This window comes from Methylobacterium sp. Ger2507, assembly GCF_055231875.1.
Genome location: NZ_JBUYVC010000001.1, coordinates 1,637,719 through 1,693,517, shown reverse-complemented (window position 1 = coordinate 1,693,517; position 55,799 = coordinate 1,637,719). Strand labels below are relative to the sequence as shown.

Annotated in this window: 50 protein-coding genes and 1 pseudogene (1 of these 51 running past the window's edge); 25 read left to right on the top strand and 26 right to left on the bottom strand. The window is 68.2% G+C overall.

All coding sequences use genetic code 11. The annotated features are described in order from the left end of the window. Window positions 1–11: 11 nt before the first annotated feature. Both ACV7NL_RS07865 and ahcY read right to left on the bottom strand, forming a co-directional pair. A complete protein-coding gene (locus tag ACV7NL_RS07865; protein WP_056180042.1) occupies window positions 12–2,510 on the bottom strand; it encodes a sensor histidine kinase in 2,499 nt (832 codons plus the stop codon). A 350-nt stretch (window positions 2,511–2,860) separates the two neighbouring features. Continuing rightward, a complete protein-coding gene (gene ahcY, locus ACV7NL_RS07860; RefSeq protein WP_056484008.1) occupies window positions 2,861–4,261 on the bottom strand; it encodes an adenosylhomocysteinase in 1,401 nt (466 codons plus the stop codon). Between the two features lie 333 nt (window positions 4,262–4,594). Here ahcY and ACV7NL_RS07855 point away from each other — a divergent pair, with 333 nt between their 5' ends. After that, window positions 4,595–4,927, top strand: a complete 333-nt coding sequence (locus ACV7NL_RS07855; protein WP_156633754.1) for a hypothetical protein — start codon at window positions 4,595–4,597, stop codon at window positions 4,925–4,927. Between the two features lie 3 nt (window positions 4,928–4,930). Here the strand turns inward: ACV7NL_RS07855 and ACV7NL_RS07850 are convergent, their stop codons facing one another. Next, entirely contained in the window at window positions 4,931–6,547 is a 1,617-nt protein-coding gene (locus ACV7NL_RS07850) for an AMP-binding protein (protein WP_463355345.1), read from the bottom strand. Window positions 6,548–6,557: 10 nt separating this feature from the next. Next, window positions 6,558–7,157, bottom strand: a complete 600-nt coding sequence (locus tag ACV7NL_RS07845; RefSeq protein WP_463355344.1) for a nitroreductase family protein — start codon at window positions 7,155–7,157, stop codon at window positions 6,558–6,560. A gap of 306 nt (window positions 7,158–7,463) precedes the next feature. On the opposite strand from ACV7NL_RS07845, the gene ACV7NL_RS07840 reads away from it, so the two are divergent. Next, a complete protein-coding gene (locus tag ACV7NL_RS07840) occupies window positions 7,464–8,837 on the top strand; it encodes a GGDEF domain-containing protein (protein WP_463355343.1) in 1,374 nt (457 codons plus the stop codon). A 39-nt stretch (window positions 8,838–8,876) separates the two neighbouring features. Here ACV7NL_RS07840 and ACV7NL_RS07835 read toward each other — a convergent pair whose 3' ends face one another. Both ACV7NL_RS07835 and ACV7NL_RS07830 read right to left on the bottom strand, forming a co-directional pair. Beyond that, entirely contained in the window at window positions 8,877–9,116 is a 240-nt protein-coding gene (locus ACV7NL_RS07835; protein ID WP_056483993.1) for a hypothetical protein, read from the bottom strand. 86 nt (window positions 9,117–9,202) lie between these two features. Further along, window positions 9,203–9,430, bottom strand: a complete 228-nt coding sequence (locus ACV7NL_RS07830) for a hypothetical protein (protein WP_056179265.1) — start codon at window positions 9,428–9,430, stop codon at window positions 9,203–9,205. Between the two features lie 142 nt (window positions 9,431–9,572). On the opposite strand from ACV7NL_RS07830, the gene ACV7NL_RS07825 reads away from it, so the two are divergent. Next, window positions 9,573–9,830 carry a hypothetical protein gene (locus ACV7NL_RS07825; RefSeq protein ID WP_247635000.1) on the top strand — a complete coding sequence of 86 codons (258 nt, stop codon included), beginning with the start codon at window positions 9,573–9,575 and terminating at the stop codon, window positions 9,828–9,830. Window positions 9,831–9,870: 40 nt separating this feature from the next. On the opposite strand, the gene ACV7NL_RS07820 is transcribed toward ACV7NL_RS07825, so the two are convergent. Continuing rightward, a complete protein-coding gene (locus tag ACV7NL_RS07820; protein WP_463355342.1) occupies window positions 9,871–10,476 on the bottom strand; it encodes a glutathione peroxidase in 606 nt (201 codons plus the stop codon). Window positions 10,477–10,652: 176 nt separating this feature from the next. On the opposite strand from ACV7NL_RS07820, the gene ACV7NL_RS07815 reads away from it, so the two are divergent. Next, window positions 10,653–11,177, top strand: a complete 525-nt coding sequence (locus ACV7NL_RS07815) for a PRC-barrel domain-containing protein (RefSeq protein WP_056179255.1) — start codon at window positions 10,653–10,655, stop codon at window positions 11,175–11,177. Window positions 11,178–11,391: 214 nt separating this feature from the next. Here the strand turns inward: ACV7NL_RS07815 and ACV7NL_RS07810 are convergent, their stop codons facing one another. Then, window positions 11,392–11,826: a response regulator gene (locus ACV7NL_RS07810; protein WP_056179252.1), complete on the bottom strand. Its 435-nt coding sequence runs from the start codon at window positions 11,824–11,826 to the stop codon at window positions 11,392–11,394. Window positions 11,827–12,147: 321 nt separating this feature from the next. On the opposite strand from ACV7NL_RS07810, the gene argJ reads away from it, so the two are divergent. The 4 genes from argJ (at window position 12,148) to ACV7NL_RS07790 (ending at window position 16,177) form a co-directional block, all read left to right on the top strand. Beyond that, the gene (gene argJ / locus ACV7NL_RS07805; protein ID WP_463355341.1) at window positions 12,148–13,398 is read left to right on the top strand and encodes a bifunctional glutamate N-acetyltransferase/amino-acid acetyltransferase ArgJ; all 1,251 of its coding nucleotides are present in this window, start codon (window positions 12,148–12,150) and stop codon (window positions 13,396–13,398) included. Then, entirely contained in the window at window positions 13,395–14,129 is a 735-nt protein-coding gene (locus ACV7NL_RS07800; protein WP_463355340.1) for an SIMPL domain-containing protein, read from the top strand. Before argJ ends, ACV7NL_RS07800 begins: the two co-directional genes overlap by 4 nt. Next, window positions 14,126–14,557 (top strand): 8-oxo-dGTP diphosphatase MutT, encoded by a 432-nt coding sequence (gene mutT, locus ACV7NL_RS07795; RefSeq protein WP_463355339.1) that lies wholly within the window; start codon window positions 14,126–14,128, stop codon window positions 14,555–14,557. The genes ACV7NL_RS07800 and mutT overlap by 4 nt, the downstream gene beginning before the upstream one ends. A 63-nt stretch (window positions 14,558–14,620) precedes the next feature. After that, window positions 14,621–16,177, top strand: coding sequence for a DUF6880 family protein (locus ACV7NL_RS07790; RefSeq protein ID WP_463355338.1), 1,557 nt, complete (start codon window positions 14,621–14,623; stop codon window positions 16,175–16,177). A 9-nt stretch (window positions 16,178–16,186) separates the two neighbouring features. Here ACV7NL_RS07790 and ACV7NL_RS07785 read toward each other — a convergent pair whose 3' ends face one another. Further along, complete coding sequence (locus ACV7NL_RS07785) at window positions 16,187–16,546, bottom strand: DUF427 domain-containing protein (RefSeq protein ID WP_056179228.1); 360 nt, start codon at window positions 16,544–16,546, stop codon at window positions 16,187–16,189. Beyond that, window positions 16,543–17,421 carry a methyltransferase domain-containing protein gene (locus tag ACV7NL_RS07780; RefSeq protein WP_056179225.1) on the bottom strand — a complete coding sequence of 293 codons (879 nt, stop codon included), beginning with the start codon at window positions 17,419–17,421 and terminating at the stop codon, window positions 16,543–16,545. The genes ACV7NL_RS07785 and ACV7NL_RS07780 overlap by 4 nt, the downstream gene beginning before the upstream one ends. Before the next feature lie 119 nt (window positions 17,422–17,540). On the opposite strand from ACV7NL_RS07780, the gene ACV7NL_RS07775 reads away from it, so the two are divergent. Both ACV7NL_RS07775 and ACV7NL_RS07770 read left to right on the top strand, forming a co-directional pair. After that, window positions 17,541–17,768, top strand: coding sequence for a hypothetical protein (locus ACV7NL_RS07775; protein WP_056179223.1), 228 nt, complete (start codon window positions 17,541–17,543; stop codon window positions 17,766–17,768). Window positions 17,769–17,817: 49 nt separating this feature from the next. Then, complete coding sequence (locus ACV7NL_RS07770) at window positions 17,818–18,582, top strand: ComF family protein (RefSeq protein WP_463355337.1); 765 nt, start codon at window positions 17,818–17,820, stop codon at window positions 18,580–18,582. Between the two features lie 61 nt (window positions 18,583–18,643). Here ACV7NL_RS07770 and ACV7NL_RS07765 read toward each other — a convergent pair whose 3' ends face one another. The 3 genes from ACV7NL_RS07765 to ACV7NL_RS07755 form a co-directional block, all read right to left on the bottom strand. Continuing rightward, window positions 18,644–19,900 (bottom strand): MFS transporter, encoded by a 1,257-nt coding sequence (locus ACV7NL_RS07765; protein WP_463357079.1) that lies wholly within the window; start codon window positions 19,898–19,900, stop codon window positions 18,644–18,646. 259 nt (window positions 19,901–20,159) lie between these two features. Then, a complete protein-coding gene (locus ACV7NL_RS07760) occupies window positions 20,160–22,910 on the bottom strand; it encodes a PAS domain S-box protein (protein WP_463355336.1) in 2,751 nt (916 codons plus the stop codon). A gap of 165 nt (window positions 22,911–23,075) precedes the next feature. Further along, on the bottom strand, window positions 23,076–23,237 hold the full coding sequence (locus ACV7NL_RS07755) for a hypothetical protein (RefSeq protein ID WP_463355335.1): 162 nt from the start codon (window positions 23,235–23,237) through the stop codon (window positions 23,076–23,078). Between the two features lie 752 nt (window positions 23,238–23,989). On the opposite strand from ACV7NL_RS07755, the gene ACV7NL_RS07750 reads away from it, so the two are divergent. Continuing rightward, window positions 23,990–24,913 carry a L,D-transpeptidase gene (locus tag ACV7NL_RS07750; protein ID WP_056179215.1) on the top strand — a complete coding sequence of 308 codons (924 nt, stop codon included), beginning with the start codon at window positions 23,990–23,992 and terminating at the stop codon, window positions 24,911–24,913. Between the two features lie 126 nt (window positions 24,914–25,039). Here ACV7NL_RS07750 and ACV7NL_RS07745 read toward each other — a convergent pair whose 3' ends face one another. The 3 genes from ACV7NL_RS07745 to ACV7NL_RS07735 all read right to left on the bottom strand — a co-directional run bounded on the left by ACV7NL_RS07745 (window position 25,040) and on the right by ACV7NL_RS07735 (window position 26,241). Further along, window positions 25,040–25,234: a hypothetical protein gene (locus ACV7NL_RS07745; RefSeq protein ID WP_056179212.1), complete on the bottom strand. Its 195-nt coding sequence runs from the start codon at window positions 25,232–25,234 to the stop codon at window positions 25,040–25,042. Window positions 25,235–25,535: 301 nt separating this feature from the next. After that, window positions 25,536–25,898, bottom strand: coding sequence for a DUF6481 family protein (locus ACV7NL_RS07740; protein ID WP_280138764.1), 363 nt, complete (start codon window positions 25,896–25,898; stop codon window positions 25,536–25,538). A gap of 133 nt (window positions 25,899–26,031) precedes the next feature. Next, window positions 26,032–26,241, bottom strand: coding sequence for a cold-shock protein (locus tag ACV7NL_RS07735; RefSeq protein ID WP_056180031.1), 210 nt, complete (start codon window positions 26,239–26,241; stop codon window positions 26,032–26,034). 479 nt (window positions 26,242–26,720) lie between these two features. Between ACV7NL_RS07735 and ACV7NL_RS07730 the strand changes: the two genes are divergently transcribed. Beyond that, window positions 26,721–27,731 carry an AraC family transcriptional regulator gene (locus ACV7NL_RS07730; protein ID WP_463355334.1) on the top strand — a complete coding sequence of 337 codons (1,011 nt, stop codon included), beginning with the start codon at window positions 26,721–26,723 and terminating at the stop codon, window positions 27,729–27,731. A 32-nt stretch (window positions 27,732–27,763) separates the two neighbouring features. Here ACV7NL_RS07730 and ACV7NL_RS07725 read toward each other — a convergent pair whose 3' ends face one another. Then, the gene (locus ACV7NL_RS07725; protein WP_463355333.1) at window positions 27,764–30,394 is read right to left on the bottom strand and encodes a bifunctional acetate--CoA ligase family protein/GNAT family N-acetyltransferase; all 2,631 of its coding nucleotides are present in this window, start codon (window positions 30,392–30,394) and stop codon (window positions 27,764–27,766) included. A gap of 168 nt (window positions 30,395–30,562) precedes the next feature. Between ACV7NL_RS07725 and ACV7NL_RS07720 the strand changes: the two genes are divergently transcribed. The 3 genes from ACV7NL_RS07720 to ACV7NL_RS07710 all read left to right on the top strand — a co-directional run bounded on the left by ACV7NL_RS07720 (window position 30,563) and on the right by ACV7NL_RS07710 (window position 33,518). After that, complete coding sequence (locus tag ACV7NL_RS07720; protein ID WP_247635009.1) at window positions 30,563–31,231, top strand: class II aldolase/adducin family protein; 669 nt, start codon at window positions 30,563–30,565, stop codon at window positions 31,229–31,231. A gap of 600 nt (window positions 31,232–31,831) precedes the next feature. After that, window positions 31,832–32,314 (top strand): Ros/MucR family transcriptional regulator, encoded by a 483-nt coding sequence (locus tag ACV7NL_RS07715; protein WP_463355332.1) that lies wholly within the window; start codon window positions 31,832–31,834, stop codon window positions 32,312–32,314. 346 nt (window positions 32,315–32,660) lie between these two features. Next, window positions 32,661–33,518: a restriction endonuclease gene (locus ACV7NL_RS07710; RefSeq protein WP_463355331.1), complete on the top strand. Its 858-nt coding sequence runs from the start codon at window positions 32,661–32,663 to the stop codon at window positions 33,516–33,518. Here ACV7NL_RS07710 and zwf read toward each other — a convergent pair. The 5 genes from zwf to ACV7NL_RS07685 all read right to left on the bottom strand — a co-directional run bounded on the left by zwf (window position 33,498) and on the right by ACV7NL_RS07685 (window position 44,500). After that, window positions 33,498–35,012, bottom strand: a complete 1,515-nt coding sequence (zwf, locus tag ACV7NL_RS07705) for a glucose-6-phosphate dehydrogenase (RefSeq protein WP_056179195.1) — start codon at window positions 35,010–35,012, stop codon at window positions 33,498–33,500. The two genes, ACV7NL_RS07710 and zwf, sit on opposite strands and share 21 nt — an antisense overlap. Before the next feature lie 135 nt (window positions 35,013–35,147). Continuing rightward, a complete protein-coding gene (locus ACV7NL_RS07700) occupies window positions 35,148–36,644 on the bottom strand; it encodes an efflux transporter outer membrane subunit (RefSeq protein WP_056179192.1) in 1,497 nt (498 codons plus the stop codon). Beyond that, window positions 36,641–39,928 (bottom strand): efflux RND transporter permease subunit, encoded by a 3,288-nt coding sequence (locus ACV7NL_RS07695; protein ID WP_463355330.1) that lies wholly within the window; start codon window positions 39,926–39,928, stop codon window positions 36,641–36,643. Before ACV7NL_RS07695 ends, ACV7NL_RS07700 begins: the two co-directional genes overlap by 4 nt. Next, window positions 39,925–43,050 carry an MdtB/MuxB family multidrug efflux RND transporter permease subunit gene (locus ACV7NL_RS07690; RefSeq protein WP_463355329.1) on the bottom strand — a complete coding sequence of 1,042 codons (3,126 nt, stop codon included), beginning with the start codon at window positions 43,048–43,050 and terminating at the stop codon, window positions 39,925–39,927. The genes ACV7NL_RS07695 and ACV7NL_RS07690 overlap by 4 nt, the downstream gene beginning before the upstream one ends. A 4-nt stretch (window positions 43,051–43,054) precedes the next feature. Further along, window positions 43,055–44,500, bottom strand: coding sequence for an MdtA/MuxA family multidrug efflux RND transporter periplasmic adaptor subunit (locus tag ACV7NL_RS07685; protein ID WP_056483934.1), 1,446 nt, complete (start codon window positions 44,498–44,500; stop codon window positions 43,055–43,057). A 748-nt stretch (window positions 44,501–45,248) separates the two neighbouring features. On the opposite strand from ACV7NL_RS07685, the gene ACV7NL_RS07680 reads away from it, so the two are divergent. The 3 genes from ACV7NL_RS07680 (at window position 45,249) to ACV7NL_RS07670 (ending at window position 48,108) form a co-directional block, all read left to right on the top strand. Then, entirely contained in the window at window positions 45,249–46,406 is a 1,158-nt protein-coding gene (locus ACV7NL_RS07680; protein WP_463355328.1) for an aminotransferase, read from the top strand. Between the two features lie 90 nt (window positions 46,407–46,496). Continuing rightward, window positions 46,497–46,937: a DUF4112 domain-containing protein gene (locus ACV7NL_RS07675; RefSeq protein WP_463355327.1), complete on the top strand. Its 441-nt coding sequence runs from the start codon at window positions 46,497–46,499 to the stop codon at window positions 46,935–46,937. Between the two features lie 37 nt (window positions 46,938–46,974). Beyond that, window positions 46,975–48,108, top strand: a complete 1,134-nt coding sequence (locus ACV7NL_RS07670) for an ABC transporter permease (RefSeq protein ID WP_056483926.1) — start codon at window positions 46,975–46,977, stop codon at window positions 48,106–48,108. Between the two features lie 17 nt (window positions 48,109–48,125). On the opposite strand, the gene ACV7NL_RS07665 is transcribed toward ACV7NL_RS07670, so the two are convergent. Both ACV7NL_RS07665 and ACV7NL_RS07660 read right to left on the bottom strand, forming a co-directional pair. Beyond that, window positions 48,126–48,446, bottom strand: a complete 321-nt coding sequence (locus tag ACV7NL_RS07665; protein WP_056179174.1) for a hypothetical protein — start codon at window positions 48,444–48,446, stop codon at window positions 48,126–48,128. A 94-nt stretch (window positions 48,447–48,540) separates the two neighbouring features. Then, window positions 48,541–49,200, bottom strand: a complete 660-nt coding sequence (locus tag ACV7NL_RS07660) for a transglutaminase-like cysteine peptidase (protein WP_463355326.1) — start codon at window positions 49,198–49,200, stop codon at window positions 48,541–48,543. Between the two features lie 340 nt (window positions 49,201–49,540). Between ACV7NL_RS07660 and ACV7NL_RS07655 the strand changes: the two genes are divergently transcribed. Continuing rightward, the gene (locus tag ACV7NL_RS07655; RefSeq protein ID WP_463355325.1) at window positions 49,541–49,927 is read left to right on the top strand and encodes a hypothetical protein; all 387 of its coding nucleotides are present in this window, start codon (window positions 49,541–49,543) and stop codon (window positions 49,925–49,927) included. A 76-nt stretch (window positions 49,928–50,003) separates the two neighbouring features. On the opposite strand, the gene ACV7NL_RS07650 is transcribed toward ACV7NL_RS07655, so the two are convergent. After that, on the bottom strand, window positions 50,004–50,402 hold the full coding sequence (locus tag ACV7NL_RS07650; protein WP_056180025.1) for a DUF3775 domain-containing protein: 399 nt from the start codon (window positions 50,400–50,402) through the stop codon (window positions 50,004–50,006). 102 nt (window positions 50,403–50,504) lie between these two features. Here ACV7NL_RS07650 and ACV7NL_RS07645 point away from each other — a divergent pair, with 102 nt between their 5' ends. From ACV7NL_RS07645 to ACV7NL_RS07635, 3 genes and pseudogenes are all read left to right on the top strand, one after another. After that, window positions 50,505–51,296, top strand: coding sequence for a DUF429 domain-containing protein (locus ACV7NL_RS07645; RefSeq protein WP_247635017.1), 792 nt, complete (start codon window positions 50,505–50,507; stop codon window positions 51,294–51,296). Window positions 51,297–51,310: 14 nt separating this feature from the next. Further along, a pseudogene (locus tag ACV7NL_RS07640) lies at window positions 51,311–51,832 on the top strand (NUDIX hydrolase); the annotation flags it as partial. A gap of 66 nt (window positions 51,833–51,898) precedes the next feature. Beyond that, entirely contained in the window at window positions 51,899–52,570 is a 672-nt protein-coding gene (locus tag ACV7NL_RS07635; protein WP_056484543.1) for a carbonic anhydrase, read from the top strand. A gap of 117 nt (window positions 52,571–52,687) precedes the next feature. Here the strand turns inward: ACV7NL_RS07635 and ACV7NL_RS07630 are convergent, their stop codons facing one another. Continuing rightward, window positions 52,688–53,398, bottom strand: a complete 711-nt coding sequence (locus ACV7NL_RS07630) for a DUF4142 domain-containing protein (protein ID WP_463355324.1) — start codon at window positions 53,396–53,398, stop codon at window positions 52,688–52,690. A 331-nt stretch (window positions 53,399–53,729) separates the two neighbouring features. On the opposite strand from ACV7NL_RS07630, the gene ACV7NL_RS07625 reads away from it, so the two are divergent. From ACV7NL_RS07625 to ACV7NL_RS07615, 3 genes are all read left to right on the top strand, one after another. Continuing rightward, the gene (locus tag ACV7NL_RS07625; RefSeq protein WP_056483910.1) at window positions 53,730–54,587 is read left to right on the top strand and encodes a universal stress protein; all 858 of its coding nucleotides are present in this window, start codon (window positions 53,730–53,732) and stop codon (window positions 54,585–54,587) included. 93 nt (window positions 54,588–54,680) lie between these two features. Continuing rightward, window positions 54,681–55,280: a hypothetical protein gene (locus ACV7NL_RS07620; RefSeq protein ID WP_056179155.1), complete on the top strand. Its 600-nt coding sequence runs from the start codon at window positions 54,681–54,683 to the stop codon at window positions 55,278–55,280. Between the two features lie 98 nt (window positions 55,281–55,378). Continuing rightward, a protein-coding gene (locus ACV7NL_RS07615; RefSeq protein WP_247635018.1) for a hypothetical protein crosses the window boundary here: on the top strand, window positions 55,379–55,799 show its 5' portion. 179 nt of this gene lie beyond the right edge of the window; only the first 421 of its 600 coding nucleotides appear in the window; its start codon is at window positions 55,379–55,381; its stop codon lies off the right edge, out of view.

The window sequence follows — 55,799 nt, the reverse complement described above, 5'->3', positions numbered from 1 at the left end:
GACGAAGGCCGCTACTCGGCGGCATCCCGCCGCGCGCTCGGCTCGCTGATGGGAAAGGTGCAGGTGACGCGGGTGCCCGCGCCCGGGGCCGATTCCAGGCTGACGCGGCCGCCATGCAGTTCCACGAACGACCGGACGATCGACAGACCGAGCCCGACCCCGCGATGGCGCGTGCCCAGGGTGTTGCTCTCGAACCGGTCGAACACCCGCGCGGCGACCTCGTCCGGCATGCCCTGGCCCTGGTCCACCACCGCCAGGGTGAGTTCGGCGGCGTTGCGCCGGACCTCGACGCGGACCTGCTGGCCCGGCGACGAGAAGCCGACCGCGTTCGACAGGAGATTGAACAGGATCTGGCGCACGCGCTTGCCGTCGGCGACGAAGCTGCCGACGTCGTCGGGCACGTCGAGGTCGAGGGTGATGGCGGAATCGGCGAGCCGGTCCTCCAGGCCGCGCACGGCGGCGTCGACGGTGGAACGGACGTCGACCACCTCCCGGGACAGTTCGAGCGAGCCGGCATCGATGGAGGCGAGGTCGAGGATGTCGTTGATCATCACCAGCAGCGCGCCCGACGAGCGCATGATGTGACCGGAATATTCGCGCTGGCGCTCGTTGAGGGCGCCCACCGTCTCGTCGCCGAGGAGCTGGGTGAAGCCGATGATGTTGGTGAGCGGCGAGCGCAGCTCGTAGGAGACGTGATTCACGAAGGTGTCGCGCAGCTGCGAGGTGCGCTCCAGGGCGTCGTTCTTGTCGGTCAGCGCGCGCTCGACGTTCACGCTGGCGGTGACGTCGATCAGGGTGAGCAGGGTCGCGCCCTCCGGCAGCGGCTGGGCGGCGCAATCCAGCACCGTGCCGTCGACGATCTCCAGGCGACAGGTCAGACCGGCGCGGCTCTCGAGCCCCGTGATGGCACCGCGGATGTCGATCCACGGGTCCTCGTCGGGCGAGAGCGTCTGGCAGGCGGCGATGACCGCATCGACCCGGGGACGCTCGCCCAGGGTCTCGGGGTCGAGGCGCCACAGAGTGGCGAAGGCACGGTTGGCGAAGGTGAGGCGGCCATCGGCGCCGAACACCGCCACGGGCTCCTTGAGGGTGTCGAGGGTCTCGGCCTGCACCCGCATCAGCGCGTTGTAGCGCGACTCGAGCTTCATGTTCTCGGAAACGTCGTCGAACAGGTAGGTCAGGCCGCCCTGCGGGTTGGGGTCGGCGACGACCCGGAGGGAGCGCCCGTCGGGCAGGTACCACCAGGCTTCGTTGGCCTCGACCGCGCGATAGGCGGCCAGCACGTCGGCCTTCCAGGACTTGAAGTCGGCCTGTTCGGGCAACTTGCGCAGGGCCCGCAGCCGGTCGAGGATCTCGCCGTCGAGGGGGCGGCTGTCGAGGAAAGCCTGATCGAGGTCCCAGAGCTGGCGATAGGCGGTGTTGTGGAAGATCAGGCGCTGGCGGGCGTCGAACATCGCCACGGCGGTCGGCAACTGATCGAGGGTGCGGACATTGGCGTCCATCTGGCGCTGGAGGTCGGCGCGCACGCTTTCCAGCTCCGAGACGTCGACCGCGATGCCGACGCGGCCGGTCTCGATCGCGGTCTCGGTCACGTCCAGGGTCCGGCGCCCGCCGGCCACGACGGCGGAAAGGCGATGGGCGGCGCGACCGCCGGCGGCGAGCCGGGCGGCATCGTCGCGGGCGATGAACTCGCGCGCCTGCCGGTCGAGCAGCTCGACGCCGCCCTCGAGGGCGTTCTCGCGGGTCCCTGCCTCCACCGCCGCCACGTAGGCGAGGTTGACCCAGGCCAGGGCGCCGTCGCGGTTGCGGCGCCAGACCGGCTGCGGGATCGCATCGAGGAGGCTGCCCAGGGCGGACAGGCCGCGCTTGGCCTCATACAGGGTGAGACGCAGGTCGATCAGTTCGCGCTTCTCGTCCGTCGTCTCGCGCAGGCGCAGGATCGCGCGGCCGGACAGGGCCTGCCCATGCGCGTCGATGAAGCGGCCGGACTGGGTGCGCAGGCTCAGGCGGAACCCTGTTCCGCGCGCTCGCAGGGCCTCGACCGCCGTGTTGAGCGCATCGGCGTCGACCGCGTGCAGCCAGGTCTCGAAGCTGAGGAAGCCCGCAAGCGGGCCGGCGGCGGCGCGCTTGCCGTCGATGAGGCCGATATCGCCCTCGACCGTCGGCGTTCCGCGGCCGGACCACGTCACCAGCACCTGGCGCTCGGCGTTGAGCAGCATCTCGGCCCGGTCGTGCGATTCGCGCAACGCGGAGAGTTCGTTGACGAGGTCGCGCTCGCGCCGGGTCCAGCGGCTGCGCTCGCGCATGTGCAGCAGGGCGACGATGGTGGCGAACACCGTCAGGCCGATGAGGATCGCGAGCCCGGCCGCGTTGTGCGTGTACTGCCCGACCCCCGATGCGACAGCGCTGACGTCTATCCCCGGTCCGGCCGCGCGCGCCGGAGTGCCGGCGACGGCGACGACAAGGGAGCCGACGCACAGCAGAATGCGCGCCGCTCGATCGACCCTCATGATCCGTCCCGCCTCCACGAATCTTCGATGAGACGCCAAAGCGCGCCCTTCCCGCAGCCGCCCGAAGGCCGGCTGCGAGCCACTCCATCTGAGGAATCCGCCCACACTAGCGCGAGGCGGAATCCTCCCGGAAGAGGGTTAAGCTTAACTTTAGAGCCTTCAAGGGCGATGGGCGGCGGAGGGCGCAGAAAAGCCACACTGCGGCGCCCGGAAACGCGCCGCGGGTCCGAACACCCTCAGGCCCGGCGCAACGCAATACGTGTCGCAAAACGCAAGAAGCCCGGCACATGGCCGGGCTTCGCGCGCCGCGTCAAGCGTCGGACGGTGCCCCGGAGGGCACCGCACCGGGCTCAGTAGCGGTAGTGGTCGGGCTTGAACGGGCCGTTCTCGGAGACGCCGATATAGGCGGCCTGGTCGGGACGGAGCTTCGAGAGCTTCACGCCGATCTTCTCGAGGTGGAGGAGCGCCACCTTCTCATCGAGGGCCTTCGGCAGGGTGTAGACCTGCTTCTCGTACTTGCCCGGGTTGGTCCAGAGTTCGATCTGGGCCAGGGTCTGGTTGGTGAACGAGGCCGACATCACGAAGGACGGGTGGCCGGTGGCGTTGCCGAGGTTCACCAGACGTCCCTCCGACAGGAGGATGATGCGGTGGCCGTCGGGGAAGGTGATCTCGTCCACCTGCGGCTTGATGTTCGACCACTGCATGTTCTTCAGGCCGGCGACCTGAATCTCGTTGTCGAAGTGACCGATGTTGCAGACGATCGCACGGTCCTTCATGGCCCGCATGTGCTCGATCGTGATGATGTCCTTGTTGCCGGTGGCGGTCACGAAGATGTCGGCGCGCGGGGCGGCGTCCTCCATCGTGACGACTTCGTAGCCTTCCATCGCGGCCTGGAGCGCGCAGATCGGATCGACCTCGGAGACCAGCACGCGGCAGCCGGCATGGCGCAGCGACGAGGCCGAACCCTTGCCGACGTCGCCGAAGCCGGCAACCATGGCGACCTTGCCGGCCATCATCACGTCGGTGCCGCGGCGGATACCGTCGACCAGCGACTCACGGCAGCCGTAGAGGTTGTCGAACTTCGACTTGGTGACGGCGTCGTTCACGTTGATCGCCGGGAAGAGCAGCTTGCCCTCCTTGGCGAGATTGTAGAGGCGGTGAACGCCGGTGGTGGTCTCCTCGGAGACGCCCTTGATCGAGTCGGCGAGACCGGCGAACCAGCCCTTCGGCTTCTCGGCGAGCTTCTTCTTGAGAAGCGCGAAGAAGATTTCCTCCTCCTCGGATTCCGGCTTGTCGAGGAAGGCGGTGTCGCCGTTCTCGGCGCGCAGGCCCAGGTGCACGAACATGGTGGCATCGCCGCCATCGTCGAGGATCATGTTCGGCAGGCCGCCGTCATGCCAGTCGAACAGCTTCGAGGTGTAGTCCCAGTATTCCTCGAGGGTCTCGCCCTTGATGGCGAAGACCGGGATGCCAGCGGCCGCGATGGCGGCGGCAGCGTGGTCCTGGGTCGAGTAGATGTTGCAGGAGACCCAGCGGATGTCGGCGCCGAGCGCCTTCAGGGTCTCGATCAGCACGGCCGTCTGGATCGTCATGTGCAGCGAGCCGGCGATCTTCGCGCCCTTGAGCGGCTGCGACGGACCGAACTCCTCGCGCGTGGCCATCAGGCCCGGCATCTCGGTCTCGGCGATCGAGATCTCCTTGCGGCCGTAATCGGCCAGACCGATGTCCTTGACGATGTAATCCTGGGCCATTTCGTAATCGCTCCGTCTCTCGTTGCGTGTCGGCGAGGGCTATAGCAGGGCGGGCGACGGGAGGCAATCAAGATATAAAGATGTCTTTATGCGAACGGTTCCAGCCAGCGTCGTCCGGCCGGAACGGGCGTCCCGCATGACAAATCCCGTATAACGTGTATTTTTCAAGATCAGTTGCGGCTGTGATCGGTGCGCGACTCGGGCAGGCTCCGGTGCAGGCGCACCACGCGGGGGCAGCAATCCATGATCCGGCACTCCGTCCCTTCGGCCGTGATCGGTCTTCTGGGGATCAGTCTTATCGGGATCGGGTCCGCTCAGGCGGGACCTAGGGGCGTGGCCACGTACGAGAAAGTGGTCTTGGGAGGCAGCCGCCTCACGGCGGCCTCGTTCGCGTCGCTGGATCCGACCTGCAAGTCCCTCGGCCCCATGACGATCAGCCTGATCGAAGCGCCGCATGACGGCCGCGTCCAGACGGGACAGGGACGGGAATACCCGAGCTTCTCGCTGTTCAACGCGCGCGCGCATTGCAATGCCCGCAAGCAGCCCGCCACCTTCGTGTTCTACACGCCGGCCCCCGGCTATACGGGCCAGGACGAATTCATGCTCGAACTCGTCGATCCGGCCGGAAATGTCGGCCGCGCCCGCTTCCGCGTAACCGTACGGTGAGACTCAACCTTCGTCGCGCAACTGGCGCCGGATGATCTTGCCCGTGGTGGTCATGGGCAGGTTCTCGCGAAACGCGATCTCGCGTGGATATTCGTGGGCCGAGAGGCGGGTGCGCACGAAGGCCTGGATCTCGCCCGCGAGAGCGTCGGAGGCGGCAAATCCGTCGCGCAGGACGACATAGGCCTTCACGATCTCGGTGCGCAGCGGGTCCGGCTTGCCGATGGCGGCGGCCAGCGCCACGGCCGGGTGCGCGCAGAGGCAATCCTCGATCTCGGCCGGGCCGATACGGTAGGCCGCCGAGGTGATGAGGTCGTCCTCGCGCCCGACGAAATGGACGTAGCCGTCGGCGTCGCGCCGGGCGGTGTCGCCGGTGAGCATCCAGTCGCCCGAAAACTTCTTCTCGGTCGCCTCCGGCTGGTTCCAGTAGCCCAGGAACATCACCGGGTCGGGCCGGGCGACGGCGATTTCCCCGGGTTCGTCGACGGCGGCCTCGGTCCCGTCGGCCCGCAGGATCGCCACCCGATGACCCGGCACCGGACGGCCGGTCGATCCGGCCCGTGCCACGCCGGCCGACGGGCAGGCGGCGAGGACGAGGTTGCACTCGGTCTGGCCATAGGCCTCGCCGATGGTGAGGCCGAGTTCCCGTTGGGCCCAGGCGAAGGTGTCCGGACCCAGGGCCTCGCCGGCGGAGGCGATGTTGCGCAGGCGGGAGAGATCGAAGCGCCCGCGCGGATCGGCGACGCCGCGCAGCATGCGCAGGGCGGTGGGAGGCAGGAACGCGGTGGTGATCGCCCGTTCGGCGATCAACCGGAGCGCGGCCTCCGGCTCGAAGCGGAAGCTCGGACAGGCCACCACCGGCACGCCGAGATGCAGGCTCGGCAGCGTCGCGTTGAGGAGGCCGCCGGCCCAGGCCCAGTCGGACGGCGTCCACATCCGGTCGCCGGCCTTCGGCGGGAAATCGTGCATCAGGCAGAAGCCCGGCAGATGCCCGAGCAGCACCCGGTGGGCATGAAGAGCCCCCTTGGCGAGGCCGGTGGTGCCGGAGGTGTAGATCATCAGCGCGGGATCGTCGGCCCGGGTGTCGCGGGCGGTGAACGCGCCGGATCCCTCCGCCATGAGGGCATCAAAGGCGACGGCCTCCCCGAGGGCGCCGTCGGTGCAGACCACGAGGTCGAGGTCCGGCAGGTCGGCCCGGATGGCCGCGAGCTTGGCGAGGCCGCCCGCGTCGGTGACGAGGGCGCGGGCTCCCGCGTCGGCGAGGCGGTAGCGCAGGGCGTCGGGTCCGAACAGGCCGGCGAGCGGCAGCGCGATGGCCCCGAGCTTGTAGGCGGCCGAATGGGCGACCACCACGGCGGCCGATTGCGGCAGCAGCACGCCGATGCGGTCGCCGGGGACGACGCCCCGGCCCCGCAATCCGGCGGCGAGCCGGTCGGATTGCGCCTTCAGGCCTGCGAACGTCGTCTCCGAGACCCGCGTCCCGACCACTTCCTGGATCGCCACGCGGCCCGGATCGCGGGCAGCCCAGCGGTCGCAGACATCGACGCCGATGTTGTAGCGCTCCGGGATGTCCCAGGCGAAACCGGCGACGAGACCGTCATAGTCGGGTGCGGGTCTCAGCACGGCATGCGGCTCAGGCGTCGATCGCCTTGAAGGTGCCGGCGAAGGCGAAGTCGGTGATCGGCCGACGTCCGTTCGGCACCTCCTTGGCGCGCTGCTCCTCGCTGAGGTCAGCCGGGTTCGCCACGCGCCCGACGGCGTAGGCCGCCTCGACCTGGTGGTCCGCCGGCACCTTGAGCACGGTGACGGAGCGCTCCTTGTCGAAGCCGCCCATGCCGTGCACGTGCCAGCCCTGGCGGGTCGCCTGAAGCTGGAAGTTCGCCGAGGCGGCGCCGGTGTCGAGGGAATGGCTGGCCGAAGGCTTCAGGCCGTCGCCGGTCTTCATCAGCTTGCTCGACACCAGGATGACGAGAGCGCCGGCGCCTTCCGCCCACTTGCGGTTGGCCGGCACCAGCAGGTCGAGGAAGGTCTCCCACTCGGGGGTGCCGCGCAGGGCGTAGACGAAGCGCCAGGGCTGCGAGTTGTAGGAGGACGGCGCCCAGCGCGCGGCCTCGATCATCCGGAGCAATTCGGATTCGGGAACCGCCTCGCCCGTGAAGGCGCGCGGCGACCACCGCTCGGTGAAGATCGGGTCGATGGCGTGGTCGGGCTGGCGCGGGTTCGAGTCGGTCACGGGCAGGCTCCCAAGGGTAGTGATCCCGGGCCGGTCGTCGCGCTCGGGATATCGGACCGGTGCGCCGTGCGCGCGGGTCGGGACCGGTTCAGGCCCCCTCCCGTGCAACGCCGAATCCAGTCCAACCCAGCCATGCACGAGATGGGCCGGGGGAGGCAATCGGCCATTTCGCGCCCCTCGGTCCAGCAGGACGAACGGCTTTCGCCGATCGCCGGCATTTTAGCGATCAGGGAAACCATGCCGACAGGACTTGTGAGCCAGATTCAGCCCTGGGCAGCCCTCGCCCGACCTTGGATTCCCCCATTCGTGACACGTTCGTCCGCTGCCCGATCGTCTGACGATCCGGGCCCGCAAGCCTGTCGCCGGGCTCCCTATCGCCACGTCTCCGCTCGCAAACCCGTCCTGCCTGCGAGCGATCGCCGGCTCGCCCTCATCGAGCGGACCCTTCGGGCCACACGCTGGCGCCTCGCCTTTCCGGCCGAACTCGAAACCCGGTTCGAGACGGAGACGGGACCGCGCCGCGTGCGTCACCTGCGCCGGTCCATCCTCATCGGGCTGGCCGTCTTCCACCTCTATGGCTGGGCGGCTTTCGTCACCACGCCCGACATGGCGGGCCTGAACCTCGCCCTGCGGCTCTGCCTGATGACGCCCGTGGCGGTGGCGCTGTTCTGGTCCCTGAGCCGGGTCGGGTCCGAGACCCGCGAAGCCCTGTGCAGCCTCAGCGTCCTGGTCGCCGCGCTGATCCCGGCCCTGATCCTGTGGCTCGGCACCGGGCCGAACGTCGCGCACGCGGCCACCGCGATCTGGCTGACGGTGATCTTCGCCAACATCTCGCTGGCACTGCGGTTCTTCTGGGCGTGCCTAATCTCCGGCGTCGTGTCGATCGCCGGAGGCCTCGCCATCGCGGCCCATCCCGAGATCGCGCCCGATCTCGCCCGGCTGGTGCGCCTCGACATGCTGATCGGCATCGCTTTCAGCCTGGGGGCCTGCCACCAGATCGAGCGGGCGCACCGGCGCAATTACCTGCACAGCCTGAGGGAATCCCTGCGTGCGCAGCAGCTCGTCGTGGCCAATGCCCGGCTCACGCGTCTCTCGACGACCGACCCGCTGACCGGCCTCGCCAACCGGCGCGCGTTTTCTCAGCGCCTCGAAGCCCTGTGGCACAGCTCCCGGCGCGGCGAACCCTTCGCGCTGATGCTGGTGGATGTGGACCATTTCAAGCGCTTCAATGACCATTACGGTCACGGGGCGGGCGACGACTGCCTGTGCGCGATCGCAGATCTGCTGACCTCGCGGCCCGGCAACGCCGCCGACCTCGTGGCGCGCTACGGCGGCGAGGAATTCGCCCTGCTGCTGCCGAGGCTGGACGCCACCGCGGCCATTGCCCTGGCCGAGCGCATCCGCGTGTCGCTGAACGCCCTGGCCCTGCCGCATGCGGGACGCGACGACGGCCTCGTGCACGTGACCGTCAGCGTGGGCGTCTCGGCGAGCCCGGACGGTGCCGAGACTCCGGCGGACCTGATCGAATCGGCCGATGCGGCCCTGTACGAGGCGAAATCGGCGGGACGCAATTGCACGCGGCGGGCGCCTCCGCAGCGGGCTGCGGCCGGAGCCGGTGCGCGCCCGCCGCTGGCGACCTGGACGATTCCCGACCGGGAGGACCTGCGACGCTCGGCCTGAGCGCCGCAGGTCCTCCCGGTTTTTATCGGGCGCTTCGACTTAATCGACCACCTTGGCGGTCGGTCGATCGTTGCCCTGGGCGGTCTCGTCGTGCCAGTTGCCTTGACCGTCCTGATAGCGGATGCCTTCCGTCGAGCCGGGCACCTGCTGCTCGGCCGCGGCCGCCTGGGCGGCCTGAAGAGCCTCGTCATGGCTCGGAAAGGTCTCGGAGAACACGTCACCGACCTTGTAGGCGTAGCCGCCATCGTGTTCGACGATGCGATAGGTGATCTCGGACATCGACTGTTCCTTCCCCGTTACGTGCGCCCGCTGGGCGCGCTTACGCATACGGGAGGTCGAACACGGAGCGGTTCGGGAGGTTCCCCTCAGTGCCGCGTCGGGGTGATCCAGGTCAGGGTGGGAATGGCCGCCTCGCAGCCCGCGATCAGGGAGCCCCGCACGTCGGACGGATCGTAGCCCGGCCCGTCCGGAAATCCGATCACATGCGTGGTGGCGCTGTCGGCACGGCGGATATGGGCGACCCACCCTTCCGGCGCCCGTTCGAAGACGATCTCGAAGACGGCCCCGGCGTGTTCGAACCGATGTGCTTTCATCTCGCCCTCTCTCACACGGCTCGAACCGGACAGGCCGGTCTGACATCGCGCGCCGGATGTGGGGGCTTGCACTCTCGGAGCAAAGGATGTCCGAAGCGAGCGATCGTCCCGCCCCTCCCATCCGGCCAAGGCCAGGAGCCGCATGCGCCCGTCCCGTCCCGCCCTGGTAGTCGCCCTCGCCGTCCCGCTGCTGATCGCGGGGGGCGGTGCCCGAGCCGAGTTCAGCCTGTTCGGCAGCGCCGACCGCACCCCGGCCAACCCCTTCGCGTCGAATTACGCCTCACCCCCGGTCCGCGCTACGGCCGAGGGGCCGCGGCGGAGCCGCCGCGCCAAACCGGCGGCCAATTCGGCGGCCAAGCCGGCTCCGGTCCTTCGCCCACCGCGCGACATTCCCCAGTAGTGAGCCCCGGTAGCGAGGAGGTTTGTCTCCGCGAGCCGGATCAGGCGGCCGGCAGCGCATTGGCGATCGCCGTGACAATGCGCGGATCGGCGGGCTCGACCGAGGACGGGAAGGCGCCGATCAGGCTTCCGTCGCGGTCGATCAGGTACTTGTGGAAGTTCCAGCCCGGCGTCGCGCCGGGCTTCTCGGCGGCGGCCCAGCGATAGAACGGATGGGCGCCGGGACCACGCACATGGGTCTTGGCGGTAACCGGAAAGGTGACGCCGTGATTCTTGCGCGCGGCCTCCGTTATGGCGAGGCCGTCCAGCGGCTCCTGATTGCCGAAATCGGCGGACGGCACCGCGATCACGGTGAGGCCGCGATCGCCGAATCGGGTCCACAGGCCCTGCAGGCCGGAGAACTGGCCGGCATAGCCGCAGGCGGTGGCGGTGTTCACGATCAGGATCGGCCGACCGGCATAGGCCGACAGCGGCAGGGTGCCGCCCTCGGGCGTCTCGAACGCGAAGGCCCCGGCGCGGAGGTCACCGGCGAGCACCGGCCGAACGCCCCAGGCGAGCGCTCCGCCGAGGATCGCCAGGGCGTGGCGCCGCGACAGGGTTCGCCCGGTCCCGGGGCGGCTGAGATTGGAAGGCAGGAAGCTCGACATCGCGCCACACCCGTCTGGGCGGAGGACCCGTTCCACCGCACCCGTCGCTGACAACCTAACGCCGGCGCGGGGTTCGTTCATCGGCAGTGCCGCCGGACGGGAACCTTTCACGGAGGCTCGAACTTGAGCGTGTGCCATTACGGACCCCACACTCGACCCTCGGAGAGACTTCGCCCATGCGCAGCCTGTTGCTCGGCACGACCCTTCTCGCTGCCAGCGCCACCTTTGCCCTCGCCCAATCGCCGGACGCCACGACGCCGGCGACCTCGTCCTCGGCGCCGATGCAGGCTGCGCCCGCCACCCTCGCCAACGATCTGCGCCCCACCTTCGTGGTGCAGAACAAGAGCGACATGGTCACCTCGAAGCTGATCGGCCTCACCATCCAGAACGGGGCCAGCGAGACCATCGGCGAGATCGCCGACGTGGTCCTCGACGACAAGAACACGGTGAAGTCCTGGGTGGTCGGCGTCGGCGGCTTCCTCGGCATCGGCACGAAGTACGTCGCCATCGATCCGAGTGCCCTCAAGCTCTCCCGCGTCGACGACACCACCCTGAAGGCGACCATCGACACCAACAAGGACCAACTGCGCGCCGCGCCGGAATACATCTATCTCGGCAAGGCCAAGGCCAACGCGGAGACCAAGCCTGCAGATTCGAGGCCTGTGGACTCCAAGCCTGTGGACACGAACAAGGCTCCGTAACCGCCGCTCCGGCGATCCCCACCCGTTAGGAAAGCCCTCGGCCTCGGCGCCGGGGGTTTTTTTCTTATGAAGAGGGCATTTCCGCACTGCGACCGGAATCCGCCGACGCGGCTTGTCAGGGATCCGTCACGAAACCGGAGTAAGGCGCCCGGGAAACGCGGTCGGGGCGCGGGTCCGACGGTCGGGATGGTGAATCGACGTGGCGACGATTCGATCAGGCGGAGTTGCGCAGAGCGTCACGAACCGTGCTCGCGACGTTGTCGATGCGCCGGACCGCGAGGATGCCGGCGCGGGCTTCGGGGCGGTCGCCGTCGAACAATTCCTCGAGCAGCCGGGTCGGTTCGACGTCGCTCTCCAGCGATTCCAGATCGCTCGCGAACACGATGCGCAGATGAGGCCGCAGGGCACGGGCCTCCTGGACCAGCTTCTGGCAACACAGCTCGCCCTGAAGGCTGACATCCGTCACAAGGACATCCACCGGAAGACCGAGGGCCAGCACCGTCATCGCGTCGACACCGCAATCGACCGTGGTGGCAGCATAGCCAGCGCGCCGGATCTGCGACGTGACTTCGTCACGCCAATGCTTTTGCCGACCCGCGATCAGAACCTGGACGCCGTAGGCGCCACCTGGCGAGGCTGGTAGTTCCATAGTCGAGACTCCCCACTCGCGCCTGGACATCCGTGCCGATCACCCCGGAAACTGTGCGTCGCAGCATGCTATGTCACGTTCGCTCGAACAGACAAGCCCTGCCGACAGGCGAGGTCTAGCGACGGACGCGTCCGGGAGGCTCGGCGCCCTCCCTCAAGTCTTCGACCGCCGAGGCGTTCCCATCCGAACCGCTCCGCTTCGCCGTCCGCCCAAACCGTGGCACGAGAGCCACCGTCGCGGTTGACGGGACCTGCGCCCACGGGGCAACACCGCGCGCGACGCCTGCGCGGGACCGTAGAGACGAGAGCCGGAGCTTCCATCATGTCATCCGCCAAATCCCCGCCCGTCTCGCCGCTCGCGCCGACGTCGAACCCGGACCTGCCGCCGATCCGCGGCGTCGGCATCGCCACCGCGCAGGCCGGCATCCGCTATTCCGGCCGCACCGACGTGCTCTACGTGGCGCTGGCCGAGGGCACGCAGGCCGCCGGCGTGTTCACCCGTTCCAAGTGTCCGTCCGCGCCAGTAGATTGGTGCCGCGAAGCCCTGGGCAGTGGGGGCGCCCGGGCGCTGGTGGTGAATTCCGGCAACGCCAACGCCTTCACGGGCCTTCGGGGACGCGACGCCGTGGCGCTCACGGCACGCATTGCCGCCGAGGCCGCGCGGTGCCGGCCGGAGGAGATCTTCATCGCTTCGACCGGCGTCATCGGCGAGCCCCTCGACGCCACCAAGTTCGAGGGCGTGCTGGCCGATTGCGCCCAGCGGACCGAGGATGGGCCGAGCGCCTGGGCCGCGGCCGCCCAGGCGATCATGACCACCGACACCTTCCCGAAGCTCGCCACGCGCCGGGCGAACATCGACGGCGTCCCCATCACGATCAACGGCATCGCCAAGGGCGCGGGCATGATCGCCCCCGATATGGCGACGATGCTGAGCTTCGTCTTCACCGACGCCGCCCTGCCGCAGGACGTACTGCAGACGCTCCTCTCCGCCGGCACCGCCACCAGCTTCAACTGCGTGACGGTGGACGGCGACACCTCGACCTCCGACACGCTGATGCTGTTCGCCACCGGCGCGGCCGGCAATGCCGCCGTCTCGGGCGCCGACGATCCGCGACTCGCCGACTTCCGCACCGCCCTCGACGACCTCCTGGTGGAGTTGGCCCAGCTCGTCGCCAGGGACGGCGAGGGTGCGCGCAAGTTCGTCACCGTGCAGGTGTCTGGCGCCAGCAGCGACGCCTCGGCCCACCGCATTGCGATGTCGATCGCCAACTCGCCCCTGGTGAAGACCGCCATCGCGGGCGAGGACGCCAATTGGGGCCGTGTGGTCATGGCGGTGGGCAAGGCCGGCGAGCCGGCCGACCGCGACCGTCTGGCGATCTGGTTCGGCGACGTGCGCGTCGCCCGGGAGGGGGCGCGCGATCCCGACTACAGCGAGGACGCCGCGAGCGCCGTCATGCGCGAACCGAACGTCACCGTGCGGGTCGACCTCGGCCTCGGCGACGGCGGCGCCCGTGTCTGGACCTGCGACCTGACCAAGCTCTACATCGAGATCAACGGGGATTACCGCTCGTGAGGCGCAGCCGCACCGCGCTCCTTCTCGCCCTGGCGCTTTTCGGACCTGGCACTGAGGCCCGGGCCGAGGACCGGCCCGTCGCGACGGAAGGGCAGATCAGCGTCGTCGGCCGCGCCCGCTCGGAGGTGGCGCCGGACTTCGCCTCGGTCGAGATCGGCGTCGAGAGCCGGGGTGCGACCCCGGCCGCCGCCCTCGACGGCGCCAGCACCGCCGCCAGGGCGATCCTGGCGCTCGCCGCCGAGTTCAAGGTCGCGGAAGCGGATCTCGGCACCTCGGCGGTGACGCTGCAGCCGGCCACCCGCTCGATGCGCCAGCCGGACGGGAGCTTCGCCGAGAAACCCGACGGCTACCGCGCCAGCAACACCGTGCGTGTGCGTCTCGCCGACATGGGGCGCCTCGGCGATCTGATGCGCCGGGCTCTCGATGGTGGCGCGAACCGAATCGACAGCGTCGGCTTCGGCCTGCGCGATCCGGATGCCGCCGAGAGCGCCGTGCGCAGTGCGGCGATGAAGGATGCGCGCCTCCAGGCCGAGCGGCTGGCCGAAGCGGCGGGCGTCACCCTCGGACGGGTCGTGTCGATTCAGTCCCCGGCCACGGGCGCTCCCCCGCCGATGGCCTTCGCGGCGCCCGCGCCGATGCGGGCCAAGCGCGGCGGCGCTCCGGTCCCCCTCGTCGCCGGCACCATCGAGACCGCGGCCGACGTCTCGGCGACCTTCGCGATCGCCCGATGAGCGGGGCGAATCCTGCCACCCCCCTGCGCATCCTGCTGGTGGTCGCCGTGGCGCTGGTCGATGTCGATGGGCGGGTCCTCCTGGCCCAGCGGCCACCGGGCAAGCAGCTCGCCGGCCTGTGGGAGTTCCCGGGCGGCAAGATCGACCCGGGCGAGCGGCCGGAGGAGACCCTGATCCGCGAACTGGCCGAGGAACTCGGCATCACCGTGCATGAGGCCTGCCTGGCGCCCCTGACCTTCGCGAGCCACGCCTACCCGGATTTCCACCTGCTGATGCCGCTCTACATCTGCCGGCGCTGGGAAGGCCTGCCGCGCGCGATGGAGGGGCAGGCGCTCAAGTGGGTGCGGCCGCGCGATCTGAAGGACCAGCCGATGCCGCCGGCCGATGCACCGCTGATTCCCTTCCTGCTGGACCTGCTCGGACCGTGATCCACTTGCCCTGAGGACATTCCGGCGGCCCGCGCCGCCTCGCCGGGAAGAGGACAGCGCACCATGGCACGCAAGGCCACCCCAGCCCCGGAGGCGTCCCGGCAGCGGAAACCGAGCGCCAAAGGCGCTTCGGCGAAAGGCTCTCCCGCGAAAGCGGCTCCCACCAAGCCGAAGCGGGCCTCGCGAAAAACCACGCCCTGTCCCGAGACCCTGACCGAACTCGGGCTGGAGCGGCTGATCCAGCTCGTTCTGTCCGAGACCGCGCGCAATCCAACCTTCAAGAAGCTGGTGACGGCGGCGGTCGCCAGCCTCCAGGGACCGGACGCCATCGCGGCCCTGATCGACCGGCGCCTGACCGCTCTCGAACGCGGCCAGGGTTATATCGACTGGCAGAAGCAGCGCGCTTTCTCCGCCGATCTCGATGCCATGCTGACCACGGTGGTGAGCGAACTCGCGGCCCTCGACCCGCGGGCGGCCCTCGACCGGCTGATCCGCTTCCTCGGTGGCGCCGACGATGTCCTGGGGCGGGCGGACGATTCGAGCGGGCGCCTCCACGGCGTCTATGAACGCGCGGCCGACGCGGCCGCGAGCCTGATCGTCGACATGCCAGGCGACGAGGCGGCCGCCTTCGCGGCACGGCTGGTGCCACGGCTCGGCGCGGACGGTCATGGCTTCGTCGAGACCCTGATGCACGACCTGATCCCCCGCTTGCCCGAAACGGCGCACGTCGCCCTCGACATGGCTTTGAAAGCGGCGACGCCCGCCGCGCCGCCGGCCCGAACCGGCGGCGAGAAGGCCTGGACGGCCCAATGGGCGCGTAACCGCTTCATCCGGATGCGGCAGGGCCTGGCGGACCGGGCGGGCGACGTCGACGCCTTCATCGCCTTCGAGAAGGAGGCGTCGCCCGAACAGCCGGACCGGGTCCGGATCGCCGAACGGCTCCTGGCGGCGGATCGGGCGCCCGAGGCGCTCGAGTGGATCCGCAGGTCACAGAAGCGCGGGCCGGTCATCGTCACCCGCGAGGCGCTGTTGACGGGGCAGTTCGATCACCATGCCCCGGAGCGGGCGCGGCAGGCCGTCGAGATCCGCATCCTCGACACCCTCGGGGACAAGGCTGGCGCACAGGCCCTGCGCTGGCAGGAATTCGAGCGCAGCCTCGATCCGGCGATGCTGCGGGCCTATCTCGCCAAGCTGCCGGACTTCGAGGACGACGCGGCGCTGGAGCGGGCCTTCGACCATGCCGAGGCCTTCGCGGACCGCTACCGCGCGCTGGCCTTCCTGATCCACTGGCCGAACCCCGACCGCGCCGCCCGCCTGGTGATGCAGCATCGCGGCAGCTGGGACGGCAGCCGCTATGACATCCTGGTGCCGGCCGCCGAGGCGCTGGAGCGAACGCAACCGGCGGTGGCGAGCGAACTCTATCGCCTGCTCATCGACAGCATCCTGGAGCATGGCCGCAGCGCGGCCTACGGCCATGCCGCCCGCTATCTCACCGCTCTCGACAGCCTCGCGGCCCAGGTCGAGGAAGGGCGCCTGACCCCCGATCCGGAGGCGTATCGGGCCTCGCTGCGCCGCCTGCACGGCCGCAAGTCCGCGTTCTGGGCCCAGGTGCGGGACTGACGCGGTTCCTCACGCCAGCTCAATCGGGTCGATCTTGTCGGGATAGAAGGCGAGATGCCCCGCGATGGCGGCGACGGCCGGATAGGGCGCCTCGTAGCTCCACACCGCATCGGCGCGGGAGGCGTCCGGGGTGGTCAGGCTGAAGTAGCTGGCGTCGCCCTTGTAGGGGCAGTGCGTGCGGCGGGCCGTGGGGGTGAAATGCGCCCAGCGGGCATCGGCTCGCGGGACGTAGACCACGGGCGGATAATTCGCTTCCGTGAGCATCAGGGCCGCGTCGGTCTCGGCCAGGAGGGTGCCGGCGAGGCGGATGCGGATGCGCCCGGGATGCGGCACGATGGTGATCGGATGATCGGCGCCGGGCTGTCTCATGCGTCGGGTTCCTCGGCTGTGCGTTCGGTGGTGCCCAGGGCTTCGGCGAGCCGGGCCTGAGCGGTCCCGGGTTTCAGCGGCTTCTGCTGGCTCTCGTGCGGCGCCCACCCGGACAGCCACAGGATCTCGAAACTGGCGCGGACACGGCCATCCGGATCGGCGAAGCGCTCCGCGTAGAGGGCGGCCGCCCGCAGGAGCGTCTCGCGCCGCAGGGGCGTCCGGCGACGCTCGGTCAGGACGTTGGTCAGCCCCATCGCCCGCAGGTCGCGCATGAGCGCGAACAGGTCCCGGTAGCGGACCGTGACGGTCTCGACATCGGTCACCGGCAGGGCGAAGCCGGCGCGCTGGAGCAGGCTTCCCATCTCGCGAACCTCGGCGAAGGGAGCGACGCGCGGGCTGACGCCGCCCTCGACCTCGCTCTCGGCCTGTCCGAACACCTGCCGCAGTTCGGTCAGGGTCCGGCCGCCGAGCAGGCAGCCGATGAACAGCCCGTCCGGCCGCAGGCTCCGGCGCAGCTGCGCCAGGGCGCCCGGAAGGTCGTTCACGTGCTGAAGAGCCAGGAGCGAGACGGCGAGATCGAAGCGACCGGGCGCCAGCGGCAGCAGCTCGGGATCGGCCACGACGCTGCCGGGCTCAGGCCGGGCCGCCAGACGCGTGATCCGCTCGACCCGGCCGCCCGCGCGCAGGTGCTCGGCGGCGAGGGGCGACGGCGTGGCGAGGTCGAGAGCCTCGGGAAAGGTTCGGAGCACCGCTCCGAGACGATCGTCGAGATCCTCGACCACCCGCCGCAGCAGGAAATCGGCGTAGCCCTCGCGGTGGGCGCGGGCGAGGCGGTGGCGGGCAAGGCCCGTATCGAAGAGGGGTGGTGCGGTCATCGCGATCTTAGATGGCGCGGCGAGGCTCCGACCGCCACCCGCGCCGACACCGGAACGCCCGTCGGGCCTTCCTCGTTGAAGCGATACGATTCGATGACGAATCGAGGAGACGTGACGCCATGAAGTCTATCCTGTTCGGCGCGACCCTCGCTCTTGCGGGACTCAGCCTCGCCACCACCGGAGCCGACGCCAAGGGGTGCCTGAAGGGCGCCGCGGTCGGCGGTCTCGCCGGGCACGTCGCAGGCCATGGCGTCCTCGGTGCGGCAGCGGGTTGCGCGGTCGGGCGCCACCAGGCCAACAAACGCGACCGCCAGCAGAACCAAGCGCAGCCGCAACAGAATAACTGATCACAACCCAGAGTCGCATTCCGCCTATGCGGGCGGTAGGGTCGCCGTCATGGCCCCTGCCGCTCGCCCGTTCGTCGCAGGCCTGCGCGCCGCCTGGAGCGGTGCCCTCGCCCTGGTCTACCCGCCGACCTGCCCCGGCTGCGGCGGCGCCATCGCCGATCCGCATGCGCTGTGTGCCTGCTGCTGGGCGGGACTGAGGTTGATCGAACGGCCCTTCTGCGATCGGTTCGGCACACCCTTCGCCGTCGACCACGGCACCGGAATTCTGTTATCGCCCCGCGCCATCGCGGAGCCTCCGGTGTTCGCTCAGGCCCGTGCGGTGGCGCTCTACGAGGGTGTCGCCCGCGACCTCGTCCATCGACTGAAATACGAGGACCGCCTGGACCTCGCCGCCGTGCTGGCGCGGATGATGGCAGGTGCGGGCTCGGACCTGCTCGCCCGGGCGGATTGCCTCGTGCCGGTGCCGCTGCATCGCTGGCGCCTGTGGCGACGCCGCTTCAACCAGGCCGCCCTCCTGGCGCAGAGGATCGGGCGGATCGCGAACCGACCGGTGGAATGCGGATACATCGCCCGGGTGAAGGCGACCCGCCCGCAGGTGGGCCTGAGCCGGGTCGCCCGGGCGACCAACCTTCAGGGCGCCTTTCGCGTCCCCGCGGCCAAGCGGCCGCTGCTGCAAGGGCGACGCGTTCTTCTTATCGACGATGTCATGACCACGGGCGCGACGGCCAATGCCGCCGCGCGGGTGTTGCTGCGCGGCGGCGCGACGTCGGTCGATGTCCTGACCTTCGCGCTGGTCTCGGGCGAGGTCGGCTGAGCCGCCCCACGCGTGCGCTGACGGTCTTCAGGCCGTGACGTCCTTCAAGCGGTGACGGTCCTCAAGCAGTCACTTGGCCGAAGCGTCCGGCCTCGGCCGTTTCGGAAGCCGCCGGCTCCAGGACCTTGCCGCGCGGGCCGACCCAGGTGCCGACCCACTTGCGCTGCCACACGAGGAGGCAGACCAGCACGACCGCGGCGAAGAGGGCGTAGCCGACGAAGCCGAGGGCGAAGGAGCCGGTATACTGCTTCGACAGGCCCATGACGTTGGGCAGGATCGCGCCACCGAGGGCACCCACCTCGCCGATCATCGAACCGGCCACCGCCGTGTTCGCCGGCCAGCGCAGGGGCACGAGTTGGAACAGGGCGCCGTTGCCAGCCCCGAGCGCAGCGAAGCACAGCATGAACAGGGCCGTGGTCAGCGCCAGCGACGGGGTCGTGGTCAGGAGCAGGAACGACCCGACGGCGGCGATCAGCACGACGGACAGGACCAGGATGCCGCCGAGCCGATCGGCGAAGTATCCGCCGGCGACGCGGATGCCGGAGCCCATCAGGGCCGCCAGCATGGTGAGGCGGCCGGCCTCGACCTTGGTGACGGCGAACTGCTCGTAGAAGAAGGTCGGCAAGAAGTTCGACAGTCCGATGAAACCGCCGAAGGTAATGATGTAGATGAGGTTGAAGGCCCAGCCGTCCTTCTGGAACAGGCAGGAGATGTGCTCCTTGAAGGACTGGTGCTCGGCGTCCGGCGGCTCCTTGGCAAAGACGATCATGACGATCAGCGGGATCGCCATCACGCAGCCGGCGAAGCCGTACACGGCCTGCCAGCCATAGGCCTGGGCCAGCGGCGGCGCGAACAGCACGGCCAGCACGGTGCCGGAATTGCCGGCGCCGGCGATGCCCATGGCGAGGCCCTTGTGTTCCTTCGGAAACCAACCCGAGCCGAGGGACAGGGCGACGCCGAACGAGGCCCCTGCGATACCGAGCAGGACGCCCATGGCCAGCACTTCGTCGTAGGTGTCCACGTAGAAGAAGCCGAAGGCCATCGCCAGCATGATGACGCTCATCTCGGTGATGGCGGCGTTCTTGCGCCCGATATACTGGGCGAGGATACCGAGCGGGAAACGCATGATCGCACCGGCCAGGATCGGCAGCGAGATCATGAACCCGGTCTGGGCCGGAGTGAGCTTGTAGGTCTCGGTGATGAACGGGCCCATGGCGCCGTTGAGCACCCAGATGGCGAAGCAGAAATCGAAGTAGAGGAAGGCGGCGAACAGGGTCGGGGGATGACCGGATCTCATCACGGTCTTGAAGCTGGCCATGGAGTGCGTCTCGAGGTTCACGGCCGCCGGGCGACCGCTCATGCCAAGGGATCCGGACTCACGCCGTCCGCATGCGGAGCGCCGTTGCCCCGCGCGTCGCCGATCGGCAACGGGCTCCCCGAAGCACCGAACGTGCCAGGCCAGACGCGAGGGCTTCACGGTCTTCCATCGGTGATCGATCGCCGTCGTGCGATGGCGCGTCAGGCGGCACTGCCCAGGAAATGGGCCTGACGGGGTCGGAAGCCGATGGACGCCGGGATCAGCCGTCGGCCTGGAAGGCCGAGAGTGGCGCCGCGATGGCGCAGGTGACGCCATCGGGTGGGAAGTCCAGCGCGATGGTCCCACCCACCTGCCCGGCGAGCCCGCGCTCGATGAAGCGCGACCCGAAGCCCTTGCGCGCCGGCTTCGTCACGGGCGGACCGCCGACCTCCGCCCAGGACAGGGCGAGGTGCGGCTCGCCGGCTTCGTCGCGGACCTCCCAGCGGATGGAGACATGCCCGGTCTCCTGCGAGAGCGCCCCGTACTTGGCCGCGTTGGTGGCGAGTTCGTGCAGCATCAGCGCCAGCGAGAGGGCGGGCTTGGCGCCGATCTCGAGATCCGGGCCATCGAGGCGGAAGCGGCCGGCCTGGTCCTCGTGCAGTTTCAGGGCGCCGCGCACCACCGGGCCGATCAGCGTGCTGCCGAGAGCGCCGCCCATCAGAAGGTCATGCGCTTGGCCCAGGGCGATCAGGCGGCCGGCCAGAACTTCCTTGGCGGTATCGACGTCGACCGCCGTCCGCATGGTCTGGGTGGCGATGGACTGCACCATCGCCAGCAGGTTCTTCATGCGGTGGCTGAGTTCGCGATTGACGAGTTCCTGCTGCTCCTCGGCGCGGAGGCGGGCCACGGCGGCACGGGTCCGGTCGACGACGTTGCGCACGAAGTCGAGGATGTCCGGGGTCCAGTCGCGCCGCTTCGAATCATGCAGGCAGAACACCGCCACCAGTTGCCCGCGCTCCATCAGGGGCAGGTTGATCACGGTGCGGACGTCGAGGGCGCGGAACCCTTCGGGATAGCCGGCCGTGCGCGGGTCCTGCTCCACATCCGCGATGACCACGTCCCGGCCCTGGCGCAGCTCGGGCAGATAGGAGCCGTAATCGTCGTAGCGATGCCGCCCGACGAGGCTGGCCACCCCCGGCAGCGTCCAGTCCCGGATCACGTCGAGATACACGCCGGACGGATCGAGGGTGCCGTAGGCGGCTCGGGTCAGACCGAGGGTGCGTCCCGCAATCTCGGCGGCCACGAAGGCGATCTCGGCCGGGTCCTGCGATTCGCGCAGGCGCTCGCCCAGTTCGACCAGGGCGGCCTGGCGCTCCTCGGCGCGCTTGCGCTCGGTGATGTCGACGGAGGCACCGGGGAAGCGCAGCGGCGTTCCGTCGGCGGCCCGCACCAGGCTTCCGCGCGCGATGACCCAGCGATGCGAGCCGTCGGGCTGAACGATCCGATATTCGCAGGCGAATTCCCTTGCCCCCGCGAAGAGCCGGTCCAGCTCCGCCTGGAACCGGCCCATGTCGTCGGGATGGAAGTTGCGGATGTAATCCGCCAACGGCGCACCGAGGGCGGCGCGCTCCGGATCGACGGTGTAGATCCGGGCGAAGTTGGCGTCCGCGTAGATAACGTCCTCGCGCAGATCCCAGTCCCAGGTCCCGATCATGCCGGAGGCGTTGAGGGCGAGCGCCAGGCGCTCCTCGCTCCGGCTCAGGCGGGCGCCCGCCGCCTTGCGCTCCGTGATGTCGGTCAGGGTCAGCACCGCGCCTTGCACCAGCCCATCCTCGATGATCGGTGCGTTGTTGGTGACGACGTCGATGGGGGTTCCGTCCTGGCGGAAGAACGTGGTCTCGCGCTCGCGCAGGGCCTCCCCGCTCGTCAGCGAGCGCACGACCTCGCAGGCCTCGCGCGGATACGGTCGGCCGTCGGCGTGGTGGTGATGCGCGGTGTCGTGCAGGTTTCGCCCGATCAGACTGCCGTTCGGCCAGCCGAGCATGGCTTCCGCCGCCGGGTTGGCGAAGGTGACGACGTCGTCACGGGTCAGGCGGATCACGGCCTCGCTGAGATGGTCGGTGACCGTCTGAAGCAGCGTCGTCTGCTTGATCAGGGCGTCTTCGGCCTGCCGTTGGGCGGTGCGGTCGCGCAGGATCTTGAGGTAGCCGATATGGCTGCCATCCTCGTCCTTCAGGGCCATCATCTCGCCCATCGCCCAGAAGCGCGTTCCATCCTTGCGGACGTGCCAGCGCTCATCGTTGGCCCGTCCGAGCTCGCGCGCGACCCGCATCTCGTGCTCCGCCAGGCCGCGCAGGCGGTCCTCCTCGGCGAAGAAGAGTTCGGCCGGACGCCCCACGATCTCGGCTTCGGCCCAGCCGAGGATGCGCTCGGCGCCGACGTTCCAGCTTGTCACGAGGCCGGTGAGATCGAGGGTGATGATGCCGTAATCGATGGCGCTCTCGATGATCGCCGCATTGTGCCGGTCGCTCGCGCGGCGCTCCCGCAGCGCGCGCCGCAGGTTCAGCTCGGTCATCACCTGCCCGGCCAGCGTCCGCAGGATGAAGGCTTGCGCCTCGGTGAGTTCCCGCGGCTTCACGTCGAGGACGCAGAGCGTGCCGAGCGCCGTCCCCTCGGGCGCGTGCAGGGGCATGCCGGCGTAGAACCGAACGTGCGGCGTGCCCGTGACCAGGGGGTTGTTCGCCGTGCGCGGGTCCCGGGTGGTGTCCGGGATCACGAAGAGGCCGTCCTGCTGCACGGCGTAGGCGCAGATCGATTCCGCCAGGGTGGTCTCGGCGCGATCGAAGCCGATCCGGGCCTTGAACCATTGCCGATCGGACTCGACCAGCGAAACCAGGGACACCGGCATCTCGAGAAGCATCGAGGCCAGCCTGACGACGTCCTCGAACGCCGCCTCGGGGGCGGTATCGAGGATGCCGTAGCGCGCAAGGGCCGCGGACCTGGTCTCGGGCGCGTCGCCGGTCCTACTCAATCGCCCCTCCGGTCGCGGTCGCACAGACGCGTTGCCGCCCATGACCGACACGGACGATCCGACGAGCGAACGCGTGGCCGCTGCAGCTTTACCTGCGTGCCGCCGATCTTCCTACGTAGAACGACGCGCAGACCGTAAAATTCGCCGAGGCCAATGCCCGAACACCTATATCCGGCCGGGCCGTTCATACGAAATCCGGTCGATCCCTGCGGGGCGGCGTCGAACGACGTTGATTTCGCTTCGATCACGCCGCGGCGAGCCGCCGTCCTTGTGGTGCGCCACCACCTGCGGGGCGGCGGCCTGACGGGTCGGCGTGCCGATCATCATGGCCCACGAGGCCCCGGAACGCGACCTGTCCTGCCGTGAGCAGATGCGGAGAGGCGAGAGCCATCGTCGACACCTCCCCTTGGCCGAACGTCGTCGCGGCGGCGAGGTCGAGCCTGCGCATGTCCCGATACGGTGCCGCGGCGCTCCAGCCGCCTCAACGGCACACGGTGACGCCGCGGACGATCCAGCCCTCGCCCGCTTGCCACAACTTGCGGCGCGTGCGCTGACAGGTGGCGTTGTCGGGCTCGCTCGACGTCCAGGTGGTCGCCGGGGCTCGCGGGTCGGCCGGCCTCGGCGTCGGCGTGCGGTTCGCCGAAGCCTCCCCCGGTACCAGAGCGACGAGCAGAAACGCCGCGAGCAGCGCTGGACGCGCGCGGAAGGTGTGATGCGGAGGGACCGGCACGGGTCGCGTTCCATGATTTTGAGTGGGGGCCCTTTCGGGTCACTTCCTATGGCGACACGGCCACGCTTTTGACAACCGCTGCCCGCGGCGTCGGACCTGATGACCACGGCTTTTTTGAAGACATGGTGAAAGTCTCCCGCCGGTCGCCGCGTGGAGAGTCTTCACGCGATTGTTCGAAGAACTCCAGATCGATGCCGAGCCGTGGGCATTGTGCTCGGTTTGCATCGCCGACGACCTTTGGTAGCCACGCAAGGCTGCCCATCCTCAAGGTGACGTGACGCGCGCGTGACGACTTGCTAGGCCCGGCGTCGAGCGAACCATTTCAACGACGACCGCCCGAGCGACCTCCATGTCCCACACGACCCGCCGCACGCTTCTCACCGGGGCGACGACGAGCCTCGCGCTCCTCACACCCGTCGGGTCCGCCCTCGCCCAGAGCCGTGGCCTCTTCGGCGACGGCCTCGACGGCAATGGCCCGTATGACGACGAGCGTCTCTATCGCGACGAGGAGGGACGGCTCTATCGCCGACGGGGCGGCCAGTACGTGCCCTATTCGGATCGCGGCCAGGACCGCACTCTCGACCGGATGGGGGGGCAGCGGGGCCGTGCCGCAGTGGTCGACGATCCGGATGCGGATCTCTACGCCCCGCGCCAGGTTCCGCCGGCCTCGCCGCAACAGGCCGCGCCGGCCAAGCCCGTGGACAATGGCCCGATCGACTACAACCGCGCCTATGCGGCGATCACCGACGAGCCGTTCCCAGTCTACGCCTTCAACTGGCGCAAAACGAACCCCTCGTTCCTGCGCCAGGAGATCGCCTATACGGGCCCCGAAACGCCCGGCACCATCGTGGTCGACCCGCGGGCGCACCACCTTATCCTGGTGCAGCCGAACGGCCGGGCGCGTCGCTACGGCGTTGGCGTCGGCAAGCAGGGCTTCTCGTGGTCCGGGGCCTCGACGGTGAACTCAAAGCAGATGTGGCCGGACTGGTATCCCCCGAAGGAGATGATCGCGCGCACGCCGAAGCTCGCCAAGTCGGTGTCACAGCTCCAGAGCGGCCTCGGCGTGCCGGGCGGCGCGCACAACCCGCTCGGGGCTCGGGCGCATTATCTCTGGCAGGGCAACAAGGACACGCTCTATCGCATCCACGGTACGCTGGAGCCGGATTCGATCGGCAAGAGCGTGTCGTCGGGCTGCATCCGCATGATCAATCAGGACGTGATCGACCTGTACGGCCGCGTCGAGATCGGCAGCCGCGTGGTGGTGCTGACCTGACGCGGTGGGAAGTCTGTTCCACGGAAACCGGGACAGCGAAAGCTGTCCCGGTGGTCATCCCGTCGATGCTGCAGAGTCCCGGAGACGCCTCCCCAACCGGGGAACAGTCGCCGGGCGGAACAGGCGTCAGACCTCGGTGATCTCGCCTTCGCGGACGGCGCGCTCGCTCGCCCCGGACTTGATCCGGTAGAATGGCTCGCCGGTCTGGTCCTCGGGCACCAGACGGACGATCTCGAAGATGTCGGACACGTCGGTCTTGGGGGAGGCGTAGCCGATCTGGGCCCGGCGCACGCGCTGGCCGAGTTTGAACTTGTGGGACATGGCGCGGATCTCCTCGATCGCGGCTCGGCGGACAGAGGTCACGCCGAAGGGGGTGCGCCGGCTTCGGCGGACCCGGTGATGCGGACCGGTCCAGGAGGACAGATCATTGCCGGCAGGTTCGGGGCGAACCCGCCGTCGACCGCGAGATCGATCTCACGGTCGGACGATTTTCGGCGACGCGCTGAAATCAGCGACGCGCCGTGGCCTTTCTCAAGAGCCTTGGCCCTAGCAACGACACTTCGCCTTACCGAAAAGCCTTGGCCTTATCGAAAAGCCTTGGCCTTAGCGAAAAGCCTTGTCTTCAGCGACGAGCCTTGGCCTTGCGGGCTGCATAACGGGCATCGCGCTGCGCCTTCTGCTCGAGGCGGGCTGCTGCGGCCTGGGCGACCTTCTCCTCGGCAGCAAGGATCTCTTCCGCAGCGAGACGCTCCCGCTCTGCCTCGGCTTCGGCGGCGCGCTGGGCCTCGGCCTCGATGCGGGCCTGCTCGCGGGCCGCGACGCGGACCTCCCGCTCCCGGGCGATCTGGGCTCGCTCCGCCTTGCGGGCGACCACGGCCGGATCATCCGCCGGCGGACGATCGCGGAAGCGTGCCAGCGCTGCGGCGCGGGCTTCCGTCGCGGCCTTGAGGCGATCGGTCATCGAGTTCGGGTTGAATTGGCTCACACAGGATCCTGTTATGCGGGAGGCCGCGCTGGGCGCGCTCCCCTCGGAGAGGGTCTTAGAACACAAGCGAGCCGCCTCCCATGCGGGAGGCGGCTCTCGAAACAGGTCGGGCTCCGCGTGGGGCCCGCCTTATTCAGACGGTCTGGAGGCTACCGGCGGACTGCTTGCCGCTGCGCTTATCGGTTTCCATCTCGTAGGAGATCTTCTGGCCTTCGGCGAGGCCACGAAGGCCAGCGCGCTCGACAGCCGAGATGTGCACGAACACGTCGCTTCCGCCGTTATCCGGCTGGATGAAACCGAAACCCTTTGTTTCGTTGAACCACTTAACAGTACCGACAGCCATCGTATTCCTTCGCCCTTGCGGGCTTATCTTCCGGAGATCCACGCGATCATGCGCGGCCGTCTCCATCACCAATCCGACGCCCAATAAGGGTAAGCCCGGTTCCGCTTCGAAACCGCGCCGCAGAAGTTCTGCCGTTGGGTTGATGGCGGTTTTGTACGCGCTTAGGCGACATTTAGCAAATCGAAAGTCAAATGATGTGCCGGGCGCGGTCGATCTGGATGCGCTGATTTGCGGATTATCGCGATCTTTTCCCGGACTGATCTGGCCTGTCGCATCGGCTGGGGCCGAATCGTTGCCGCCGTCGCGGCACCGGTGGAAAGGCCGAGCGGTCCCCTTTCGTCCGGTCTCTCCGGGACGCCCCTCGAGGAGGCCGCTCCGGGACGCCGTTTGAGGAATCACCTATCTTGCTGGGAGGGAACTGAACGGCGAATTCGCTATTGTTGTCGTCAGCGCCAAGCCTCGCAGTGGTGAACGCCGCCTTGCACGCATTGTCCCCGGACCATCAGGCCACGGACGGTCTCTTTCCGTTGCGGCGCGTGCATTTCTCCAGCCGCGATTATCCGCCGGACGAAGCCGCTCACGTCTATCAGCTCATGTTCGCCAGTTCGGCCCTGGTCACACCGCTGGTGGCTCCTTTCCAGGTGGAAATTACGAGCTTCTGGACCGAACACCTGCGTTTCCATTTCATGGATGGGGTGCCCTTCGTCTTTCACCGTCCGGCGCAGAAGCTTGGCTATGACGGTCTCGACGTCATCGTGTTCCAGCACATCGAGACCGGCGACATCATCGGCAATTTCGACGGGCGCGAAGTCCGCGCCGGCACGGGGTCGGTCTATGTCATCGATTTCTCGCGACCGACGATCATCCGCGATGCCCAGGGCATTCCCCGGCAGCGACGCAACTTCGTCAGCATGCCGCGCCCCTTCGCAAAACGATGGTTCGGTCGGCTGGATCAGCTGCACGGCTTGGTGATCCCGCCCGAGATCGCCGCGCCCTACACGGCGCAGCTGCTGCGCCTCCGCGAGCGCCTGCCGAATCGCGATGCCCTCGATGCCGAGACCCTCGGGCACACTGCGACCCTGATGGCCCAGGCCATCACCGGCGCCCTCGGGCACGGGACGTCGCATGCCGATCCGGCCCGGTCGTTCCGCAAGGCCTGCCTGTACATCGAGGCATCCCTGGCCGATCCCAATCTCAGCGCCACCGATGTGGCGCGCAGCATCGGCGCGTCGCGCTCACGCCTGTTCGCCATGTTCCAGCCGGTGGGCGGGGTCGAATCCTACATCCGTTCGGCCCGCCTCGCGCAGGTCAAGGCAGCTCTCAGCGCGCCGGCTCAGCCGCACCCCATCGCCCGGCTCGCCGAGGAGGCCGGGTTTCGCAGCGCAGCCCAGATGAGCCGCCTGTTCCGGCAGCATTACGGAATGACGCCGTCGCAATTCAGCGCCAGCGCCGACCCGGGCGGCGTGCGCCGGATCTCGGAACGGGCCTGATCGGAGGCCAGATCGCGCAAGCCTGAGACGCCCTACAGGGCCAGCGAGACCTTGACCACGCCGGCATCCTCCCTGTCGGGCCGCGTGGTGAACCCGAGCTGCCTGCACACCGCGAGCATCGGCCGATTCTCCCGCAGAACCGTCCCCTCGACCCGGGACAATCCCTCGATGCGAGCCCAGTCGATCATCAGGCTCATCAGGGCATGGCCGAGGCCCGTGCCCTTGCGATCCCCGTGGATCAGGATGGCGTATTCGCCACTCTCGTGATTGGCGTCGGCATGGAGCCGCACGGCGCCGAGCATCGCCCCGGTGGCGTCGTCGATGGCCACGAAGGCGATGGCGCGGGCGTAGTCGAGCTGGGTGAGCTTGGCCAGGAAGGCGTGGTTGAAGTCGCGCACCGGGGCGAAAAAACGCAGGCGCAGATCCTCGGCACTGACCGATTGGAAGAAGGCGAGGAACAGCGCCTCGTCTTCGGGTCGAACCGGCCGCACCCGGATGGTCTCGCCCTTCAGGTGCAGCACACGCTCCCACTCGACCGGGTAGGGCCGGATCGCGAAGCGCGGATGATAGGTGCCCCGCGCGCGGCGGCCCGTTGGAGCCTCGGGCGCCACCATCACGCGGGCATCGAGAGCCAGGGCGCCGGTCTCGTCGGCCAGGAGCGGGTTGATATCGAGTTCGCGGACCTCCGGGCAATCGGCGGCCATCTGCGCGAGCTTGACCAGCACCAGGGCCACCGCGTGGCGGTCCACCGCCGGAACGTCGCGATAAGCGGCGAGGCGCCGGGCGACGCGGGTGCGGTCGATCAATTCGGAGGCGAGCCGCAGGTCCAGGGGCGGCAGGCCGAGCGCCCGGTCGTCGATGACCTCCACCGCCGTGCCGCCGCGCCCGAACACCACCACCGGCCCGAAGGTCGGATCTTCGGCGAGGCCTGCGATCAGCTCCCGCTGCTTGCCGCGCCGGATCATCGGCTGAACCGCGAAGCCGGTGATCCGTGCGTCCGGCGCCAGCCGCCGGGCCCGCGCCAGGATATCGGCGGCCGCCGCCCGCACATCGGCCTCGCTGGTGAGATCGAGGCGGACGCCGCCCACGTCGGACTTGTGCACGATGTCGGGCGAGACGACCTTCAGCGCGACGGCGCCGCCCGCCGCGATGATGCTCCAGGCTGCGGTCGCGGCGGCATCGATGTCGGGCGCCAGCGTCAGGGGCACGCTGTCGATGCGGTAGGCCGCCAGCAGGTCGGCGACCGCCACGGGATCGAGCCAGGTCTGGCCCTGGGCCACGGCGCGGGCGACGATGGCGCGGGCCGCCTCGACATCCGGCGAGAAGTCGCGCGGCAGTGAATCCGGCGTGCGCATCAGGTCATCCTGCGCCTCGCGGTAGCGGACGAGGTGCAGGAACCCCTCGACGGCGGCATCGTCGGTGGAAAAGCGCGGGATGCCGGCCGCCGCGAGCCGGCTCGCGGCTTCGGCCTCCTCGCCGATCGTCACGGCGAAGACGGGCTTCCGGCGCGTCCCGCTGCGACGGACCCGACTCACCGTCTCGGCGATGGCCGTCGCCACCGCGGTGCCGTCGGAGCGCGCCGTCGGCACGTGGACCGCCAGCACCGCGTCGTTGTCGGGGTCGGTCAGCAACGGCGCCAGGGCATCCGCATAGGCCTCCGGTCCCGCCGCGACGCCGAGATCCACCGGATTGCCTAGGCGTCCCGCCGCAGCCAGGATGCCGCCCCGGTCGGCGAGCCGGTCGGCGGCCAGGGCACCGATACCCCGGCCATTGCCGACGATCGCCAAGCGGTGGCCGGGGAAGGGCCGCTGCCGCCCAAGAGTTTCCACCGCGGAGAACATCGCGTCGAGGCCATCGACCGAGAGCAGGCCCGCCCGTCGAAACGCCGCCTCGTAGACCGTATCGGGCCGGGCGAGCGCGCCGGTATGCGTCGTCGCGTGGCGCGGCGGCGCCCGGTGGCGGCCCGCGCGCAGAACGACCACGGGTTTGGCCCGCGCTGCGGCCCGCGCCGCGGACATGAATTTGCGCGCGTCCACTACCCCATCGAGGGAAAGCAGGATCGCACGGGTGCGGATGTCGGCGGCGAAGTAATCGAGGCAGTCGGCCACGTCGATATCGCAGGCCAGGCCGAGGGACATCACGGCGGAGAAGCCGACGTCACGCCGCGCCGCCCACTCGACGATGCCGGCCGCGACCGTGCCCGATTGCGAGACCAGGGCGAGGTCCCCCGCCTTCGGTGCGCGCGACAGCAGGCTCGCATCCAACCGGGCGCCGGGAACCGAGAGACCGATGCTGCCCGGACCGAGCAGGCGCAGGCCGTGCCGGCGGGCTTCCGTCCTGGCCGTCTCGCAGAGATCGGCGCCGACATCCGGCGTCACGATGACGGCGGCCGCCGCGCCCCGCCGGCCGGCATCCGCGATGTGCTCGGGAATCGAACCGGCGGGGGTCGCCAGGATGACGAGATCGGGGGCGTCCGGCAGGTCGGCGAACGATGGAAATGCGCCGGACGCCGCATCGGAGCCGATCCGGAGAATCGAGCCGAGGAACTGCGCGCGCAGGAGATTCGCCAGGACCGCCTCGGCCAAGCCGTCGGGCCCATCCTCCAGGCCCGCAAGGGCGATCGCACGGGGCGCGACCAGAGCCTCGAAGCGGTAGGTACTCATCGGCCGAACTGCCTCTGCTCGGGGAATCGGACGGCTATTCTCGCGTCGCTCCGAAACCGGAGGACGCCACGGACCGGGCCGACCCGGCCTGGTGCCGGGCGCACCCGGCAGCCGGTGTTATAGACCGCCGGCGCCCGCACGGTAGGGCGTCCCATCCTGGAGATCCGCATGCCGACCCCCCTCCCCGAGTCCAACGACAACGCGGCGCGCGCCGGTCTCGTGTCCGCGATGCGCGACCTTCTCGCCCTCGGCTTAAGTCAGGGCACTTCCGGCAACATCTCCGTGCGGTCCGCCGATGGCTTCCTGGTCACGCCCTCCGGCATCCCCGCCGAGGTGCTGCAGCCGGAGCATATCGTGGCCATGACCTTCACCGGAGAAGCTTCGCCCGGCCTCGCGCCGTCGTCGGAATGGCGCTTCCATCGCGATATCCTGGTGGCGCGGCCGGAGATCAACGCCGTGGTCCATGCCCACCCGACCCATTGCACCGCTTTCGCGATGTGCGGGCAGGACATCCCGGCGGTTCATTACATGATCGCGGCAGCGGGCGGCCCGACGGTGCGATGCGCGCCCTATGCGCCTTATGGAACGGAAGCCCTGTCGGCCCTGGCTCTTGCCGCCCTGAAGGACCGGACAGCCTGCCTGCTGGCCAATCACGGCATGATCGCCATCGGACCTGACCTGAAGAAGACCCTCTGGCTCGCGGTCGAGATCGAGGCGCTGTGCCAGCAATACGCGATCGCCCTGCAGGTCGGGCGCCCGATCCTCCTCGAGGACGATGAGATCTGGCGGACCGTGGAACGGTTCAAGTCTTACGGACCGCGCAACTTAGAGTTATAAGGCCTAGACCTTACGGCCACCTGCAAGAGTATTCCAAACCTGCCGGTGCGGGCCCGATGACACCTACGTAGATTTTTCTTCGAGCGATGGATTCTCGCTGCCGGCGCATCGCGGCTTTTTCCGGCCGCGAGACCAACCATTTTGGGTCTGGATTTTGTATTCAAGGACTAATTTCGGCCATCCGGCGGTTTTTGCTCGATATCGGCTCTAAAGGTCCGTTTGCGATCAGATCGAACTCCGCTTTTGATCTGCAAAAGACCGCCACCAACGACCCCATCAAAATTCGTTGCGAGCGAAATGCCCGCCCGTCAGAACGGTTCATAGCCCTCAACGGGCATCTGTGTAGTTCTGCAGAATTTTGGACCAATCCAGGCCGGTTTCTCAGAATGCATGCAGTTGGTGGTCTATTCCAGTTCACTAGCAAATGCCGCGGTCTATCCATGCGAGACCTAAACATCCTCTTGCCTTTTTCTTTGCGTCATCATAGCTAGAAGCAAGTCACAACCATGACGCCCCTTGCCAAACCTCCCCGGCGGCAGCTTCCCACCGGGGTCCGTAACCTTCACAAGCGCATTGAGAGATCAGGTAATGAGTGCTGAGATGGAAATCCTGCCCGACTACATCGAACTTGCGGCAGACATCGTGTCTGCGTTCGTAAGCAACAACTCGGTTCCGATCGCGGACCTGCCGGCCCTGATCGCGTCTATTCACGCGACCCTCGGCAAGCTGAATCAGTCCGGCGTCGAAGAGAAGGTCGAGCCGCTGACCCCGGCCGTTTCGGTCAAGCGGTCCATCACCCCGGACTACATCGTCTGTCTGGAAGACGGTAAGAAGTTCAAGTCGCTGAAGCGCCATCTTCGGACGCGCTACGAGATGACGCCCGAGCAGTATCGCACCCGGTGGAGTCTCCCGAGCGACTATCCGATGGTTGCGCCGAACTATGCCGCCGCCCGTTCGGAACTGGCCAAGAACATGGGTCTGGGCCAGCAGCGCCGGAAGCAGGACAACGTCCTCGTCGACATCGAAGCCAAGGCCGCACCGCTCCCGCGCGGACGTCGTCCGCGCCTCGCCGCTCAGGCCTGAGCCGGATCGCAAGCGACCGCGCCAAAATGGCGCAGCGCAGAGGCCGGAGCATCACGCTCCCGCCTCTGCGGCGTTATCCACAGCGAGTGACCAATCGGGCGATGGAGCGTCCAGGCTCGCGTGAAATGCCGCTTTTTTCTTAGACCAGACCGGTCTTCGAAGAGGAAGAGCACGCTCTGTACCTCTTCGCCCTGTATTCGGGCACCGCATCTTCAGACGCCGGGACGGAATTCCTGGCGGCCAATCCGACCCCGTTAGAGAACGCGCAACCCGCGGCTGGCACGGTCCGGCTCGATGAGGCCGGCGGTCGGATGACCCCGGCGCCTTCGGGGGTTGGAACCACATCATGTCGGACCGATCGCGTCTCGTGGCGCGCCTGTTCTGGACTTCGGTCTTGGGAGGGGGCTTCGCCCTCTGGTTCGGCCAGCCCGGCGCCATCGGTGCGGGTCTCGCGCTCGTCGCGATCCTTCTCCACCATCTCGACCGTCCCCGGCGCATCCGTCGACTGATCCGGCGGATCGCGCGCGGGCACGCGCCGACGCTTGCGCTCCGCCGGCGGCAGGAATGCTTCGTCGATGCCTATGGCAATCTGATCAGCGATGGATGGGAGCGGGAACGCGCCTATTTCGCCGAGCGCACCATCGTGCCGCAGCTCGAAGCCCGCGGGCTCGGGGCGGCGATCGACGACCTCTGGAACGAAATCCTCGACATCATCGAGCGCGTCGCATCAGAGATTAACCTGCCCGACGAGAGTGAGGCGCCAGAAGACGGCATCGCTTACGAACGCTACTGCGCCGAACGACTGCGGGAGGCGGGCTGGGCCGCCCGCGCGACGCAGGCCAGCGGCGACCAGGGGGCCGACATCATTGCCGAGCAGGCCGGCATCCGTCTGGTGGTCCAGTGCAAGCGCTATGGTCGGCCGGTGGGGAATGGCGCCGTGCAGGAAATCGCCGCGGCCCTGCATTACTGGTCCGGCGACATGGCGGCGGTGGTCTCCAATGCCGGGTTCACGCCAGCGGCGCGAAAGCTCGCCGCCGCCACCGGAGTCCTGCTCCTGCACCACGATGCCCTGACGGAGCTCCAACCGGGATCACCGGACAAGGGCCGGCCGGCCAGCAGGCAAGGCGCGGGCCGGCCGATCTCGACAGCATCCCGGGGCGCGAAACCATCGAAAGCGACGCGGTCATCCCTCGCCGAGCGGTAGCCACCGATGGCCCTGGGCGGCCAGTAACGCGGTCGCACCTTCCGGCCCGTCGCTGCCGGCGGAATAGAACTCCACGGGGGCATCGATCCAGGCCTTCAGCAACGGATCGACCACCGCCCAGGCCGCCTCGATGCTGTCGGCGCGCTGGAACAGCGTCGCATCGCCGATCAGGCAATCGTAGAGCAGCGTCTCGTAACCGACGCTCGGCGTTTCCTTGAAGAAGTCACCGTAGTCGAACGCAGCGGTGACCCGACCAAGATCGAGTCGCGGCCCGGGGCGCTTGGCGTTCATCACGATATCCATCCCCTGCTCGGGGTCGATCCGGAAGCGAAGCACATCCGGGGTCACGGGCGCGTCGGGAGCCGCGAAGGGCGAGCGGGCCGGAGGCCGGAAGTGAAGTGCGATCTCGGTCACGCGGTTGGTCATCCGCTTGCCGGTGCGGAGGTAGAACGGAACGTCCTTCCAGCGCGGATTGTCGATCGAAAGCTTCAGCGCGACGTAGGTCTCGGTCCGCGAATCCGCGGCGACGTTCGGTTCGTCGCGGTAGCCGGGCACGGCGTGCCCGTGCTCCCGACCGGCGCCGTACTGGCCTCGTACCGCCTGCGCGGGCTGAACCGGCTGCACCGCTTGGATCAGCCGGGCCTTCGCATCGCGGACATCCTCGGCATCGAGGGTCGCGGGGGGCTCCATCGCCACCATGCAGAGGAGCTGGAACAGGTGGTTCGGCACCATGTCGCGCAGCGCCCCGGTGGGCTCGTAGAAGGCACCGCGGGCCTCGACGCCGATGGTCTCCGCCGCAGTGATCTCGACATGGTCGATGTGGTCGCGGTGCCAGACCGGTCCGAGCAGACCGTTGGCGAAGCGGATCGCCAGGATGCTCTGCACCGTCTCCTTGCCGAGGAAGTGATCGATGCGAAAGAACTGGCTCTCCGTGCCGTGCTTCAGAATGCGCGCGTTGAGCGCTCGCGCCGAGTCGAGGTCGCTGCCAAACGGCTTCTCGATGACGACGCGGCGGAAGGCACCGGACTGTTCCTTGAGCAGGCCCGCCTCGCCCAGGGCATCGACGACCGGGCCGAAGAAGCGAGCCGAAACGGCGAGATAGAAGATCACGTTGCCGGACAGCGCACCCGCGAGGCTCGAAAAGGTCTCGGCGGCGGTGAAGTCGCCCTGGCGGAAGCTCAGTCGCTCGCGGACGAAGCCCCAGGCTTTCGGATCGATGCGTTCCGGATGGAATTCCGAGGTGCGGTCCGTGGTGAAGGACTGCATCGTCTCGGACAGATCCTTACGCCAGCCCTCGTCGGTGTTAGGGTTGTGGTCGACACCGATGACCCGAAATCCCGGATCGAGCAGGCCTCCGGCGGCCAGATTGTACAGGGCCGGCATCAAAAGTCGCTTCGTGAGATCGCCGCCGGCTCCGAAGATCACCAGGGTGCAGGGCGGTGCCGCCGGAACGGCCTCTGGCTCGGGTGCATCGGCGGGGGGTGTCTGATCCATGGCCCACGGCCTCCACTCACGGTTGCCGGGCGGCGCGCCGGCAAAATCCGCTCGTCAACCTGCGGCATCGCGGCACGTTCCGGCCAAGGTCGTGACAGATCGCACAGGCTGCCACGGATCGCTCGGCACCGGCCCCTACTCGTCCATGCGGACGGCCTGCCCGGAATCCACCGGCAACCGGGCTTCCTTCAGTTCCTCGCCGGTTGGCAGGCTGCGCACGTCCCAGCCACCGCCCAGGGCGCGGATCAGCGAGACGGCGGTGGTGAAGCGGTTGAGCCGGATCTGGAGGGCCGTGACCTCGTTGTTGAGGGCGAGCGCCTGCGCGGTGACCACGGTGGTGAAGTTCTGCGTGCCGGCCCGGTACTCGTTGAGGGTGATCTCCACGGCGCGGCGGGCGGAGGCCAAGGCCTCGTCCTGGGCCACCTGCTGGCGGGCGAGGATCCGCACGCCGGCCAGTCCGTTCTCGACCTCCGAGAAGGCTGTCAGCACCGTCTGACGGTAATTCGCGACGCTGGCGTCGTAGGCCGCACGGGTGATGCGCAGGGCTGCCGCGCGCGCGCCTCCGTCGTAGAAGACCTCGGACCCGGCGGCCGCCACCGACCAGACCTGGTTTGCGGCCGAGAACAGACCGTTCGCCGGGTTGCCGGAGATGCCGCCCGAGGCCGACAGCGTCACGGTCGGATAGAACGCCGCCACGGCGACACCGATCTGCTCGCTCTGGGCCTGAACGTTGCGTTCCGCCTGGGCCACGTCCGGGCGCCGCTCGAGCAGCCCAGAGGGGATGCCGACCGGAACCCCGGGCGGACGCGCGGCCAGCGGCGCCACCGGGAGGCTGAGCTCCGACGGTGGCCGGCCGACCAGCAGCGCGATGGCGTGTTCGAAGGTGGCGCGCTGCAGACCAACGGCGATGGCCTGAGCCTGGGTGGTCTGCAGCTGGGTCTGCGCCGTGATCACGTCGGAGCGGGCTGCGACCCCGGCATTGTACTGGTTCTCGGTGATTGCGAGGCTTCTCTTGTAGCCCTCGATATTCTCGTTGAGCACGCGCTGGAGCGAATCCTGGTAGCGCAGCGTGAGATAGTTGGTGGCAAGCTCGGATTGCAGCGTCAGGCGCACGAGGGCGAGTTCGGCGGCGGTGGCCTGGGCGGTCGCGACCTCGCTCTCGATGTTGCGGCGGATGCGGCCGAACAGGTCGAGTTCCCAGCTCGCCTGCCCCTGGAGCGACACGTTGGTGCGCTCGATGCCGATGGTGCGGGACCGCGAGATGCTGGGGGCGCCGGTCACCGTGGGAAACAGCGCGGCGCGGGCCTGGGCAACGAAACCGCGTGCCTGCTCGTAGGCCGCCACCTGGGCCCGAAGACTCTGGTTGTCGACGTCGACGAGGCGGATCAACCGGTCGAGGGTGGGATCGCGAAACACCCGCCACCAGTCGCCGCGCTCGGCCCCGTCGTTGGGCGCGGCCGGGCGCCAGCCCTTGCGGCTCGCCACAGAGGCGGCACTGTCCTCGCGGGTGCCGCCCTGCTTGAACGCCAGCGGTGTCTCCACCGAGGGACGCGAATAGTCCGGCCCGACCATGCAGCCGGAGAGGAGTCCGGCGAGACCCAGCGTCGTCAAAAGTTCGGGGCGCAGCCTCATTCGGCCGGGCTCAGCGCGGTGCCGTCCGCCGGCGCGCGGCGGCGCAGCCGGTCGAGATACAGGTACACGACGGGGGTGGTGTAGAGGGTCAGGATCTGGCTCACGATCAGGCCGCCGACGATGGCGATGCCGAGGGGCCGGCGCAGTTCGGAGCCCTCCCCGCCGGCGAGGATGAGGGGCAATGCACCGAGCATCGCGGCGAGCGTTGTCATCATGATCGGGCGGAAGCGCAAGAGGCAGGCCTCGAAGATCGCATCCTGCGGGGAGGCTCCGTGCGTACGCTCGGCATCGAGGGCGAAGTCGATCATCATGATCGCGTTCTTCTTGACGATGCCGATGAGCAGGAAGACCGCGATCAGCGCGATGACGGTGAATTCGGTGCCGGAGACGAGAAGTGCCAGCAGAGCACCGATGCCGGCCGAGGGCAGCGTCGACAGGATCGTGATGGGGTGGATGAAGCTCTCGTAGAGGATTCCGAGAATCGTATAGACCGCCAGCAGCGCGGCCAGGATCAGCAAGGGCTGGCGTGAGGACGATTCCTGGAAGCTCTTGGCCGAGCCTGCGAACTCGCCGTGGATGGTGGCAGGCAGGCGCAGATCGGTGATCGCCTGCTCGATGGCGGCGGTGGCATCGGACAGGCTCTTGCCGGGCACGAGATTGAACGAGACCGTGGTGGCGACGAACAGGCCCTGGTGGCTCACCTGCACAGGCGCGTTGCCGGTCTCCAGGCGGGCGAAGGCCGAAAGCGGAATCATGGTCTCCTTGGCACTCGAGACCGGCGCGCTCGACGAGGCGCCGCCCTTGCCGCCCGCGATGGCGTTGGCGGCCGCGTTCCGGGCGGAGTCGGTCGCGATGCTGGCGGCCGTCGCATCGGCCGTCGCCGCCGTACCCGCGGCGGCCGGGGCACCCGCCACCGTGCCCGCCACCGCGTTGGTGGTGGCCGAACCCCGGGCCTTGCCGCCCGAGGTCGAGACGTAGAGCATCTTCAGGGTGTCGGGGCTCTGGAGGTAGCGCGGCGCGATCTCCATCACGACGTGATATTGATTGAGGGGATTGTAGATCGTCGAGACCTGACGCTGGCCGAAGGCGTCGTAGAGCGTGTTGTCGATCTTGTCCGGAGTCAGGCCGTAGCGGAAAGCCGTGACCCGATCGATGACGAGGCGGCTTTCGAGACCGCCCTCCTGCTGGTCCGAGGTGACGTCCCCGAAGATCGGGTTCTTCTGCAGCGCCTGAACCAGCTTCGGCGCAGCGGCATAAAGCTCTTCCGCCGTGTCGCCCTGAAGGGTGTACTGGTATTGGGCGAAGCTCTGGCGGCCGCCCATGCGCAGATCCTGGCGCGGAAACAGGTAGAGCCGGGCACCGGCGACACGGGACAGCTTCGGGCGCAGGCGCGCCATCACGGCGGTGATCGAATCGCGCTCGCCCCGGGGCTTGAGGCCCACGAAGACGTTGGCCGAGTTGGTGCCGCGCCCGCCGGTGAAGCCCACGACGCTGTCGACCGCCGGGTCGGCCTGCACGATGGCGGTGGCCTGCTCCAGCTTCTGCTTCATCGATTGAAACGAGATGCGCTGGTCGGCCTGGATGCCGCCCATCATCTGTCCCGTATCCTGCTCGGGGAAGAAGCCCTTCGGCACGATGATGTAGAGGTAGACGTTCAGGCCCACGGTCGCGAGCAGCGAGAGGGCCACCAGACGACGATGGCGCAGGGCGATGCGCAGGGTGCGTTCGTAGCCCCTCAGCATCCCGTCGAATCCGGCCTCCAGGACGCGCACGAACCCGTTCGGCCGCACGGCCTGATGAGGTGCCTCGCGCCGCAGCAGCAGCGCGCACATCATCGGCGTGGTGGTGAGCGAGAGCACCAGCGAGATGAGGATCGCCAGCGACAGCGTGACGGCGAATTCCTGGAACAGGCGCCCGACGATGCCGCCCATCAGCAGAATCGGCAGGAACACCGCGATGAGCGACAGGCTCATGGAGATGACGGTGAAGCCGACTTCGCGTGAGCCGAGAAGGGCCGCCTCGACCCGGGGCCTGCCCTTCTCGATGTGGCGCTGGATGTTCTCCAGGACCACGATGGCGTCGTCGACCACGAAACCCGTGGCGATGATCAGCGCCATCAGCGACAGGATGTTGAGGCTGTAATCGAGCAGGTACATCGCCGAGTAGGTGCCGACGATGGAGATCGGTACCGCCACCGCCGGGATCAGCGTGGCGCGGCCCGAGCGCAGGAACAGGAACACCACGAAGACGACGAGGACGACCGCGATCAGCAGCGTCTCCTCGGTCTCGGCCAGGGAGGCCCGGATGGTGGCGCTGCGGTCGCCCGTGACCATGAGGTCGATGTCACCCGGAAGCGCCGCCTTCACCTGCGGGATCGCGGCCTTCAGCCCCTTGATCGTGTCGACGACGTTGGAGCCTGGCTGCTTGTAGATGAACAGGATCACGCCCGGCTTGCCATTGACGAGGCCGAGGTTGCGCCGGTCCTCCACCGAGTCCTCGATCTGGCCGACATCGGTGAGACGCACGGCGGCGCCGTTGCGATAGGCGACGACGAGATCCCGGTAGTCGGCCGCCACCCGGCCCTGGTCGTTGGCATAGAGCTGGTAGTGACGCGTCTCGGTCTCGATGGCGCCCTTCGGCGAATTCGCGTTGGCGGATGCGAGCGCCGCGCGGATGCCCTCGAGTCCGATCCCGTAATTGAACAAAGCCGTCGGATCGAGCTCGACCCGCACCGCCGGGAGCGAGGAGCCTCCGATGTCGACGTTCCCGACCCCGGGAAGCTGGGACATCTTCTGCTGCACCACCGTGGCGGCGGAATCGTAGAGTTGCCCCGGCGTCAGGGTATCGGAGGTCAGGCCCAGGATCAGGATCGGCGCGTCGGCCGGGTTGAATTTCCGATAGGTGGGATTCGACCGGAGCGCCGTCGGCAGATCGGCCCGGGCGGCGTTGATCGCCGCCTGGACGTCCCGGGCCGCGCCGTCGATGTCGCGGTTGAGCCCGAACATCAGGACGAGGCGGACCGAACCCAGCGAACTCGTCGAGGTCATCTCGGTGACGTCCGCGATGGCGCCGAGGCGGCGTTCCAGGGGCGCCGCCACGGTGGTTGCCATGGTCTCGGGCGAAGCGCCGGCCATCTGCGCCTGGACCAGGATGACGGGAAAATCCACCTGCGGCAGCGGCGCCACCGGCAGCTTCAGGAAGGCGAAGATGCCGGCGAGCAGCACGCCGATGGTCAGCAGCGTGGTGGCGACCGGCCGCCGGATGAACGGCTCGGAGACGTTCACGGCAGCGCCTCGACGCTGTCGGCCCCGCCGGCGCGGCGGCCGGACAGGCGGCGCTCCAGGCGATCGAAGGCGAGGTAGATCACCGGCGTGGTGAACAGGGTCAGCACCTGGCTGACGATGAGGCCACCCGCGATGACGATACCGAGTGGCTGGCGCAGTTCCGAGCCGACGCCGGTGCCGACGATCAGCGGCACCGCCGCGAACAGGGCCGCCAGCGTCGTCATCAGGATCGGCCGGAAGCGCAGGATGCAGGCCTCGTAGATCGCGTCGCGCGGAGTCATGCCTTCCTCGCGCTCCGCCTGGAGCGCGAAGTCGATCATCATGATGGCGTTCTTCTTCACGATGCCGATGAGGAGCACGATGCCGATGATCGCGATGATGTCGAGGGAGAGCCCGAACAGCATCAGCCCGATCAGCGCCCCGATCCCGGCCGAGGGCAGCGTCGACAGGATGGTGATCGGGTGGATGAAGCTCTCGTAGAGCACGCCGAGCACGATATAGACGGTCACGATGGCGGCCAGCACCAGGAAGAGCTGGTTCGAGAGCGCCGACTGGAAGGCGAAGACCGAGCCCTGCGGTACGACGCGGAAGCTCGGCGGCAGGTCGATCGACTGACGGGCCGCCTCCACCGCCGTGACCGCGTCGCCGAGGGCTGCTCCGGGGGCGAGGTTGAACGACACCGTGGTGGCGGGGAACTGGCCGAGATGGCTGATCAGCAAGGGGGCCCGCCGTTCGCTCACCCGCGCCACCGCCGAGAGCGGGACCTGGCCTGCGGCCACGGTCGAGGACGGCAGGTAGATGTGGTCCAGGCTCTCGATGGTCTTGTGCAGGTCGGGATCGGCTTCGAGGATGACCCGGTACTGGTTCGACTGGGTGAAGATGGTCGAGATGATGCGCTGGCCGAAGGCGTCGTAGAGGGCGTTGTCGACGGTGGCCGGGGTGATGCCGTAGCGGCCGGCGGTGGGGCGGTCGATGGTGATGTAGGCCGCCAGCCCGCTCGCCTGCAGGTCGCTTGCCACGTCCATCAGCAGCGGGGAGGCCTGCAGCGCCCGCACGAAGCGCGGGACCCAGGTCTCGAACTCGGTCAGGTTCGGGTTCTCCAGGATGACCTGGTACTGCGTCGCCCCGACCGCCGTGTCGATGGTGAGGTCCTGCACCGACTGCAGGTAGAGGCGGATGCCCGCGACATTGGTCGTGGCTGCCTTGAGCCGCTCGATGATCTCGGGCGCGCGGGCGATGCGCTGATCCTGCGGCTTCAGGTTGATCAGGAAGCGTCCGGAATTCAGGGTCACGTTCTGGCCGTCGACTCCGATGAAGGAGGACAGGCTCTGCACATCCGGGTCTTTCAGCACGATGGCGGCGAGCTTCCGCTGGCGCTCGGCCATGGCCGCGTAGGAGACGGTCTGGTCGGCCTGGGTCACGCCCTGGATGACGCCGGTATCCTGCACCGGGAAGAACCCCTTGGGGATCACAACGAACAGGTAGGCGGTGAGCGCGATCGTACCGAGGGTGACGATCAGCGTCAGCGTCTGGTGGCGCAGCACCACCCGCAGCATGCGGCCATAGCCTGCGATGATTCCGTCCATGAAGCGGCGCGCGCTGCGCGCGATGAGTCCCTCGTGACGGTCCTGGGCACCGGGCACGTGCGCCTTCAGCAGGCGCGCGCACAGCATTGGCACGAGGGTGAGCGAGACCACCGCCGAGATGATGATGGTGGCGGCCAACGTGATGGCGAATTCATGGAACAGGCGCCCGACCACATCGCCCATGAACAGGAGCGGGATCAGCACGGCGATCAGCGAGACCGTGAGCGAGATGATGGTGAAGCCGATCTCGCGGCTGCCCTTGAGCGCGGCCTCCAAGGGCGAGTCGCCCTCCTCCACGTGGCGGGCGATGTTCTCGATCACCACGATGGCGTCGTCGACGACGAAGCCGGTGGCGATGGTGAGAGCCATTAGCGACAGGTTGTCGAGGGAGAAGCCGTAGAGATCCATCACCGCCAGGGAGCCGATCAGGGAGAGCGGCACCGACAGGCTCGGGATCAGGGTCGCCGAAACGCTGCGCAGGAAGAGGAAGATCACCAGCACCACGAGGCCGATGGCCAGCGCCAGTTCCACCTGGACGTCGTGGACCGAGGCACGGATGGTGGTGGTGCGGTCGGTAAGCACGGTGACGCCGATGGCGGCCGGCAGAGTCGCCTGAAGCTGGGGCAGCAGCGCCTTGATCTTGTCGACGGTACTGATGACGTTGGCGCCGGGCTGGCGCTGAATGTTCAGGATGACTGCGGGCGTCTCGTCCATCCAGGCACCGAGCTTGGTGTTCTCGGGACCGTTGACCACGTCGGCGACGTCCGAGAGCCGGACCGGTGCGCCGTTCTTGTAGGCGATGATCGCATCGTCATAGGCCTTCGGGTCGCGGATCTGGTCGTTGGCGTTGATGGAATAGGACTGTGTCGGCCCGTCGATGGTCCCCTTGGGGGTGTTGACGTTGAGGTTGGTGACCGTGGTGCGCAGGTCGTCGATGTTGAGGCCATAGGCCGCCAGGGCGCGAGCGTTGAAGCGGATGCGTACGGCGGGGCGTTGCCCACCGCCGGTGCTGACGAGGCCGACGCCGGCCACCTGAGAGATCTTCTGGGCCAGTCGCGTCTCGGCCAGATCGCGCACTTCCGTGAGCGGCAGGGTCTTTGAGGTGAGCGCCAGGGTCAGGATCGGTGCGTCGGCCGGGTTGACCTTGGCGTAGATCGGGGGCGCCGGGAGGTCGGAGGGCAGCAGGTTGCCGGCCGCATTGATCGCGGCCTGGACCTGCTGCTCGGCGATGTCGAGGGCGAGATCCAGGCTGAATTGCAGGGTGATGACGGAGGCGCCGGCCGAACTCTGCGACGTCATCTGGTTAAGGTTGGCGAGCTGTCCGAACTGCCGCTCCAGGGGGGCCGTCACCGCCGAGGTCATCACCTCCGGGCTCGCGCCCGGATAGAAGGTCTGGATCTGGATCGTCGGGTAATCGACCGACGGCAGCGCCGAGACCGGCAGGTTCAAATACGACACCATGCCGACCAGCAGGATCGCCAGCATGAACAGCGTGGTGGCGACGGGCCGCAGAATGAAGAGGCGGGACGGATTCATCGGCTCATTGCGCCTCGGCCGGACGTTGCCGGCGGCGCTCGCGTTTCTGGCCTTCGGGCGCGACGGCATCCGCCTTGGCGGCATCGGGCTTGGCGCCCTCCGTCACCGGCGCGGCGGCCGGCATCGCGGCCCCATCGGCGGTCGGGCGATTGCCAGGCGCGCCGGTCCGAGTCTTGCCGGCCTCCTCGGTGATGCGCACGGGGGCGTTGTCACGCAGACGATCGGTGCCGTCGACGACCACGCGGTCGCCGACGCTCAAGCCCTCGGTGACCACCGTCCGCGGGCCGTCCGCCTCGCCGAGCTTGACCGGGCGGACCACCACCTTGTCGTCCCCCTGCAGCAGGTAGACGTAGGTGCCCGGGGTACCGCGCAGGATCGCCGCGGTCGGAACGATGGGCGCGTCGCGCACGGTATCGACCACGAGCTTGGCGTTGACGAACTGATTGGGGAACAGCGCGTCGTCCTGATTCTCGAAGATCGCCCGCAGCTTCACCGTGCCGGTGGTGGTATCGATCTGGTTGTCCACGGTGTCGAGGACGCCGGTGGCGATGATGTTGGTGTCACCCCGGTCGTAGGCCGTGACGGCGAGCTTGGCGCCGGAGCGCACGCGGCGCATCACCCGCGCGACGTCGTCCTCCGGCAGGGTGAAGACCACCGAGATCGGGTGGAGCTGGGTCACCACCACGATGCTGGTCGAGGCAGCCGTGATGTAGTTGCCCTGATCGATCTGGCGCAGGCCGACGCGTCCCTCCACCGGCGAGACGATGCGGGTGTAGGTGATGTTGAGCTTCTGCTGGTCGACGAGGGCCTGGTCGGCCGCCACCGTACCCTCGTTCTGCTTGACGAGGGCGCCTTGCGTGTCGACGTTCTGTTTCGAGATCGAATCCTGTTGAGAGAGCCGCTGGAAGCGGGCGAGATCGAGTTTGGAATTCTGCAGCAGCGCCTGATCCCGCATCAGTTGGCCCTGGTACTGGGCGAGCTGAGCCTCGTAGGGGCGCGAATCGATCTGGGCGAGGAAATCGCCCTTCTTGACGGTCTGACCCTCGCGAAAGCCGATCTCCGTGAGATAGCCGCTGATCTGCGAGCGCACCGTGACGGTGGCGAGCGGCGTCACCGTGCCGAGGCCCGCCAGCACGATCGGGACGTCGCCGGGCGCGACCGTAGCGATGCCGACCGCCTGGGGCGGCTCGGCATGGCCGCCGCGTCCACCCGAACCCTTGCCGCGCCCGGGCGCGGTAGCGACTTGAGTCTCCGACTTCGGAGCGAGGTAGAAGCGATATCCGGCATAGCCGGCGCCTGCCAGGATCAGGAGCAGGATGAACCAGAAGCGAGCCCGGCTGCGGCGCCCGACGGGCGGTGCAACGGGCGTCTCCCGCGGGCGCGCGTCGCCAGGCAGCGTTCCCGGGTACTCGCGCGCTGTCTCGGTGCGGATGGGCGAGGTTTCATTCATGGCGTAGCGATCATGGCGTGTTGCAGCCGGCGTTGCGAGCGGGAGATTCGGCGGACTCTCACGAGACACGCGGATTCGACCACCAGTCCATTCGGAACCGCCGGCCCGCTCGTGCGGAGACAGCAACCACGGATGCTCCGGGTCGACGTCAGATAAGACCGGCGCGCGCCCCGGGCCAGGATCGGGCAACGTCGCACCCGGCTCGCACCACCGGCCGGTGCGGAACGTATCCCGAGCAGGGATACGGAATTCGTTGCCCCGGCCGGTCCCACGTCATCATGGCAGTCGCGACACGGCATGCGACGGGTTCTACTAGACCAATACGACGCCAGTACGGCCTTCCCGTTTCCACGATATTGCTGGCGCGCCGGTCTTCAACGAGGGCCCGCAACGGGCGATCGAACATCCGGCAGGCGAGAAGACGGGCGGGTTGGCAATCCCCCGCAAGGTGAGCCTGAAATTGACACGAAAGAGGCCGTCGCTGGGGTGAGCGACGGCCTCTTCTCGTAACGGACCGGAGCGGCAACGACACAAGCCCGGAACGAGGGGGCGAAGTCCCGTGCTGGCGATCGCCGCTCCAGCCGTGAACCGAAACCTAAGTGATGGGTGATGAAAGTCAACAATCGTCAGGTAGCGGTGAGCAGACCGGCGGGGAAGGCGTGCGAAGACGCACATTTCGTCCGGATGGGCGAGCGTGCTACGCCTCCGGCTTCCGCGTCATTCCCGTTGTCTTCGAACCCAGCGTCTCATGAATCCCGTCCTTGCCGATCTGCCGACGACGATCTTCACGGTCATGTCGGGCCTCGCCCGGGACCTGAACGCGATCAATCTCGGCCAGGGCTTTCCCGACGACCCCGGCCCGGAGGATGTCCGCCGGAGAGCGGCCGAGGCGGTTCTGCACGGTGACAACCAGTATCCGCCGATGATGGGCCTGCCCGAGTTGCGCCGGGCGATCGCGACCCATTACGCACATCACCAGGACCTCGACCTCGACCCGATGTCCGAGGTGATGGTGACCTCGGGTGCCACCGAGGCGATCGCAGCATCGCTGTTCGCCCTGATCGCGCCGGGCGACGAGGTGGTGCTGTTCGCTCCCCTCTATGACGCCTACCTGCCGCTGGTGCGCCGGGCCGGAGGAATCGCCCGGATTGTGCCGTTGCAGCCGCCGCATTTCCGGCTCGATGCGGCGGCCCTCGCGGAGGCCTTTTCGGACCGGACGAAACTCGTCATCCTCAACAATCCGCTCAATCCCAGCGCGACGATCTTCGGGCGCGAGGATCTGGCGCTGCTCGCATCCTTCTGCACCCGGCACGACGTGATCGCGGTCTGCGACGAGGTCTGGGAGCATATCGTCTTCGACGGAGCGCGCCATATCCCCCTGATGGCGCTTCCCGGCATGCGCGACCGGACCATCAAGATCGGCTCGGCCGGCAAGATCTTCGGCCTCACGGGCTGGAAGGTCGGCTTCGTGATGGCGGCCGCCCCCCTCCTGCGCGTCGTGGCCAATGCCCACCAGTTCCTCACCTTCACGACGCCCCCGGCACTGCAGACGGCGGTGGCCTACGGCCTCTCCAAGGAGGACGCTTCCTTCGCGGCGATGCGCGCCCGCTTCGCGCACTCCCGCGATCGCCTGACGGCAGGCTTGAGCGAACGCGGATTTCGTGTCCTGCCCTCCCACGGCACCTATTTCCTCAATGTGGACCTCGCGCCGCTCGGCTGCGACGATGACGTCGCGTTCTGCGACACGCTGGTACGCCAGCACGGTGTCGCCGCGGTCCCGATCAGCACGTTCTATCCCGATGCCTCGGTGCGCCATCTCGTCCGGCTGTGTTTCGCCAAAGCCGACGATGTCCTGGACCGGGCCCTCGACCGGCTCTCGGCCGTCGCGCGGCCTGCAGCCCGATGAAACGGTTCATGCAGACGGCGCTTGCGGGCGTGCGACGCCGGGGCCACATCACCGTTCATGACAACGCCGCGCATCGCCCGGAGCCCGACCATGGACTTCACTCAGACCGCCGGTGCCACGACCCGCTTTCGCGCCAAGGCGGACGATCGGGAGGCGACGCTGCTGCGCCTGGAGGCGTTCGCGCACCTGATGGATTCCGCCTTCGTAATCCCGGGCATCAACCGGCGCGTGGGCATCGACGCCCTGGTCGGACTGGTTCCCGTGGTCGGCGATGTGGCCGGGATGCTGCTGGCCTCCTACATCGTGGTGGAAGCGCGTCGCCTCGGGGCCCCGCGCTGGCTAATCGCCCGGATGGCGCTGAACATCGCGGCCGATGGAGCGCTCGGAGCGGTGCCCCTGGCCGGAGACCTGTTCGACGCGGCCTTCAAGGCCAATCGCCGCAACGTCCGCCTGCTGCGCCGCCATCTCGAGCGCCATGGCGGTCTGCGCCCGAACGAGATCGAGGGCACGGCGACGCGCATCGACGGCTGAGCGGCCTCTCGGTGAGCGGCAGCAAACGGGGCGCCCGATGAACGAGGTCGCGCGACCCGAGAGGACTCAGGCCGTCGCCCTGCCGCTGCCGCCCCGCGGTCTGTCGCCGCTCAATCGGCGACGGCTCGCCAATTTCCGGCGCAATCGGCTTGGCTACTGGTCCTTCCTGATTTTCTCCGCCCTGTTCGTGACCAGCCTGTTCGCCGAGTTCATCGCGAACGATCGCCCTTTGGTGGTCTCCTACAAGGGCGAGATCCTGTTCCCGGTCCTGATCGACTATCCGGACGAGAAGTTCGGTGGGTTCTATGCCCGCCCGAACTACCGCTCGGCCGAGACCCGCAAGGAGATCGCCGATCACGGCTGGGCGATCTGGCCTCCGATCCCCTATTCCTACGACACCATCATCGACGGCTTGCCGACCCCCTCCCCGTCGCCGCCGACCTGGATGCTGACGGAGGCCCAGTGCCAGAATGTCGGGAAGTCGTGCTCCGAACTCGAGACGCACTGGCTCGGCACCGACAACACCACGCGCGACGTGCTGGCCCGCATCATCTACGGCTTTCGCATCTCGGTGCTGTTCGGGCTGATCCTGGCCCTGATCTCCTCGGCGATCGGCGTCGTTGCGGGAGCGGTCCAAGGTTATTTCGGCGGCTGGGTCGATCTGGCGCTGCAACGGTTCATCGAGGTGTGGAGCGGAATTCCGACCCTCTACCTCATCATCATCATCTCGGCCTTCATTGAGCCCGGCTTCTTCATCCTGCTCGGTATCCTGCTGCTGTTCTCGTGGGTGTCCCTCGTGGGCGTCGTGCGCGCGGAATTCCTGCGAGCCCGCAACTTCGAGTACGTTCGCGCCGCACGGGCCCTTGGGCTGTCGAACATCCGCATCATGAGCCGGCACCTGCTGCCCAACGCGATGGTGGCGACGCTGACCTTCCTGCCCTTCATCCTCAACGGATCGATCGGGACGCTGACGTCGCTCGACTTCCTCGGCTTCGGGCTCCCCCCCGGCTCGGCGTCGCTCGGAGAGTTGCTGGCGCAGGGCAAGGACAACATACAGGCGCCCTGGCTCGGCCTGACCGGCTTCTTCGTCGTGGCGGTGATGCTGAGCCTGCTGGTGTTCGCCGGCGAGGCCGTGCGGGATGCCTTCGACCCGCGGAAATCTTTCCGCTGAGATCTGCGCGTGGGCCGTCAGAGCGGGCGCTGGCGTCCGCCGTCGAGAAGCCAGTCCTTGGCGCGCAGGAGCAGGGCCGGGCGGACGCGGGCGACGTCGTCACCGTCGACCAACGGTGAGACCGACAGAGCGGCGAGATAGGCCTGCTCGCTTTGTCGGCAGGTCCGCAGCGCAGCATCCGCCGCGATGATGCGGCTGGCGATCGCGGCCTGGAGGGCAAAGTTTCGCTGCAGGCATGAACGCCACGCGGCATGGCGATCGGGCACGGCCGCACCATCCTGCGCCACGGCGGACGACATCATCAGGAGTAGCAGGAGCGCGGTGGGGCGGATCGTCATGAGGCGGGGCTTCCCGAACGGGCGCACCCTCGCGTGACCACGCTTAACCGTGAGTTAAAGGATCGCGTTGTCCACAATCCCGAACCGGGACCACTCAGCGGTTGGCGGTGGTGACTGGCGACATGGCCCGACCAAGGGACACCCAGGCGACAGTATCCTGACTCTCACGCTTGATGAAGGTGTAGCCGGTCTGGCGCCAGGGCAGGATCGCACTCGTCTTGTTATCGAGAATGATGTCGCCCCGGTCGGTGATGAGGGTGAGCACGGCGTGGCCCTCGCCCTTCTCGTCGATGACCACGGTCATCCGCATGGCGCGGCGCGGTAGGCCCATCTCGGCCAGGAGCTTGCGCTTGAGGAGTTGGAAATCCTCGCAGTCGCCGGAGCCGTCCTCGGCTAGGTCCCACCGGTCGGCGACATGGAGGTGATCCATGTCAGTGACGGCCACCAGAGACTTGTTCACCCGGCGGTTGACCGCGACGATGGCGCTCCAGACCGCCGCCGTCAGGGTGATCTGGGTCGGCTCGGCGGTATTCACGGCGCATTCGCCGGCATAGGTCGCGCAGAAATCGACCCAGGCGGCGATGGGACGGGTCTGGACACCGGCGCTGATGGCGCTCGGAACGGTCGGCAGCGAAGCCAGGGTCTGCGCACCGGCGCCGGAGCCGGCGAGCAGGCCGGCCAACAGGGTGGCGGCGCCGATGGCAGCACGGCGGACCGTCCGGGCCGAGAAACGCTGGGAAAACCCGTACCGCATGACCGCCCTTGGCCTCGTTAAGCTTCTGTTAACGAATGTCCCACGGCCGGCGTTGCACGACAATCGGCGGGTTAAGAAAAGGTTAACGGTGTGGATGATGGGGGTAACGGCTCCCGCGACCGGCGCCCCAACGGTTCGCGGTTGCGGTTCGCCGTCCGCGACAGGCCGGCGCATTCGGCTGAGATGAGCGAGCAAGTCGTCCGGGCAGAATCCCAGAGGCGACGCTTGGGGTCGGTCGGTGGCGGTTTCCAGCGGGAAACGCCGCGGTCGCTTGTCACCGCGGGCCACGGCTCCATTTTCTCGACGGAGGGTGGTGGATCACGAAGACGAGGCTTCGACGATGGACCCAGATCACGCTGTTCGGGCCGGTCGCCCGCAGGTGGCGCCGCTCGCGCTCGCTGCGATCCTCTCGGCCGGGCTTTCGATGCCCGTGTCGGCCCAGGACCTGCCCTACATCGACCCGGCGCGAGGCACCCTATTGATCCATGGAAATTACTGCGGACCCGGCAATCGGAGTCCAAGGCCCCCGATCGACGCCCTCGATCTCGCCTGCATGCATCACGACAGCTGTTCGCCGCCGCGCGGGAAAATCCCCACCTGCGCCTGCAACGACCGACTCCATCGCGAGGCCGAGGCGGTTTCGCTCGATGCGAGGCAGCCGCAAAGCCTGCGTGAGACGGCCGGTTTCGTCGCCGATACCGCCCTGGCATTGCCCTGCCAGCCGTGAAACGCTGCAGGTCCCGGACGGCTGCTCGGGCTAGGGCCGGTCTCGCTGATGCGGGACCGGTCCGGCTGTTTCGTCGTCAGGCCTGCGGCAGGTCCGGCGTGATCCCCAGATTGGCGAGCCCCTCATCGAGGAGATCGCCCGCGTTGGGGATGCCCAGGATCTCGTGGGCGGCGCCCTCCCCGGCCGCTTCGCGCTCGCGGGCGAACCGGACCGCGTCGGCCCATTCCTCCGGCTCCATGTCGCCACGCCCGATGTAGAGAAGGGCGAGCAGGTCGGCGCGCTCGTCATCGTTGAGGGCGCCGATCATGGCGCTCAGCTCCTCTTCGGTCGCATCGTCGGTGCCGGACACGAGCACGTCGGTGGCGCCGTCATCGATGGGATTGGAACCGGAATCGGGGTCAGTCGGCCCTTCCTTCACATCGATGGCCCGAACCCGCAGGATGATCTCGGTGACCTTGTCGACGGCGATGTCCATGAAAGCAGTCCTGTTTCGGCGGTCGCCGGCAGCGGCGGCCTTGAGCAGCGACAACGAGCCAAGCTCGATCCGGTTCGCGTGGCCGTATCCAGGGTCGCTCCGATGACGTGCTGGATCGGCGGCCTCGACGGCTGCCGTGGGGCCTGGGCCGGTGTCCTTCTCGATCTCGACGACCCGGCGCGCTACCGCGCCGCGCGTTTTGACCAAGTTGCCGACCTTCTCGACGCCCCCGAGGCGCCGCTTCGCGTCGGGATCGACATTCCGATCGGCCTGGACACCCACGTCGTTGCCGGCGGACGCGTTGCCGACCGGGCCGCCCGGGCCATGCTCGGATCGGGTCGCGCCAGCGTCTTTCCGGTGCCGGCCCGGTGCGCGGTCTACGCAGCGACCTACGCGGAGGCCAAGGCCCTGTCCCGCTCGAACAGCACGCCGCCCTTCGCGCCCTCGATCCAGTGCTGGAACATCCTGCCCTATATCCGTGAGGTCGATGCACTCCTCGATCGCCGGCCCGAACTGGGCATACGCCTGCACGAGGTCCATCCCGAGATCGCGTTCCGCCAACTCAATGGTGGGCGGGGCCTGGCGGCTGGAAAGAAGGGACCGGGGCGCCAGCAGGGCTTGGCCGAACGTCGAGCCTTGCTGGCCACTGCGGGCCTTCCGGAAGGCCTGATCGCCGCCCGTCCGCCCGGTGTCGGTGCCGACGATCATCTCGACGCGCTGGCAGGCCTCGTCGTGGCCCGCGATCTTCTGGACAACCGGGCCATCCCCCTGCCCGATCCGCCAGGACGAGACGATCGCGATCTGCCGATCGTGATCTGGATGCCGGCCGTTCCAACGGGTACGCCCCTGGCTCCTTTGGATTTCCCTGGTAAAGCGGGAAAGGACAGCGAATAACCAAGGAGTTGATCGTGACGCAGGACTCCTCCGTGACGCCGAACCTTCCGGTTCGCGATATCGCCCGAGCCTTGGTGTTCGATCCCGATGACCGCCTTCTACTGATCGCCTACGAAGCGGTGCGCCCGATCGATCCCGCCGCGCCCGAGGCACGCACCTTCTGGTTCATGCCCGGCGGCGGGCTTGAGCCGGGTGAGACGCACGTCGAAGCCTGCCGGCGCGAGCTTTCGGAAGAGATCGGCGTGACCGATTCCGCGATCGGCCCCCAGGTCGCATCCTGCGATGGCCCGTTCCACCTGTTCAAGACCCCGCGCTTCGCACGCGAGCGCTACTTCGTCGTCCGCCTGCCCGATGCCACCGTGGACACGAGCCGCCTCGCCGAGACCGAGGACAATCCGGTGCTCGGAACCCGCTGGTGGACCCTCGACGAACTGGAATCCACCGCCGAGCGGATCGAACCGGCCGGCCTCGTGCAAGTCGCCCGGGACGTCGTCGCCGGGCGGAGGCCGGCCTCTCCCGTTGCCCTTGCCTGGCAATCACCCTCATCCGGCATGCCCCATGAAGGCCAGCCCTCCACCGACACGCCAACAGAGGATTCCCGCATGTTCCCAGAGACGCTCAAATCCGGCTACCGCTCCTTCATCGACGGACGCCTCCCCGACGAAGCCAAGCGCTACGCCAAGCTGGCGCAGGGCCAGAGCCCGGAAGTGTTGATGATCAGCTGCTGTGACAGCCGCGTCTCGCCGGAAGTGATCTTCGATACCGGACCGGGCGAACTCTTCGTCATCCGCAACGTCGCCAACATCGTGCCGCCCTGCGAAACCGGCGGTGATTTTCACGGCACCTCTGCGGCGATCGAGTTCGCCGTGCAGGGGCTGGAGGTGAAGCACATCGTGGTGCTGGGGCATGCCAGCTGCGGCGGCATCAAAGCCTACGCCAACCCCTCGGCACCGCTTTCAAAGGGCGATTTCATCGGCAAGTGGGTGTCGCTCGTCGGTGCGGCCGCCGAGAAAGCCGGCGATCAGAGCGGGCCGGACTACCTGACCCGGCTCGAATACGCGATGGTCGCGCAGAGCCTCGAAAACCTGATGACCTTCCCGTTCGTGCGCAGTCGGGTGATGAGTGGGCGGCTGGCCCTGCACGGAGCCCATTTCGGCATCGCGCGCGGTGAATTGCTGCTGCGCGATCCGGATACCGGCGTCTTCAAGCCCGCGATCGACCGGGAGGGGCGCAGCCTCAGCCCGACCTCGCTGATTGGCTGTTTCCAGTCCTGACAGGACCCGCCAGCCACCCTGGCGAATACGAAAAAAGACGTCGAGCCCCGGGGCTCGACGTCTTTTTTTCCGGTCATTCACCGGGAAACCGCGTCCCGGAGCTGAAGACCCGCTGGTTCAGCGGGCGCCCGGCAGGCGCTGGGCCATCTGGTAATGCGACTGCAGAACTGGAAGGGCCTGCTCGGCATGGGCGCGCAGAGCGGGGTTCGGGCCGGAGGCGGCGTAGGAACGGAACATGCCGATCGTCATCTCGTGCGACTGGACCTGCATGCTACCGTAGAGACGGTCGAAGCGCGGGCCTGCCGGAGTTTGCGACAGCTCGGAGAGCATCGCCTGCTGCTGCGGGTTCGGTTGGATGAGGGTGGTCCCGGCTGTCGTATCGACGTCGCCGGTGAAGGCACGGCTACCGGCGGCGGCACCGCGAGCCGCACCGCTTCCGATCCCCTCCACGCCCCCGACCGGTCCGCCGCTCAGGGTACCGCCGACCACACCGGTCGCAATCCCGGTCGCGGCACCGACGGCACCACCGGCCACGGCGAGCGGTGCCGTGACCAAACCGCCAAGCCCCTCGTTGCTGCGAGCGGCCGCGTAATTGCCCTCGCCGCCGGCCAGCGCCACGTTGGCGGCGCGGTGATCGCGGATCGCCTCGCGGGCGAAGCGCAGAACCTGCGGATTCCGGCTCTTGTTGAGTGCGATCTGGCTCGACTGAATCTCGAAGGCGTTGGCCTGCATGGCCTCCATGCGGAAGTCACCCTGCATACCCTGCGCGAAGGCCGGTGCGGACAGAGCAGCCATGACAGCCGTGAGAGCGAAAGTCTTCTTGATCATGCGTTCCTCAATGCGAACAGTCAGAAGCGGCAGCACACACTACGAATTGTATAGGCATAGAGGAGCGCTGACCGGCTACGATTGCTGGGCCAACGACCCAAGATGAATTCAGTTCCCGTCTCGAACTGGATTATTCGGCAGCTTCGCAAGCGAGAGGTCGATCTTCCAAATGGTCAAGCTTTTCGGCAAGTAAACTTAAGATGCTCGGTTTTCCCGCCGGAGATGGGATCCCATGGAGAAAACCCTGTGTGGTCATGCCATCGGAGTTTTCCGAGATCGCGTTTCGCACTAGCCTAACGGGCATTCGTGCCGTTGCGAGAAAGGCTCCGCGATGAAGACCCTGCTCGTTCCCGTTGCCCTCCACGATGCCCTGCCCTCCGTTTTCGAGACCGCCATCCTGACCGCACGGCGGTTCGGCAGCCTCATCGAAGGCGTGTCCCTGCGCCCTGCCCTCGCGGAGTACGTCCCCGTCGACATGGTCGGGGGAATGACCTGGCTGCGCGACGAAGAGGCGGACAAGGTCGAGGCCGAGCGCGCCGGAAACCAGTTCATCGACTTCATGACCAAGGCCGGTGTTCCCCTGGCCCCCGAGGGTCCGTGCAATCCGGAGGTTCTGGCCGCCGGTCCACGTTATCGCTGGCGGGCCGACGTGCCGGCCGGCGACGGTTTTCTTGGCCAACATGCCCGCCTGTTCACCGCCACGGTGGTGGGTCGGCCCGGCACCGAGGACGGGGCTCCGCGGATGACCACCTTCGAGACCGCCCTGTTCGAGAGCGGTCGGCCCATCCTGCTGGCCCCTCCGATCGCCCCAGCCACCCTCGGGGATGCGATCCTGATCGCCTGGAACGGCTCGACCGAGACCGCCCGGGCCGTCGCCTTCGCCATGCCGTTCCTCCGTCAGGCCCAGCGCATCCGCGTTATCAGCGTCGAGGGCGGCACGGTCCCGGGACCGACAGCCGAGGACCTTGCGCGCGCCCTCGCGTGCGAGGGCATCTCCGCTGATTTCCGGGCCTACTCGGCCGGACGACGCACGCCGGGCGAGGTCTATCTCGCGGAGGCCGAAGCCTTCGGCTGCGATCTTCTGATCAAGGGGGCCTATACCCAGAGCCGGCTGCGCCAGATGATCTTCGGTGGCCCGACGAGCCATCTCCTGACGCACGCGGCCATTCCCATGCTGATGGCACACTGACGCATCCGGGTCGCGCGCAATTGACTTGCGCGCTGGACAAAGGGAAGGCAGCGTCTCCACCGCCGGCCGGTGCCGGTTGCCAGGAGTCTCTGCATGAAGTCGCTGACCGTCGCCCTCGCCCTGTCCGGCCTCGCTTTCAGCCTGCCGGTCCGAGCCGATTCGCCCGTGGTCCGTATCCGGGGCACGATCGAGGCGGTGGACGGCGCGAGCGTGACCATTAAGCCGCGCCTCGGCGCCCCCGTGCAGGTGAAGCTCGGCGACTCGCTCCGGGTCGCGACCGCCAACAGCGCCAAGATCGGCGACATTCAGCCGGACAGCTACATCGGGACCGCGGCCACGCCGCAGCCGGACGGCACCCTGAAGGCCCTCGAAGTCGCGGTCTTCGCACCGAGCATGCGTGGAACCGGTGACGGTCACTATCCGTGGGATCTCGAAAAGGAGAACACCATGACCAACGGCGCGGTGGGCGCCCTCTCGGGAACCACCGACCGGACGATCACGGTGACCTACAAGGGTGGCGAGAAGACCATCACGGTGCCGGAGGGCGTCCCGGTCGTGGCGCTTGCGCCTGGCGATGTCAGCAAGATCAAGCCGGGCGCCCGGGTCGTCGCCTTCACCAAGGCGGATGCCGGCGGCGTCGCCGTGGCGGACCGGATGATCGTCGGCGAAAACGGCACCGTTCCGCCGATGTAACCGGGGCTGCAGCTCGGTCGAAAGCCTCGCAGAAACCCGCAGCCGCCGGGTGGCGGCGGACCCAAAGCGTCCGCCCAAGATCAACCAGGAAAAACGCCATGATGAAGACGCTGCTGGCCGGCCTGACGCTCGGCCTCGCGCTTGCCGCCGCGCCAGCGCACGCCGCCGATGTGGTGCGCTATCGCGGCACGATCGAGTCCGTCGAGGGGTCGACGGTGACGATCAAGCCCCGGATGGGTGAGACCAAAACCGTGATCTTCGGAGACGACACCAAGATCCTGGCCGCCAGCACCGGCAAGCTGTCCGACATCAAGTCGGAGAGCTACATCGGTACCGCCGCCATCCCGCAGCCTGACGGCACCCAGAAGGCCCTACAGGTCACGGTCTTCGCCTCGTCGCTCCGCGGCACCGCCGATGGCCACTATCCGTGGGATCTCGGCTCCAATTCGACCATGACCAACGGCGCCATCGGCAGCCTGTCCGGCACCGAGGGACGCACCCTGCTGGTCAAGTACCAGG

Bases quoted from the DNA above. Each gene is read 5' to 3' on its own strand.
- ACV7NL_RS07700 (WP_056179192.1), bottom strand. From the start codon at position 36,644: ATGAGGCTGCGCCCCGAACTTTTGACGACGCTGGGTCTCGCCGGACTC.
- ACV7NL_RS07765 (WP_463357079.1), bottom strand. From the start codon at position 19,900: ATGGCCAGCTTCAAGACCGTGATGAGATCCGGTCATCCCCCGACCCTG.
- ACV7NL_RS07680 (WP_463355328.1), top strand. From the start codon at position 45,249: ATGAATCCCGTCCTTGCCGATCTGCCGACGACGATCTTCACGGTCATG.
- ACV7NL_RS07820 (WP_463355342.1), bottom strand. From the start codon at position 10,476: ATGTCGAGCTTCCTGCCTTCCAATCTCAGCCGCCCCGGGACCGGGCGA.
- ACV7NL_RS07750 (WP_056179215.1), top strand. From the start codon at position 23,990: ATGTCCCACACGACCCGCCGCACGCTTCTCACCGGGGCGACGACGAGC.
- ACV7NL_RS07710 (WP_463355331.1), top strand. From the start codon at position 32,661: ATGTCGGACCGATCGCGTCTCGTGGCGCGCCTGTTCTGGACTTCGGTC.
- ACV7NL_RS07830 (WP_056179265.1), bottom strand. From the start codon at position 9,430: ATGAAAGCACATCGGTTCGAACACGCCGGGGCCGTCTTCGAGATCGTC.
- ahcY (WP_056484008.1), bottom strand. From the start codon at position 4,261: ATGGCCCAGGATTACATCGTCAAGGACATCGGTCTGGCCGATTACGGC.
- ACV7NL_RS07665 (WP_056179174.1), bottom strand. From the start codon at position 48,446: ATGACGATCCGCCCCACCGCGCTCCTGCTACTCCTGATGATGTCGTCC.
- ACV7NL_RS07825 (WP_247635000.1), top strand. From the start codon at position 9,573: ATGCGCCCGTCCCGTCCCGCCCTGGTAGTCGCCCTCGCCGTCCCGCTG.
- ACV7NL_RS07630 (WP_463355324.1), bottom strand. From the start codon at position 53,398: ATGATCAAGAAGACTTTCGCTCTCACGGCTGTCATGGCTGCTCTGTCC.
- ACV7NL_RS07775 (WP_056179223.1), top strand. From the start codon at position 17,541: ATGAAGTCTATCCTGTTCGGCGCGACCCTCGCTCTTGCGGGACTCAGC.
- ACV7NL_RS07865 (WP_056180042.1), bottom strand. From the start codon at position 2,510: ATGAGGGTCGATCGAGCGGCGCGCATTCTGCTGTGCGTCGGCTCCCTT.
- ACV7NL_RS07715 (WP_463355332.1), top strand. From the start codon at position 31,832: ATGGAAATCCTGCCCGACTACATCGAACTTGCGGCAGACATCGTGTCT.
- ACV7NL_RS07635 (WP_056484543.1), top strand. From the start codon at position 51,899: ATGTTCCCAGAGACGCTCAAATCCGGCTACCGCTCCTTCATCGACGGA.
- ACV7NL_RS07780 (WP_056179225.1), bottom strand. From the start codon at position 17,421: ATGACCGCACCACCCCTCTTCGATACGGGCCTTGCCCGCCACCGCCTC.
- ACV7NL_RS07690 (WP_463355329.1), bottom strand. From the start codon at position 43,050: ATGAATCCGTCCCGCCTCTTCATTCTGCGGCCCGTCGCCACCACGCTG.
- ACV7NL_RS07735 (WP_056180031.1), bottom strand. From the start codon at position 26,241: ATGGCTGTCGGTACTGTTAAGTGGTTCAACGAAACAAAGGGTTTCGGT.
- ACV7NL_RS07660 (WP_463355326.1), bottom strand. From the start codon at position 49,200: ATGCGGTACGGGTTTTCCCAGCGTTTCTCGGCCCGGACGGTCCGCCGT.
- ACV7NL_RS07685 (WP_056483934.1), bottom strand. From the start codon at position 44,500: ATGAATGAAACCTCGCCCATCCGCACCGAGACAGCGCGCGAGTACCCG.
- ACV7NL_RS07770 (WP_463355337.1), top strand. From the start codon at position 17,818: ATGGCCCCTGCCGCTCGCCCGTTCGTCGCAGGCCTGCGCGCCGCCTGG.
- mutT (WP_463355339.1), top strand. From the start codon at position 14,126: ATGAGCGGGGCGAATCCTGCCACCCCCCTGCGCATCCTGCTGGTGGTC.
- ACV7NL_RS07790 (WP_463355338.1), top strand. From the start codon at position 14,621: ATGGCACGCAAGGCCACCCCAGCCCCGGAGGCGTCCCGGCAGCGGAAA.
- zwf (WP_056179195.1), bottom strand. From the start codon at position 35,012: ATGGATCAGACACCCCCCGCCGATGCACCCGAGCCAGAGGCCGTTCCG.
- ACV7NL_RS07725 (WP_463355333.1), bottom strand. From the start codon at position 30,394: ATGAGTACCTACCGCTTCGAGGCTCTGGTCGCGCCCCGTGCGATCGCC.
- ACV7NL_RS07815 (WP_056179255.1), top strand. From the start codon at position 10,653: ATGCGCAGCCTGTTGCTCGGCACGACCCTTCTCGCTGCCAGCGCCACC.
- ACV7NL_RS07675 (WP_463355327.1), top strand. From the start codon at position 46,497: ATGGACTTCACTCAGACCGCCGGTGCCACGACCCGCTTTCGCGCCAAG.
- ACV7NL_RS07620 (WP_056179155.1), top strand. From the start codon at position 54,681: ATGAAGTCGCTGACCGTCGCCCTCGCCCTGTCCGGCCTCGCTTTCAGC.
- ACV7NL_RS07785 (WP_056179228.1), bottom strand. From the start codon at position 16,546: ATGAGACAGCCCGGCGCCGATCATCCGATCACCATCGTGCCGCATCCC.
- ACV7NL_RS07655 (WP_463355325.1), top strand. From the start codon at position 49,541: ATGGACCCAGATCACGCTGTTCGGGCCGGTCGCCCGCAGGTGGCGCCG.
- argJ (WP_463355341.1), top strand. From the start codon at position 12,148: ATGTCATCCGCCAAATCCCCGCCCGTCTCGCCGCTCGCGCCGACGTCG.
- ACV7NL_RS07745 (WP_056179212.1), bottom strand. From the start codon at position 25,234: ATGTCCCACAAGTTCAAACTCGGCCAGCGCGTGCGCCGGGCCCAGATC.
- ACV7NL_RS07755 (WP_463355335.1), bottom strand. From the start codon at position 23,237: ATGATGATCGGCACGCCGACCCGTCAGGCCGCCGCCCCGCAGGTGGTG.
- ACV7NL_RS07625 (WP_056483910.1), top strand. From the start codon at position 53,730: ATGAAGACCCTGCTCGTTCCCGTTGCCCTCCACGATGCCCTGCCCTCC.
- ACV7NL_RS07810 (WP_056179252.1), bottom strand. From the start codon at position 11,826: ATGGAACTACCAGCCTCGCCAGGTGGCGCCTACGGCGTCCAGGTTCTG.
- ACV7NL_RS07650 (WP_056180025.1), bottom strand. From the start codon at position 50,402: ATGGACATCGCCGTCGACAAGGTCACCGAGATCATCCTGCGGGTTCGG.
- ACV7NL_RS07670 (WP_056483926.1), top strand. From the start codon at position 46,975: ATGAACGAGGTCGCGCGACCCGAGAGGACTCAGGCCGTCGCCCTGCCG.
- ACV7NL_RS07645 (WP_247635017.1), top strand. From the start codon at position 50,505: ATGACGTGCTGGATCGGCGGCCTCGACGGCTGCCGTGGGGCCTGGGCC.
- ACV7NL_RS07720 (WP_247635009.1), top strand. From the start codon at position 30,563: ATGCCGACCCCCCTCCCCGAGTCCAACGACAACGCGGCGCGCGCCGGT.
- ACV7NL_RS07835 (WP_056483993.1), bottom strand. From the start codon at position 9,116: ATGTCCGAGATCACCTATCGCATCGTCGAACACGATGGCGGCTACGCC.